Source organism: Gordonia sp. 'Campus' (assembly GCF_022206305.1).
Lineage (GTDB): Bacteria > Actinomycetota > Actinomycetes > Mycobacteriales > Mycobacteriaceae > Gordonia.
This window is the reverse complement of record NZ_JAKOIW010000003.1, coordinates 285,874-343,544: the sequence shown is the minus strand read 5'-3', so window position 1 is coordinate 343,544 and position 57,671 is coordinate 285,874. Positions and strand designations below refer to the sequence as shown.

Below are 57,671 nucleotides of genomic sequence, written 5' to 3'. Positions count from 1 at the left end.
GGCACCGAACGGTCCGTCGTCGACAATGTCGCCGGGACCACCGTCGACCCGGTGGACGAACTCGTCGAACTCGGCGGGCGGACATGGCATTTCGTCGACACCGCCGGACTGCGCCGGAAGGTGCGCACCGCGAGCGGCCACGAGTACTACGCGTCACTGCGGACGCGGTCCGCGCTCGACGCGGCCGAGGTCGCGATCCTGCTGATCGACGCCTCCGAGCCGATCACCGAGCAGGACCTGCGAGTGCTGTCGCTCATCATCGAGAGCGGCCGGGCACTCGTGATCGCGTTCAACAAGTGGGATCTCGTCGACGAGGATCGCCGGTACCAGCTGGACAAGGAGATCGACCGGGAGCTGGCGCGCGTGCCGTGGGCGCGGCGCGTCAACATCTCGGCGTCGACCGGTCGCGCCGTGCAGAAGCTGGTGCCCGCCCTGGAATCCGCGCTCGACTCGTGGGACAAGCGGATCTCGACCGGCCCGCTGAACAACTGGCTCAAGGACGTCATCGCCGCCAACCCGCCGCCCCTGCGTGGTGGTCGTCAGCCGCGGGTGATGTTCGCGACCCAGGCGTCGGTGCGGCCGCCGACCTTCGTGCTGTTCACCACGGGCTTCCTCGAGGCCGGTTACCGCCGCTTCCTCGAGCGGCGCCTGCGCGAGGAGTTCAACTTCGACGGTTCGCCGGTGCGCATCAACGTCCGCGTCCGCGACAAGCGAGAGCAGCGCCGCAAGCGCTGAGCCGCCGCTCGAACAGATTCACCCTGAATGGACACGTCCACCACCGCGCAGGTGGTGGGCGTGTCCATCTGTGGTGTTTCTGAGTCTGCGAGACCGTCCCCGGGCTACTGTGGCTCGTGCTCATCTTGGCAATCATCGTGTTCGGCATGGTCATCGGCGCTCTGGCTCAGATCCTTCTCGGCGGCAAGAACCTTCGGACCGTCGACTGGGGTCTTGCCCTCGTCGCCGGGATCGTCGGCTCGTTCGTCGGCGGACTGCTCATCAGCCTGATCTCCGGCGACGGCCTCGAACTGCGCCCCAGCGGCATCATCGGTTCGCTCGTGGGTGCAGTCCTGGTCACCGCCGGCTGGATCATGCTAAAGAAGCGGTCGGCGGTCTGAGCCCTGCGCAGATGTAGCAGAACGTGTCGGTAGGCGACACGATCCGCGACATCTGAGCGGTGCACCGAAACACCGGCTGACCAGCCGATTGGTTCCCGACCGTGCTCGTCGGCTAGGCTTTACATCGCTCCGCTTGAGCAGGGAGCAGCGGGCTGTGGCGCAGTTTGGTAGCGCACTTGACTGGGGGTCAAGTGGTCGCAGGTTCAAATCCTGTCAGCCCGACAGAGTGTGCAGTTCAGAGCGGTTCCGGATCAACCCGGGGCCGCTCTTTTCTATCTCGGGAGAGGCTTCCAGTCACGAGACGTCACTCGCCGCCGGTGCATATGCAAAAGAGTTGCACGTCCAGCGTGTACTTGCCGTCGGCGGCATTCGGTCGCTCCCGCCATCGTGGTCGATGAGAAACGAGTTCCGATGAAACCTTTCACCCTCCTGCCGCGTGCCAAGTCCGCAGTAGTCGCTGGCACTGTTGCCGCAGTGATAGCGGGCGCGATATCGCTGGGTGTGCCGGCGGCGACGGCAGCGCCCATGATCCCGAACACCGGTTCGTCCGGTGGATCGTCGGGCGCCGAAGACGCCCCGTCGGTCGGGGAAGCCAGGGTTTCGCGTTTGCTGACGACCGAGTTCGACCCAGGGCCGCGACCGGTGAAGTGGACGGTTTCAGTCACACCAGACGATACAGAGGACAGGTGGGTTCCAGGGCGTCAATGTGTCAATGACCGCACCGGCGCTTTCCAATACACGCGCGACAGGCCCGATCAAGATTCGGTGCGACCTACACCCTCCGGCAGGACTGACGAGTTGTGGATGCTGGCGAGTCAGTCGTTCTTCGTGGACGACTGCTACAGAAGGGACTCCATCCAGACTTGGAAAGTCACCATAGACGCGCAGATGGTGAACCCATCCGGTGAACTCGGCCCAAAAAAGGCAGACTATGCAGAGACCATCCAGTTCGTGTATCGAAACGGGAGGCTGGATCCGCTGGGCAACATCACCATCAAGAGGTTCTATCCCTTCCCCTTCTAGGTTCTTGGGAGCCGAGACGCTCGCATCTGACCGGTTGCTGCGCTTGAGTAGGATCACGCTGTTTCATGGCGTTTATGGAGTCCATGGGCATTCCAGCTAGACCCACCGATCGCCGCGGCATCGTATGTTCGGAGTGCCTGGTGATGGCGTGATCCGCGGTTACACTTCGGCAGTGAGAGTCCAGGAATCGGACGTCGTGATCCGTCTCGCCGGGCATCTGACCGTGACGGCCGACGAACGCGAGATCGATCCGCGGGTGGTGGGCGGTCCCCGGTGCGCTGAAGTACTGGCGTTCGTGGCCGTCCACCGTCACCGCGACATTCCTCTCGACGAACTGGCCGAGATAGTCTGGCGCACGCAACGTCCGCCGACGTGGAAGTCGGCGCTGAGGGTGTCGCTGTCACGTGTGCGTGACACGTTACGGCAAGCCGGTTTACCCACAGAATGGCTCCGTTCACGCAACGGCAGTGTGCGCCTGACTCTGCCGGTGCCGTTGTGTACCGACCTCGAACTCGCGGATCATTGTGTCGATGCCGCACGCAATGATGCAGAACGCTCGCTCGCGCATACTGAGCGGGCCTTGCGCTTGCTCTCGGCCCCTCCTCTGTGCGGCATCAACGGTTCATGGGCTGATGACGTACGTGCGGACGCCACACTCGCGAGGATACGAGCCCTCGAAATAGATGCCGAACAGGCGTTGCGGGCCGAAGACCCTGCACGCACAGTCGATTCTGCGCACACATTGATCGGACTGGATCCGCTGCGCGAGAACGCGTATCGACTGGCCATACGCGGGCATATCGCAGAAGGCGAACGCGGACACGCTTTGACCATCGCCGCCCGATGTCGGCAGGTCCTGGCCGACGAGCTGGGCTCGGCGCCGTCGGAAGAGACCGACGCGTTGTATCGCACACTCCTTCACGAAGGCGCCGCCACGACCAGAGTCGAGTTCGCGGTGCCGTCGGACGGACGTCGTCCGGGGGTCATCGAACGCGGGCCCGAACTGACGGTCATCGCCGATGCGACGAAGCGTGCGGCGCATGGTGTCGGTCAGTTCGTTGCGGTCGTCGGCGAAGCCGGTACCGGAAAGACGAGTGTGATCATCGACGCGATGGACCGCGCGAGAAGGTCCGGTGCCACGGTCCTGTTCGGCCGGTGCAGCGAGGAAGCTGYGATCCCGTTCGAGCCGTTCGTCGAGGCGATCGGCCGCGAGATCGACGAGTGTGGACCCACCAGGGCCCGACGACGACTGACTGCGGTGGGACCCGCCCTCCGGCGGCTCGTTCCGAGCGCTGCACGCGTTTTCGGCGAGACGACGACCGCAGCGGCCACCGACGATGACAGGGCAGAAATCATGTCTGCGGTGTCGGAGTGGCTTGTCGCGACCGATCGAACGTCACCCGTCGTGATGGTCCTGGACGACCTGCACTGGGCCTCGCAGGCGACAACCGACGTGCTGCGGTACGTCATACACTCGTCCGAGTCCGCACCCGTCACGATTCTGGCGACGCTTCGCGAAGAGTTCACCGACCGACCGGATCTACGATCCGTCCTCGTCAGCGCCTCTCGTTCTCGCGGAGTGCAGCGCATCGATCTCGGCGCATTCGACCTCGCTCAGGTCGCAGACCTCGTCGAGACGTCGGGATCTCCGCACGATCCGGTGGTGTTGTACGAACGTACCGGTGGTCTGCCGTTCTTCGTCTCATCGCTCCTGACTGCGTATGAACTCGACACCGAGCATCTCCCGTCGTCGGTCGCGGAGTCGGTTGCGGATCGGGTCCGACTTCTCGGTCCCGTCGCGAAGGAGTTGCTGACACTCGGCGTTGTCGCCGGTTTATTGATTCCGCGCAGCGTGTTGCGCGCGGCAGCAAGCAATGTCGACGACGAGATGTTCGCAGCGTCGCTTGACGAGCTCAGCCGTGCTCGACTGATCACGCAGTATGACGCACGCAACGAGGTGGCGATCCGCCATGCTCTGGTGCGAGACGCCGTCTACTATGGAATGACGGATGGTTCTCGCGCACAGAATCATTCACGCGTCGCTCGCGCGTTCGAAGAGTACGGACTGGGCCACGAGCCGGACGGTTACGCACGGTTGGCCTATCATCTGAGCCGAGGATTGGACGCCGACAGATCCCGCGCGGTCGACTATTCGATCCGCGCCGGTAGTGCCGCCTTCGCGATCGGCGCCTACGAAGACGCAGTGCGTCTGTTTCAGGCCGCTGCCGATCGTCTCACTCCCAGAGGAGACTCGACGCAGCGATGCCGGCTACTGATCGACTTGGGCCGAGCCCAACGCCAGGCCCGTGACCCGGAGTTTCGTCCCACTCTGCTCGAGGCCGCGCGTATGTCCCACCGTCTCGGCGACATCGACCTCCAGATCGCCGCAACACTCGCCAACAACATGCACGGCATCCTCTACGTCCAGATATTCGCCGACCACGAACGTATCGACAGCCTCTACAGGGCTCTGCGCACCCTCGAAAGCAGCGGACGGATCGACAGCTCGGCGACCGCACGAGTGCTGGCGCAACTGGCCGTCGAGCTGATGTGGGCCGCTGACCATCACGTCCGGCGTGATCTGCTGCTGAGGGCCATCGAGATAGCCCGCGCGACCGGTGACGCCGCGGCGCTGAGGGAGGTCCATCTCGCCGTACTCGTGGCACTGCGTACACCGCACATGGCGGATCTTCACCACTCCAGCTACCTCGAGCTGGTACAGATTCTCGACGCGTCGCCTGGGCGGACCCAAGAACCTCTTGCTGCTTTGTGGATGGCACGCACCCAGATCGAAGTGGGTGAGTTGGCTCGTGCCAGGCGCACCATCGGCGCGGTGTCGCCGGCGCACACGAGTCGGGACGCGGAATTGGCATGGCTGGTATCGAGTACCCGATTCGGGGTCGAGCTGGCCACGGGACGGCTCGAACTGTGTGAACGCGATCTAGTGGCTCTGACCGCCATTCCCGTGTATCCGCTGGAAACGTATTCCTTCGGTCGAATGCTCGCTTTCGTCTGCGGATTGCGGGCCCTTCGCGGCGACATGCGCGAGATCGTCGATGCAGCGGATGATCTGAGCGCGCGCTTTGACGTCGTGAGTTCGTATCGACCAATTCTTGCGTTGGCGTATGCCGATATCGGCAATATCGAGGCCGCGGCTCAACTTCTCAACTGGTACGACCGTCCACGGGTCGAGGCAATTGAGGTCGATCACGCCTGGCCAAGCGCGATGGGAGTTCTCGCGCGCGCTGCGGCCAGCATCGGGAACACCGTCGTCTGCAAGGCCGTCTACGACCTCTTGCGGCCACATGCTGACATCACGGTGAGCGCCGTGTCGATCGTGTACGGAGTGACGCATCACCATCTGGCGCATTTGTCGATCGCGCTGGGCGAGTACGAGCGTGCGCAGCTCCATCTCGACGATGCACTGACCGCGCATCGTACTCGCGGTTACGCCGGTTGGTACGCCGAAAGCCTCTATCTGGCAGCATTACTGGCAACGAAGGTCGCTCCTTCTGCATCGAAGGAGCTGATCGACGAAGCTCGCCGTGCCGCGGTCGACACCGGTGCCACTGCGGTCACTCGACGCCTGGACATGCTCAGCAGTGTCGACGACCGGTGACAACGTTCTCCGTCCATCTCGATGGGGCGCCTGGTGGTCAGCACCTTCTCAACGACGCCGGGTGAATCGGTTCGGTACCGCCCACCGAACGGCCACCCGACGCTGCGCGTCTCGCCCCTACGAGATCACTTCGAGTATGTGACGGTGTCGCCGTCCGCCGAGCACTGCAACGGGATGAGGTCATCGACAGGGGTGGTCGCGGGAAGAGGTGCACACGCAACGGTGCCGGTGCCGTCGGACCGCATCCGGACGTAGAAGTACCCCGCGCGGAAGTCTTTGCCGGACAGCAAGATTCCCAGCGTTCTACTTCCAGACGTTGCACCGCGGCAGCGCCCACCGTCCTGAAAGACACTGAACGCGAGCTCTGTTCTCCCATGCCGCATGGGGTCGGACTCGACGTCGCCGACCTCAACACAAGTGCGGTCACCACCGACGAGGAACGACGAGGGATACTCCCGCACCTGGCCGGTGTACCGGACACTGACTGTGTACTCGTCGTCCGGGCCGGCCATAGGTGGCGCTGAGGATCCGAGATCGAGCTGATCGAGGATGTCGTCCAGTGGAGATGCCGTGGCCATGGGCGCGCTCGCGAGCGCGAGTGCCAACGCTGTCGTCGACAGCAGGACGGTAGCGCCTCGCAGACGGCGGCGGAGGCCGTGGTCGTTCATCTCGACTCGATTCGTTGGTTCGGTGTAGGGATCGTGTTGTCTCGGTCCTCGAGCGAAGCGCGCGACAGTGCGTTGTAGTTCACGGTGACGCGCACTGCCAGTCGAACCCGCAGGCACCGCGGGTCCAGTGCCCCGGGTGTGGGAAGCGCAGCTCTCGCTGAGGATCGAACCGGGACCGGTAAAGTCATGGGAACAGACCGGTGCAACTATTCTGCAATCGACCTAGCGGGCGGTTGGACGATGCCGGGCTGACCATCGGGCGAACCTACAAGCCGAGCGGCACCGCGACGTCCGCACCGCCTTCTTCGGTGATGCGAGTGCCCATGTGGGTGTGCGTGGGCTCCCGGATGAACCCGCCGGCGAAGAGCGCCTCACCCTGCCGGAATTCGGGGGACTGCGCAAGCATGTGGTCGGGGACGAACCCGAAGGTGTCGGCCAACTCGGCCAGGTCGCGCGGTGCGTTCATCCGCATCAGACACAGGTTGTCGCACTGGGACAGGACATTCGGGTGGATCTTCGTCGGTCGCTGCGTCGACAACAGAAGCCAGAGACCGAATTTGCGGCCTTCGGCGGCGATCTGGACGACGCGGTCGATGAGGAGTTGCTCCACCGCGCTCGTGGCCGTCGGTGGGCAGATGTTGTGGGCCTCGTCGATCACGATGAGAATCGGCCGACGTTCGTCACGGTGGGCCCACAGATGTTCGAGCACGCTGAGGGCAGCGACCTTCGGTTCGGCTGGGTGGGCGAACCCCCCGAGGTCGAGCACGGTGGCCTGCGGTCGCTCGTCGATGACATCGGTGGCCGCGACGTCCCCGCGCGCCCACAGGTCCCAATCGAGGACCTGCAGGTTCTCGATGCGTCGAGCCAACTGTTGATGGCCGGGATTGTCGGATGCGCGCAACGCGGTGATGTAGGTGGCCTGGTCGACGGCGTCGGTGAGCGTGGCGTCGGCGTGCAGCAGGACGTTGTACTCGTCGGCATCGGCGATCGGATCCAGCTGCAGGACTGCGGCCTTGGACGTCAGGGGCAGGGAGAGGAACCGAGTCCGCAGCTGTGGCTGATCACGCCTCGTGGAGTGCAGGACCCGGATGTCGGATGATGCGATCGCGTCGGCCGCCCCGGTATCGCTGGTGCCACGCGTTTCGTGTAGCCGGGTGAAGTCGGCGTTCGGGTCGAGGATCAGCATCGGGAGTCGGGTGTGAAGCAGCAGCTGTTCGAGGACCACCCCGAGGGCGTATGTCTTCCCCGACCCGCTCTGGCCGCACCAGAAGGTGTGGCGGTTGAACTTCTCCGCGGAGAGGTGCACGTTGTTGGTCGCGTCGTCGCGATGGCTTCCCACAGTCAGCTGAACCACGTGTGTACCCTACGGCGCCGGAGGCTCAGGCACCGATCTCTTTGCGTAAGACGAAGGAGCGGTCACCGGTTTCGGGGTCGCGAAGCGGAAACCCATGACGTGCGTAGAAGCGGTGCGCGTCGACGTCGGGTTCGTCGACCTCGATCTCGAACTCCCCGGCGCCCCGCCGTGTTGCCTCCTCGACGGCCGCGGTGAGAACCGCACTGCCCAGTCCACGGCTGCGTTCCGCTGGAACCGTGTACATCTCGTCGAGAAGTGCGATACCGCCGTCGAGCCACACATTGGTGCGGATGGTGACCAGCCCCAGCGAGACGATCGGGTTCCCGGCCACCACGGCGAATGTCGCGGCTCTGCCCAGCAATTCGGTCAGTCGCCGCTCCAGCGCAGCCGGGCCAGGGGATGGTTCGTCGTACTCGCGATTGAACGCATCGAGCAACTCGGCCAGGCGCGCGGAATCGTCCGGTGTTGCAAGCCGAACATCGTTGTGGGCGTTCACACTCCCACGGTAGCGGCCACTCAGGAGTCGAGAGGTGGCGTCAGATGGACCCGTGCCGCACATACCCGTACAGCGCCGCGCGATAACCGCGTGTGTAACTCGGTTCCTCGTCGTCGGGATCGGGCGGGCATGCGAGGACCGATGATGCCAATTGTCGAGCCCACGGCGCCGGAAGTGCACAGAGCTCTGCCTCCGCGTCGACGAAACCCTTCTGGAACAGGTCGGGATCGAGGTGGGCGTCGAGGTCGGCGTCGTAGATGGGGAACGACGTGGGCAGCCGCGTGACGACGCCGTATTCGGTGACGATGTCGAGTTCGGGCAGGTCTGAGTCTGGATTTTTCATCGGACCGAACGCCTTTCGGCGAGGGTGCGGTAGAGCGTCGCCCGACTGACCCCGAGTTCCTGCGCGATCCGCGGCACGGATTCCCCGCGGGCGCGCATCTGCTCGGCGCGTGCGATCTGTTCGGCGTCAAGCGCCCGAGGGCGGCCGATCGTTCGTGCCGAACTGCCGCGTGCGACGCGGCGCGAGAGTGTCTGTGGGCCGGGTGCGTCGTCGAGCCCCGCGAACGACGCCAGGACGGCGACGATCATCGCGCCCGCGGGATCGTCGGTGTCGATGCCTTCGCGCAGGGATCGGAGGCCGATCCGCCGGCCGGTGAGTTCATTCGCGATCGCCATCACCTCGTGTGGGGTCGTACCCAGGCGGTCGATCCCCACGACCACGGTCGTGTCTCCGGCTCGCGCGTAGTCGAGAAGCGCCGTCATTCCCGGGCGGTGGTCACCCACCCGGTGCCGGTCGCCCGCGTCTGTGTAGATGCGCGCAGGGTCAACGCCCGCATCGGTGAGCGCATCGATCTGGGGGAGGAGCGCTTGGGTGCCGGGGGTCTCGCGGGCGTAGCCCAGAGTCATGCCCGGCGGCCCGTCCGTCGTTCCGTCTGTCACCGGAGCAGCGTATCTCAAAAGTATTGCGAGAGGTTTCGCGACGCGCTGATATTTCGAGACGGTCGGATGAAATCGCCATGATTTCGCGACCTGAGCGCGAAAGTCGTTCTCTAAAGTCGCAAAAGTGTCTCAAAGAGTTTCGAGAGGCCCTACAGCCGGTTCCGGCGCGAATGGGTGGTGTGGTCGAACGCGCGCCGTGTTCCGCGCAAGTGCTCCACGTCCGGGCGCATGGGGCTACCCTCGCACCACCGTCGCCGCACCCTGGAGGTCTGCACATGGGACTCGACCGCACCGACATCGCGCCCGCGGAACCTTCGATCGCGCACACCCCGGCCGGACCGATCGAGTACGTGGACGTCGGCACCGGTCCTGCCGTGGTGTTCCTGCACGGTTCGCCCGGGGGATACGACCAGGGCGCCCTGATGGCGCGTTTCCTCGGTGGGTCGCACCGGGTGATCGCGATGTCGCGGCCGGGGTATCTCGGTACGCCGCTGGGTCCTGGCACCCGGACGCCCGCGCAACAGGCCGGGCTCGTCGATGCACTTCTCACCGAGCTGGGGATCGAGCGGTTCGCGGTGATGTGCTGGTCGGGCGGCGGTCCCGCCGCCTATACGTTGGCTGCCGCCGCGGGGGACCGGTTGGCGGCGATGGTGGCAGTCGCGGCGGTGAGCACCCGGTTCGATCCGCGGAGCACGCTGCGCGGGAGGCTCGAACTGTCCGAAGAGATGTTGCTGTTCACCCGCGTCGGGCAATGGCTGGCCACGACGTTGGCGGCCAAGGCGCCGTCCACCGCGATCTCCACGCTGCTCTCCGGGGAAGGTGACCTCTCACGGGCGCAGATCCGTGCCCTGACCGACGAGATCGTCGCCGACGACGATCAGCACGCCCTCGTCACGGACCTGTTCGGTACGGTGTCCGGCGATCGAAAAGCAGGCTTCGACAACGACTTCGACCAGTTCCGCGATCTCGATCTGCCATTGGGGAACATCATCGCGCCGGTCCTGGCGATCCACGCGCGCACCGACGCCGACGTCCCGTACGAACAGAGTCGCATCGCCGTCGATCAAGCGCCCGACGCACGTCTGGAGACCGTCGACACGGGCACCCACCTCTCGGTATGGCTCGGTCCCGACGCTGCACGATTGCAGTCGCTGATCGGCGAGCATCTGGCTTCTTCGCCCCGATGATCCGATGTCTGCGGAACCTCCGCACGGGGGCGCCGGGCCTCGACCGTTCAGAAGAGCGTCGGCGGCAGGGCACCCTCGAACTCGAGCAGCCACCGTTTGGTCGAGAGTCCCTGACCGTGGGCGCCACCCGAGTAGCCGCCGAGGCCGTCGCCGGCGACGACTCGATGGCAGGGGATCACCAGCGGGACCGGGTTGCAACCCATGATCGTCCCCACGCCGCGTGCCGACATCCGGGTGCCGCTCAATGCCGCGAGTTCGCCGTAGGTGATCGTCTGGCCGTGCGCGACCTCGCGCTGCAGGGCCGTCAGGACAGCGCGCGCCGCGCCGGATAGCCGGTCGAGACAGACGGGTAGGTCGAACTCGATCAGTGAACCGCCGAAATAGGCGCGTAGCTGCCGAATCGCCTCGGTGAGAACAGGATCGGAGGCAGCTTCGGTGTGCGGCGACGAACCGTCCTGCCAGGAGATGCCCACCACGGCCAGACCGTCGGAGTCGACGGCGATCACGCCGACCGGTGTCGCGAGAAGGGCCCGCGACGCGGTGACGGGCGATGGCGAGGAGGTCATCGGACAGCCTGTTCTTTCCTGTGGTGCGGACACCATAACCACACCCTCGGACGCTTGTGCACAACACTGGGCGGGACAGAGGGCGGAATAAACAACGATCTCGCGGTGTTGGAGGCCAGCATGAGTGCTAACGCAGAATTGAGTCCCGAAGGCTGGGTCCGCGAGCAGACCGAGAAGATTCTCGAGCAGGGCACCACCGACGGCGTGACGGTGATGGATCGCCCGATCGTCCTGTTCACCACCACGGGCGCCAAGTCCGGCAAGAAGCGCTACGTACCCCTCATGCGCGTCGAGGAAAACGGCAAGTACCTCATGGTCGCCTCGAAGGGCGGCGCACCCGAGCACCCGGCGTGGTACCACAACGTGAAAGCAAACCCGCAGGTCACCGCGCAGGATGGCACCGAGGTGAAAGAACTGACGGCCCGCGAGCTGAGCGACGGTGACGAGCGCGACCACTGGTGGGAGCTCGCAGTCGCAGCCTTCCCGCCCTATGCGGAGTACCAGACGAAGACCGATCGACAGATCCCCGTGTTCGTCCTGGAGTGACCGTACGCAGGACCCTCAAAGCCCCCGATCGACGAGGTCGGGGGCTTTAGTCTGGAACGAGCGCCTTCCCGAGGAGTGTGAGCATGGGTCACGTCATCGATTTCAAGGATGTCTCCACGGAGGGACTCGAAGCCTCACCGGTGGCAGATGCGCTCGCCGGGTTGCGTGCGAACGAGGCCAGGTATTACAAGACGAAATTCGGCCACGACTTCACCGTCGTTCCGGCCGCCGATGCACCCGATGTGCTGGCGCGCGTCGAACGGATTCTGGCCACCGAGCGTTACATCACCATCGACTCGCCCGCACTCGAGGTCAGCGACTTCGAGGTCGGTGACCCCGACGCGCGGGTGCACATGTCCTATGTGTTCTACGAGTCCGGTCTGGCCGTCAACGTGATGTGGGGTTACGATCCGTCCGGAAAACGCGCCGTCGGCTTCAAATTGTCCGACGGCATGGAGGTGCCGGCCGAACTCGAGACGAAGTTCAAGTTCGCTCGTCAGAAGTCGAAACTCGCCGGCGTCATCCGCGGCTCCTACTTCGTGATCAAAGGCGAGTACTGACATCCGCCGCCCATCTGGGTTCCGTCAGTGGGGCTAGGAGAACCGGATGTTCATCGTGGCCAGCCCGAAGACCTTGCGGCCACCCGACTTGGCGACGATGATGACCACGCCCGAGCGCGTCTCGGGATCCAGCGACTTGATCCGTCCGCTGAACTCGATGTGCCCGCCGTCGGCCGCCGACACCGGCACCGTCTGCGACAAGCGCACCGAGTAGCGGGTCACGGCTCCCGGATCGCCCGACCACGACGCCACGAACGCCGCGCCCAGCCCCATCGTGAGCATGCCGTGGGCGATCACGTCGGGCAGGCCGGCCAGCTTGGCGACCGACTCGTCCCAGTGGATCGGGTTCGCGTCGCCGGCCACACCGCCGTAGTTGACGAGATCGCCACGGGACAGCCGCGCATTGTGCAGCGGCAGCTCGTCTCCGACCGACAACTCGTCGAATGAACGGGCACCCGAGGGTCGGCCCGCGTCGTCGGCGATACGGATCTCGCCCTCGGGGCGCACCGTTTTCACGTAGAGATCCGCGGCCTCGTCGTGACTGAAGATGTTGACGTCGTGCATCATCACCTTGCGCACGGCGGGACCGAGTTCCGGGTCCACCTCGTCGGAGGTGACGCCGACGACGGTGGTGTGCATGGTGTGCACACGTTCGCCCGCGGCATCGGTCATGGTGTTCGTCACCGTCACCAGTTCACGACCCGCGACTTTGCGGACGCTCGACAGCTCCACATCGGTGACGAGTTGATCACCCGCGACGATGGGCCGGTGCTGTTCGAAGACCTGCTCGGTCTGGACGTAGGTGTCGTAGCCGACGATGACCGACTCGAACAGATCGCGGTTGGCGGCCATCGCCGGGATGGAGGTGAATGTCAACGGCGCAACGAGTCCGGAAAAGCCAAGTGCGGCAGCGGCTTCGGGCTCCCAATGAGCCGGATGGTAGTCCTGCACCGCGCGTGCGTATTCACGGATCTTCTCTCGGCCGACGTGATAGCTGTCGTCGAGGCGGTAATAGTGGCCGACGCGGGACTCGAGCCCCGGGGCGTCATCGGACACGGTCGGGGCACTGGTGGGAGTCTGGGTCATTCCGACCACGCTAATGGTGCGTGCGAGCGAGTCAAACTCGGGAGTAACTTTCCGGCGGTCGGCGTCCGGCCACCTCAGCGTCGCAGGCCCTTGCCGTGGGCGTATTCCGCGGGCCGTCCTGATGTCTGCCAGTCGTGCCAATTCTCCCGATGCCGGCACATGAGTTGTTCGTGGATACGGCGGAAGGCGGGGGAGATGCGGCGCAAGGTCTCGCTGAGCACCACGACCGGCATCCGGAGCAGGACGAGCGCGATGCCCGGGACGGGGTTGGGCAAGTCGTAACGCAGACGGGTGGTCGGCATCATGTAGATGCTGGAGTAGGCCGCGTACATCATCGCGTTGTACTTGCCCCGCAGTCGTTTGAGTCCCGTCGCGGACTCGTCGGCAAAGGCCGCGGGGAACGACTCGATCAGTTCGGCTCCGTCGGCACCCGCGTCGTAGCTGCGGGTGGCCCCCACGAACGCCAGCAATCGCAGTGAATCGGCGATCGTCTCGGGATACCACTGGGTGCGCACGCCGAGAAGATGTCCCAGATACCGCTGGTAGTGCAACAGCACCCGAATCTCGCGAGGTGTGGTCTGGACGCCGGTCAGCCAGAGCGCCATCGCCGGGACGACGCTGCCGCCCAACAGGGTGAGCAGCTGATACGACTGGCTGATCGGGTCGCCCCAGCGTTGCCGATCCCATTCCGGGTGCTCGGCAACGGTGCGACGGACCCAAACGTGCATGACGCGCACTCGCATCGCCGTCGCCCGGCCGTCGGACCCCGGCGTCAGCAGCGCATCGGGCTGCGACACGTCGATCCAGAAGCGTGCTGTCTCCAGGAATCTGCGCAGTGCGTTGTCGCCCGCGTATCCGCCTGCCAGCGACAGCGGTTTCGCGACGGCGGACTCGGTGTACATCTCGAGGGTGATCCCGCCGGCCACGCTGAACAGGCCCGTTCCCCAGCGTCGCCAGATCGCCTCGCCTTCTGCGATCAGCGCTGGGTCGACCCAGTCGGGCACCGTCTCGAACTCCTCGAAGAGTTCGACGAGCGCGGCCGGTGGATCGGGGATGCTGTCGAGGCCGTCCGTGAGGGCTTTGTCGAGGAGGGCTCGCGCTGCGTCGCCGCCGAGGGTTCCGTAGACCTCGTCGACGAACCGCTCGGCCACGGGATCGGTACGGAACATGTCCTCGGCAAAGGTCCGCAGATGGTGCGGCTCGGGAAACAGGTCCTTGCCGCTGACCTTGCGTACCAGCGTTCGCAACCGCGTCAGACGTCGGTTGTCGATGGCGGAGCGGTAGGTCACGGCGGTGGGAAAGACCGGTGCATCGGCGTCGACGACGGTCTGCGAAAACGTGGACAAGGCACTCCCAGCAGGTGAGACGAATCTCCTCATGTGTATCACTGGGTGGTCTGTTCGCGCACGTCTACTGCCTACTCCGTCGACGCCGATGCAAAGGACGGTCGGTTCACCGTCCGGTGGTAGGTCAGTCGAACAACCGGCGGAACACGTTGGTCTCGGCGAGATCGATCAGCTCGTCACCGCGACCGGACAGCACCGTGCGCAGGGCATACAGGGTGAAACCCTTCGCCTGGGCGGCGGTGATCGCGGGCGGGATGGACAGTTCCTGCCGTGCCGTCACGACGTCGAGCAGGGCCGGGCCGTCGTGGGCGAGGAACTCCTCGACCGCCCCGGCGAGATCGTCCGGTTGTTCGACTCGTCGCCCGTGTATGCCCACCGCTTCGGCGAGGGCGGCGAAATCGGGGTTCTCCAGATCGGTGCCGTAGTTGACGAACCCGGCCGCCTTCATCTCGACCTCGACGAAGTTCAGCGACGAGTTGTCGAAGACGACGATCTTGATCGGGAGGTCGTTCTGCGTGATGGTGAGCAGCTCACCCAGAAGCATCGCCAGCCCGCCGTCACCCGCGAGGGCGATGACCTGGCGGTCCGGGAACGCGGTCTGCGCACCGACCGCCTGCGAGACCGCGTTCGCCATCGACCCGTGGGTGAACGACCCGATGAGACGGCGGGCGCCGTTCATGTGGAGATACCGCGCCGCCCACACCACCGGTGATCCGACGTCGGGGATGAAGACGGCGTCGTCGGCGGCCTTTTCGCTGAGCAGGCGCGTGAGATACTGCGGATGGATCGGTGCCCGGTTCCGGTCGTTGTCGGCGAGCTCGTCGAGACGGCGCCGCGCCTTGACGTAGTGCTGCAACGACGTGGACAGGTGAGCGGAATCGCGATCGTCGTCGAGGAGTGGCAGCAGTGCGCGCACGGTGTCCCCGACATCGCCCACCAGCGGAAGGTCGACGGGGCAGCGACGGCCGATCTGTTCACCACGGATGTCGACCTGGATGATCGTCGCCTTCGACGGATAGAACTGCTCGTACGGGAAGTCGGTGCCGAGCATGAGCAGCGTGTCGCACTTCTCGATCGCCCGATACCCCGACGAGAAGCCGAGCAGCCCGGTCATCCCGACGTCATAGGGGTTGTCGTACTCGATGAACTCCTTGCCGCGCAGGGCGTGCACGATCGGGGCCTGCAACACGCGGGCGAGGTCGACGACCTCGTCGTGGGCGCCCTCGACACCGGCGCCGGCGAGGATGGTCACCTTGTCGGCGGCGTTGAGAGTGGCGGCGGCGCGGTTCATCTCGGAGTCGGTGGGGCGGGTCACGCGCGGGGTCCGGCGGATCGGTGCACCCGCTCGCCGAGGCGGGCACGGGGCGAGGAATGTCTCGCCGGGGATCACGAGGACCGCGACATCCCGGCGTTCGACGGCTGTTCGCAGGGCGATGTCGAGGAGACGCGGCATCTGGTCGGGTGTGCTGACCATCTCGCAATAAGCGCTGCACTCTCGGAACAACTGCTCGGGATGGGTCTCCTGGAAGTAGCCGGTGCCGATCTCGGTCGCGGGTATGTGTGCCGCGATGGCCAGCACCGGTACACGGCTGCGGTGAGCGTCGAACAGGCCGTTGATCAAGTGCAGGTTTCCCGGCCCGCAGCTGCCGACGCACACGGCGAGTTCGCCGGTGAGCGCCGCTTCCGCGGAGGCGGCGAACGCGGCCGACTCCTCGTGCCGGACGTGCCGCCACGAGATGGCCTCGGTGCGCCGGATGGCGTCGGTGAATCCGTTGAGCGAATCGCCCGGGAGGCCGTGGACGCGAAGGACTCCCGCACGTTCGAGTTCCTGGACAATTCTCTCTGCGACGGTCGTCGACATGACACTCCGTTCGGTCGGGTCCGTGTGCCCCGACTATAGGCGCGACCCGACGCACGTGAGTGCGCCGAAAGGCTCAGTCCCGCTGCACCGGTTGACGGAGGAGAGTGCGCAGTCTGTCCGGCGCGACCTTGCGGAAGTCGCTGAAGTAGATCTCGTGATGGTGCCCGGACATCCGTAAACCGTTGTCCGGGATGAACGTCTCGTGCATCTCGGCCAGGACGGGTCCCTCGTCGTCGAACGAGCCGTGGTGGAGCGTCTGGACGCAGAGCCCCTCGGCGAGCTCGCCCACGCGGAGCTCGTCGAGGCGGGGCGCCGGTTTCTTCGACCGGACCTCGTCGACCGCGGCGGTGGTCATCGACTCGTCGAGCCATTCGGGGACCATCAGCATGAGGGTCCACCGCCACCGGCCCTTGTCGCGTGCGCCGGTGAAAGCGCTCATGTCGTCCGCCCACCACAGGCCCTCGAGGGGCGGGACGACGTAGTCGCGCCCGAGCTCCCGGCGGCTCGCGAACTTCAGCGTGTAGGCCACCGGATACAGCGTCTCGATCGCTGCGGCGAACTCGGACGACGAATTGGGGTCGCCCGCGCCGTCGATCATCAGATAGCGCATCGCCGGTACGTCGACGATCCGGAACACGCCGCGGCGTGCTCGGTATGCGTCCAGCGACTTCTTGAAGTCGACCTTGTCGAGCACGGGAACACCCTAACCGGGCATGCGCCGACGTTCATAGGTGCGCAGCGCCAGAAGATATGCCGCACCGCCGATGCCGGCACTCCACGCGATCGAGGCGAGCACACTCGACGCCGACAACGGCGCGCCGGTCAGGGTGCCGCGCAGCACCTCGATCACCGGAGTGAAGGGCTGGTGCTCCGCGAACTGTCGCAATCCGGGCGGGAGCGAGTCCGCGGGGACGAAACCCGTACTGAGGAACGGGAGGAGGGTCAGGAACATCGGGGTGTTGCTGGCAGTCTCGACGCTCTGTGCCGCCAGGCCGAGATAGACCGACAGCCAGATCAGCGCGGTGGCGAACAGCACGACGACGCCGACGGCGCACACCCAGTCCACCGCATCGGCCGAGGGCCGGAAGCCGATCGCGACCGCCACTGCGACGACGACGGCGATGCTGAACAGCGCCTGCACGAGACTGGCGAGGACATGTCCGACGAGGACCGCCGACCGGCTGATGTCCATGGTCCGGAACCGGTTGATGATGCCCGACGTCATGTCCATCGCGACCACGATCGCGGTGCCCTGGACCGCCGATGCGACGGTGACGAGCACGATTCCGGGCACCACGTAGTCGAGGTAGGCCGCCCGGCCGGTTCCGCCTGCGGGTGTCACCATGCCCGCGCCCAGCTGGCCGCCGAACACGAAGACGAACAGCAGCAGGAACACGACCGGCAGGCCGACCAGCATCACGGTGAGCACCGGGAACCGGATGAGCCGACGGACATTGCGCCGCACCATGACCCGAGAGTCCGACACCGCGCGGGTCAGGGCGGTCATCGGGTGTCCTCGCCCTCGGTGGGATCGGTGCGATCGGCCGGGGCGCTGCGCGCGGCGTCGCCGGTGAGGGCGAAGAACACGTCGTCGAGGGTGGGGGTGTGGACGCCGACGTCGGTGACCGCGACGCCGGCGGCGTCGAGGCGATTCAGTACGGTCCGCATCGTGGTGGCCGTGTCGTCGGTCGCGAGGTCGAGCCTCCGGAATTCGGTGACGGGCCGGGCGTTCGGCAGGAGGTCGCGTGCGGCGTCGAAGGACTCGGTGTCGGCGAAGGTGAGCCGCACCTCCGAATCGTGTACCCGTTTCTTCAGTTCGGCGGCGGTCCCCTCGGCGACGATGGTTCCGCGGTCGAGCACGGCGATGCGATCGGCCAACTGGTCGGCCTCCTCGAGGTACTGCGTGGTGAGCAGGACGGTGACGCCCTCGGCGGCGAGCCGAGAGATCATGTCCCACAACACGCGACGGCTGCGCGGGTCGAGTCCGGTGGTGGGTTCGTCCAGGAAGATCACGCGCGGCGTCGAGATGAGCGTCATCGCGAGGTCGAGTCGGCGTCGCATCCCGCCGGAGTATGTCGACACCAGACGGTCGGCGGCATCGGTGAGGTCGAACTGTTCGAGCAGCTCATCGGCTCGGGCGCGACCGTGTCGGCGTTCGAGGTGCCGCAACCCGGCCATCAGTGCGAGGTTCTCCCGGCCGCTGAACAACTCGTCGATGGCGACGGACTGACCGGTCACGCCGATCATCGACCGCACCGCACGTGTTTGCATGACCGTGTCGAAGCCGCCGATGGTGACCGAACCGGAGTCGGCGGGGAACAGGGTCGAGGCGATGCTGACGGTCGTGGTCTTGCCGGAACCGTTCGGCCCGAGCAGGGCGGTCACCCCGCCGGCCTGGACGTGCAGGTCGATGCCGTCGAGCACACGATGTGTGCCATAGCTTTTCGTGAGCCCGCGGATCTCGATGTCGGCCGGAACGACCTCCGACCCCAGTGCGTCAGCCATCGAGTCCGTCAACCGTGGCGTCGGTCAACTGCTGCGTGCGTCAACTGCAGTGCCCGTCAGTCGTTGTGCGCGTCGAGTCGGGCCGCCACGTCGGCCGGGAAGCCGCCGGTGGCGACGGGCCCCCAGCGTGTGGGGGTGATACGGATGAGCGACTTGCCCTGCGTACGCATCGCCGCGCGGTACTCGTCCCAGTCCGGGTGCTCGCCGGAGATGCTGCGGAAGTAGTCGACGAGTGCGTCTTCGGCCTCGGGCATGTCGAGGACCTCCGCGTCCCCGTCGACCTGAACCCATGCGCCGTTGAACTCGTCCGACAACACCATCACGCTCGCCACCGGGGTGGACCGCAGGTTGGCCGCTTTTGCACGGCCGGGGTACGTGGAGATGACGATGCGACCTTCGTCGTCGACCCCGCCGGTGACCGGCGACATCTGCGGGCTGCCATCGGATCGTGTGGTGCTCAGGATCATCTGATGGCGCGGGCGGATGAAGTCGAGCAGTCCGGCGCGATCGACGGTGTCGGCTTTCGCAACTGTTCTGGCCATGCCGCCGACCTTACGCCGCAGCACGTCGGTCGCGGAGTGGCTGTGGTCAGTTCGGCAGCGCCGCGATCAACCCGGCCTGCACGGCATACACCGGCGCGGTGGGCTTCCCGTCGACTGTGACGTTGTCGTCGGTGTTCACCACGATGATGATGGTGGTGTCCGACGAATAGTTGTGGAACAGCGATGTGTTGAAGCCCGGGAAGTCTCCGTCGTGCCCCCACCAGCCGTCGCGGTTGCCGATCCCGATGCCGTAGCCGGCGGTCGGAGTGTTCGGCGGCGGCGAGGTGAGGATCGAGTCGCGCCGCAGCTGTTGGGTCGACGCATCGAGGATGCCGCGGCCGGTGAACAGTGCCTCGCCCCAGGTCTGCAGGTCGTCGATGGTGGAGATGACCGCGCCCGCGGTCGATCCGAACGACGGATTCCACCGGGTCGAATTGACGGTCTGTCCGGATGGTTGACCCTGGTCGGTCAGGCCGTCGACGTGTGGGTCGGGGATCTCGACGGAATCGCCGGGCCACGACGACTCGTCCATGCCCAGCCGGGTGAAGATCCGGTCGGCGAACACGTCACCGATGGGCTTGGCGAGCACCTTCTCGATGACCAGGCCCAACAGGACGTAGTTGGTGTTCGAGTACTGCCATCCCTGCCCCGGTGCGAAATCGGGCGGCAGCGACTTCGCGGTGTCCACGAGTTCGGTTGGCGTCCACACCGATTCGGGGTCGGCGAAGAACCGCTTGTCGAACGCCTCGGATGCGGTGTAGGACGGGATGCCGCTGGTCATGTCGGCGACCTGGCGCAACGTGGCGGTGCCGTTCGGGGCGTCGGGAACGTACTTGCTGATGGGATCGTCGAGGGAGACCCGGCCTTCCTGGACGAGTTGCAACAGGAGCGTCGCGGTCATCGTCTTGGTGAGCGACCCGATCCGGGTGTGATCGGCAGGCTCGATCGGTTCGTCACCGCCCGCTGCCCGTACGCCCGAGGTCCCCGTCCATGTTCCGGCCGGTGAGATGACCCGGGCGATCACGCCCGGGAACCCGCCCGAGGCGCGGGTGTCGTCGAGAACCTTCTGGAAAGCCGCTGCACTGTCGGCGAGGACCGACACCGACGTCGTCGCCGGGGTCGTCGACCCGGAGGAGGCCTCGGACGCCGTCTCCGAGGGCGAGCAACCCGCGAGACCGAGGACGGCCGTCACACCGAGTATCGAGATGCGGACAACGGCGGAACGCACGGGCGGTCGCGGCTTCATCCCGCCATTTTGTCCCACTCCGTCCGATCGTGGGCGGATTGGCGGAAAGGGGACGCCAACTCGGCGGCCGCGCTCAGATCCGGTGTGCCAGCACGCGTGACACCGGGTAGATGTCGTTCGCGGTGGCGAGCTTGGCCTCGACGGCCCGGGCGCGGTGTGCGGCGTCGAAGCCGCGGCCGGTGGGACGGTCCGGGATGGTCGTACCAGAATCGACGACGGTCCAGTCGGATCCGGCGTCGGTCAGAGATCTGTGCTTGGTCGAGTAATACACCGGCATCGAGACGATCGCGACACCGGGATCGCCGGCGGCGGCGGCGACGAGGTGCGGGTGGAATCTGGTGCTGATCCAGGTCTGCCGGTGCCCGGCGGGCAGACCGTCCCGCCACACGTCGTGGAAGGGGAGGACCGTCGCACCGTCGAGTCGCGCACCGAGCCGGTAGGCGACCTCGTAGTCGTGGCCGGGGATGCCCTCGACGACGGTGACGGCGGACCCGGGTACCTCCCAGGCATCGAGCGTCGACCGCACGAAGTCGGTGAGTGCCGCGACGCCGGTCCCGCGTGGACCGGTGAACGACTCGGTCAGGTCCGATTGCAGACACAGGATGACGCCCTCGGACCCGGGGGTCCCGATCTGTCCGCCGGGTTCGTCACGTCGGTAGAGCTGCGGTTCCGGGCGGTGCAGGGCGAGCCAGGCGTCGTCGCCGGAGTGACGGGCGTCCACGATGCCGTCGAGTGCGTCCCTCGAGGCCGCGTCACGGACGTCGACGATGTCGAACCCGGCAAATGCGCCGCACAGTGCGGTCCAGGACTCTCCCCGAAGGGTCGGAACGAGCCCCTGGCCGGTCGACACGAGTCGCGCGCCCGAGCGTCCGGCAACCGCGGCCGCGGCGACGAACAGGGAGACATGGTGCGGCCACACCGTGTTCAGATATCCGCCGCCCAGCAGATGGATGGTGGTCGCGGCGTTGAGGAGGTCGACACCGGCCGCCAGGCGCGGAGCCTCTCCCGGATCGAGCGCGGCACGCGTCACCCATTCCCACGGCGCGGCGGCCTCGCTCTCGCCGGCATGGTTGGTCAGCTGCCACAGGGTGTCGACGACGATCATGTCCGGGTGCGCCTCCCGCAGCAGGACCGCGGCGGACCCGGGGCTGTGACAGTCGAGGACGACGGTGGCGTTCGGGCGAACCCGCGCCAGATGGCGCAGCCACGTTCGCGCGATCAGTTCGTCGCCGTAGTTCGGATGACCCGCGGGGGCGACGAGGTAGATCAATTCACCGGTACCCAGCGCGCGACCGATGCCTGAATCGACGACGCGTGATCGCAGCGACGAACCCGCCCGGTCGGCCAGGTCGCCCGCGACACCCCACAGAGAACGGTCGGCGCGGGCACGACCGTCCCCGGCACGACTGCTCCCGGCTCGCCCCCAGATGGTCACGGTGTCCAAGGTTACGGACCACGACGGAGCTCCCGCGTGGGCGCAGTGCCGTGGCCCTGTCGGTGCCCCCTACCGGAACGTCGACGCCAAGAAAGCGAGAGCGGGCTCGTGTTCGGTGACGGGTCCGCGATATCCGAGATACCCGTCGGGTCGGACGACGAAGGCCGTTGACCCGTCCGGCATGTATCCGGCGGCGAAACGGCCGTCGGTGTCGCGCAGCAGCGGCAGCTCGGTGCTGCCGACCTGAGCCGTCGGCGCCGCGACCACATGGACACCGACATGTCCGTGCGATCGGGCGGTGATCTCCCGGGCGAACGACTCCAGTGTCGCGACGTCTTCGGCGCCCGCGGAGGCGTCCGCGTAGAGGACCAGCGAGTGTTCACCCGCACCGAGCAGCGTGAACAGACGCACCGGATTGTTGACCGACTCACGGCTGAGGCCGGTGGCATCCGGTGCCCGCTCGCCGGCCCGTGGCGCAGCGGGTCGGTCCGGGATCGTCGAGCCCGCGACGATCGGGCTGTCGGCATAGGAGATCAGCAGCTGCGCCTCGCGTCGCATGACGAATTCCATGTCGGTGGAATCGGTGCCGATGCCTTCACGCGCGTCGCGGACCGTTCGGCCGACGACCTCCTCGCCCACGGGCCGGCGCTCGAGGTCGTAGGAGTCCAGCAGTGTCGGCGAGGCATCGCCGGCAACCGCCAGCGCCAGCTTCCAGGCCAGGTTGTGTGCGTCCTGCACCCCGGTGTTCATTCCCTGCGCGCCGGTCGGCGGGTGGATGTGGGCGGCGTCACCCGCGACGAAGACCCGTCCCCGACCGTAGGAGTCGACGATTCGATGACTGATCCGGAACACCGAGGACCAGCGCATGTCGGAGACGGTGGCGGGTTCGGGCGCCAACCGGTCGACGACGGCCTGGATGTGGGACAGTTCCGGCGCCCGGTCCCCCTCGAACCCGTGGGCGACACCGTCGCCACCCGACTTCGGCGCGATGCGCAATTCCTCAGGGACCAGCATCGACATCCGGTAGCGACCGCGCCCGGGAAGAGGTATGCACACCAGGAGATCGTCCGAGGTGCCGTCCGCCGACTGGTGCATCGACCGGATCGCATAACCGCGCGGCATCGACCAGTCCACCGCGACGTCGCCCAGCATGTACTGCTCGTCGAAGGCAGCGCCCTCGAAGCTCAGGCCGAGGCCTTTGCGCACGATGCTGTGTGCTCCGTCGGCCCCGATCAGATAACCGGCGCGAACCGTCGCGTCTCCGGCATCGCCGGTGAGCGTCACGGCGACCCCGTCGGCATCCTGCTCGAACGCCGAGACCGCCACCCCGCGGTCGACGACCGTGCCGAGGTCGGCGAGTCGTTCACGCAGGATGCGTTCGGTCGCGTACTGGGGAAGGAGGTGAAAACGGTAGGGCACGTCGGCCGGCGTCATCAGGTCGACGCGCGAGACCTGGTTCCCGTTGACGTAGACGAGTTGTCCGCGCATCTCCATCCCGGCGTCGAGGACCTGCTCGAGCACGCCCATGCCCTCGAACAACTCGAGCGTCCGTGGTTGGATGCCAACGGCTTTCGCATACTGCGGTGGCTCGAGAAGCGGATCGACGATGCGGACACCGACCCCGCGGCGTCGTAGCTCGATGGCCGCGGTCAGTCCGATGGGCCCGGCGCCTGCGATCAGGACGTCGACGTCGTTCATGAGATCCTCCCGTGTCGGCCGACGCCGACTGTGGGAAGAATTATTCGGGTTGCGAGCGAATGCGCGGCGGCAATCGGGAAACTCGGGCACGAAAATCGGGCGCCGGAACGGGCCGAACGCTCGCGGTCACCGCGGGACGGCTGACGGACCCACCGTCTGTGCGCCGAGTTCCCGCACCCGCGTGCGCAGTTCGCGGTCGGCCGTGACCACGACGCAGACGTGTCCGGGAGGTGAACCGGCGACGACATCCACGATCGCGTCGTCCCCTGATGCGGGGGCGTCGACGACCCGGACGGATGTGCCCGGAGCGATCCCGCGAGCCCGGCCCTCCACCACGAGGATCACGTCCAGTGGCCCCGGCAGACCGTCGAGCCCGGTGTCGGCGACCGATTCGAGCCTGTCCCGCAATCGTTCTGCCGCCGCCCGGCGATCCCGCCACCACCCGTCGGGGACCGACCCGACGACATTCGCGCCGTCGACGACGAGCATCGTCGACGGTCGGACACCGGCCGGTCCGGACGAGGCGTCGGAGGTCATGCCGACCATGAGCCCACATCGGGCCCCGCCGATGCAAGCGGTGGTTGTCACGCATCCAGGGGTTCGAGTCAGATGTCCCCGTGGCAGAAGCGATCGGCCGGATCGAGGGCATTCTTGATCTCCGTGAGCCGGCGGCGGTGCTCGGCGCTGACGGCGTCGGCAGCGCGTCCGGCCCGCTCGGTGCCGGAGGTGAAGTTCAGATACGCCGCACCGGTCACGTATGGCGCCAGTTCGGTGCGCGTGACCCGCAATGTGGACTCGACCGCCAGCGCGACCTGGGGGTCGCCGACGACCGCGACGAGTCCGAGCAGGAATCGCCCGGACCGCGCGCGATCGTTGACCGCGTACCGCGCCCCCCTGGCGATCGCACCGCCGGCATGGCGGATCTCGCCGGACACGATCAGCGGGGCTGTGGCCGCGGGCGGGCGGACTCGTCGGGCGATGATGTCCACGGCCGCGTCCGGGAGATCGTCGAACCACTCGGTGGTCACCATGACCGGCGTCGGTTCGGTCGGGTGCATGCTGATGGCGTCGACGGCCGCGAACGGCATGACATCCCAGGCGTCGACGACCGGCCTCCGCCAGCGACGCCACTCGTCGACGACGGCGCGGCCGGTGTCGACGTCACCGCACCAGCAGCCCCGCAGCACCGCGACACTCCGTCCGCGCAACGGCTCCGGAACGTCATCGGTGGGCGGGAGGTTGAGCACGGCCACTGCCGAGGTCAGCTGTTCGGACTGGGCGGGGGCCCAGTCGCGGAATCGGCGGATGATCTCCTCGGCGTCGGTGGCGGGGTAGAAGAGGTTGCCCGCGTAGACGGTCGAGACGTCGGCGAGGTCGATCTCCATCGACGTCACCACCCCGAGGCTGCCCGCGCCACCGCCCCTCAGCGCCCAGAAGACGTCGGGAAAGCTGGCGTCGGTGACGCGGATCGGCGTTCCGTCCGGTGTCACCAGATCGAAACTCCGTACGGTATCCGCACACAAGCCGTGACGTCGTCCCAGCCAGCCGAACCCGCCGCCGAGCGTGTACCCGACCGCGCCGACGGCACTCGACGACCCCATCAGCGGTGCGAGTCCGTACGGGACTGCGGCGTCGAGGACCATCTGCCAGGTGGCGCCCGCACCGATCCGGACTCTCCGGGTCACCGGGTCCACGATGACCGACGTGAGCCGGGAGGTGTTGATCAACAAGCCGCCGTCGGCGGGCCGACCGGTTCCGTGGCCGGTCGCCTGGACGGCGATGCGCAGGTCCTCGTCGGCGGCGAAGCGGACCGCTTCCACGACGTCGAAGTGGTTGTCGGGTAGGGCGATGACCGCGGGGCGGTGGCAGCCGAGCCGGTTGAACCCCGACCGCGCCTCGAGGTAGCCCGGATCGCCGGGTCCGAGCACGTCGCCGGCGATGCGGTCGCGTAGCTGCGCGAGCACCGACGTGCGGGTGCGCACGACCAGTCGTTCGGTGTTCTCGGGGGGCGAGGCGGCGGGTCGTATGGTCATCGGCGGGTCCTCGAGTGCGGGCCGGGGTCGTCCGGCGGGAGTGGTCAACTCTCCGGCAGCGCCGGATACCCGACCACGATCTCGGGGATCCCTTGGCGCCGACTTGAGGCGGACTTGATCCGGCCGTCGAGCAGTCGTCGCACGGGCGCAGTCGTCGCACGGGCGCAGTCATTGCACGGGCGCAGTCATTGCACGGGTCAGGGGGTCACCGCGGCGGTGCGAGACCCCACGTGCGTCCGAGCTCGTCGATCCGTGTCACTAGAGCCCAGGCCTCCTGGGCGATCGCGGTGTCACGGGCGTTCTGCAGCGTCGTGCCGACCTGTGCTGCCGGGCGTCCGTTGGCGTATTCGTAGCGGGCACGCACCAGAGCGAGATGCGCGGCGGCATAGCGTTCGCCGGTGCGTTCGGCGAAGTCGGCGGCCCGATCGAGCAGCACCGCGGCGTCGGTGAGCTTGCCGGCGACGACCAGCGTCTCGGCGTGCAGGCCGAGCCAGAATCCCTCGCCGGTGCGCGGGTGGTCCGCCATGTCGTGGTGGTCGGCCCCGAGCTGATCGATTCTGGTGAGGGCGTCGTCGACGTCGCCGGTCATTGCCCGTGCCCACCAGTACATCCGCTCGCCCCCGCGCCGGAGGTAGGCGAGTGCGCCAGGGCTCCCCGCGGTGATCGCCCGGCCGGCGTCGAGAACCCAGTCCGCGTCACCCAGCATGGACGCCGCGCCGACCGCGAAGATCGCCATCCCCAATTGCGACCGAGGGTCCGGGCGCGCGTCGGCCATCGATGCGAACAGTGCGCGTCCGGCGTCGGCGCCGAGGTGGATGGTGGCGGCCCACGCGCGGAATCCGCGGGCCATCGCGAGCTGGTCGTCCCGGAGGCCTTCGAGATCGGTTCCGACGGGCGCGTAGGTGTCCAGGATCCGGTGTGCCGCCCCGAAGTTGCCCCGCGTGAACTCGTCGATACCGGCGACCTGCATGCCGAGGTGGACGACCACGGGATCGTCGGAATCCTCGGCGCGGCGGCGTAGATCCTGTGCGAGTCGATGTCCGGTGTGCGCGTCGGCGATCTGGATGTGGGCGGCGCAGCGTGCGTAGTCCAGAGTCGCGAGAAGCCGCGTGTCGCCCAGGGCCGAGGCCAGGGTTCGGGCGCGCTCCTGGAGCTCGGGGTCGGCGGCGAAGTACCCGTGTGCGGCGACGTCTCCCGCGAGCCGGGTGGTGATCGCCACCAATTCGGTCTGCTGATCGCCGGTGTTGCGCGCAAGCGTCGCCGCGTCACCCAGATGGCGTTGCGCACCGTCGAAATCGTAGGTGCGCAACGCGATGTCACCCGCGGTGAGCAGAGCTGTCATGGTGCGGTCGCGGTCGGCCAGCGGACCCGCCGACCACAGGTGCCGGGCGACGCGGGTGACCGCGTGTGGCGACGAGTTCCCGGCGAGTGCGTCCGCGATCGCCAGGTGCAGGCGGCGGGCGCGCATCGCGGCGACGCCACCGGCGATGGCCTCGCGGATGATGTCGTGACTGAACCCGAAGCCGAACGGGTCATCGGGCCCCAGACGGATGACCCCGGCGGTACCGGCGGGCTCGAGCAGGTCGAGCGCCTCGTCGACCGGGCGTCCGGCGGCGCTCGCGAGCAGGACCAGGTCCACACGCGTCCCGATCAGCGACGCGAGCTCGAGGAGTTCGGTGGTCTCCGGGCGCAAACCGACGAGGCGCTGCCGGACCACGTCCCGGACGCCGGACGGGACGGCACTGCCCGCGATCGAGCCGCGATCGGCGAGGATGCGCGCCAGTTCGCGGACGAAGAACGCGTTGCCCCCGGTGCGTCGTTCGATCGACGACACGGTCGACACCTCGGGCCATTGCTGCGTCTCGCGACGGATCAGCTCCGAGATGTCGTCGCCCGTGAGGGGGCCGACGTGGATACGACGGTGTTCCGGGAGGCGGGCCAGTGTCGCGAGCGTCGAGGCGACGACCGGCCGCGACGACGGCGAGCGCAGCGACGCGAAGAACGTCACCCCCGGTGTGCGTCGGGAGGCCATGTGCGCGAACAACTCCAGCGAGGCCCCGTCCGCCCACTGGAGGTCGTCCAGCACGATAATCAGTTTCGACGTCGCCGCCACTCCGTCGAGCAGATCGGCCGCCTGGTCGTAGAACTGGAATCGGGCGGCCGCGTCGGGCATCTGCCGGGGCGGCGGGATCACGTTGACGCCCTCTGTCACCATTCGTCCCAGCGAACTGTCGAGCAGACGTTCTCGGTCGTCGGGGTCGAGCCGGGGGAGAACCGCGCCGAGGATCTGCACCCACGGCCACATCGAGGGGGCCGCCGGATCGTCGACGCAGCGTCCCCACAGCACGCGCAACTCGGCGGCACCGGCCGCTCGGCGGCCGGCCTCGTCGAGAAGTGCGGTCTTGCCCGCCCCGGGTTCGCCCTCGACCACGACCACACCACCGTGCCCCGCCATCGAGGCGAGCACCGCACGATGCAGCACGGACAACTCGTCGGTCCGGCCGACCAGCGTCGGCGCCTCATCGAACTCGAACCCAGACGACACCGGCGCCGACGACTGTGCCGTCGCCGGTCCCGTCGAGGTGACCGACACCGGCGTGGGCGCCGCTCCCGATCTGTCGACGGTGATGCTCGCGGACCGCGCGGGGGCGTCGAGGTGGGGTGCGTGGTCGAGGATGTCGCCTTCGAGGGTCCGCAGTCGTGGTCCGGGATCGACGCCGATCTCGTCGGCGAGGATGCGGCGTGCGTTGGCGATGGCGCCAAGGGCATCCGACTGACGACCGAGGCGGTACAGCGCGGTGGCGAGCAGCACCCACAGTCCCTCGTCGAGCGGCGAGCGTTCCACCGCGCTGTCCAGCTCGGTCACCAGCAGGTGATGGTCGCCCGCTGCCATGCGTGCCTCGAATGACATCTCCCGGGCGGCCTGCAACATCCGGTCCAGGTGGTCGGCGGCCTCGTCGCGGAACGGCAGGCCTTCGAACTCGGGCAACAGCGGCCGGTAGGTGTCGAGCACCTGCTGGAGCAGCGGGGCGGCAGCGGCCGTGTCATCGTGCTGCATCAGGGTTCGTGCGCTCGCCAGAGAGGCCGTCAACCGCCGGAGGTCGACCTGCTCCGGGGTCGTGGGCAGGCTGTATCCGGTTCCATGGGTGAGCAGCACCGTGGACGGGCTCCGGGGTCGGCGGCTCGGCTCGAGTGCCTTGCGCAACCCCGAGATGTAGGACTGCAGGGAGACCTCGGCACGTTCGGGCGGCGAGTCTCCCCAGATGCCCTCGATCAGCGCGTCGGCGCGCAGCGGCGTGCCCTCGGCGAGGATCAGCTGCGCGAGTATCGCCCGTTGCTTGCGCGTGCCGAGTTCGACGGCATCGGAACCGATCTGAGCGCCGAGACCGCCCAAGACCGAGTACGAGAGTCCGAGCATCGACGTGAGTGTAAGTGGTGGCCGCACCTGGTGGGCGCCTTGTGGGGCAACGCGGCACAGCGGTGGGCCGACTCGTCTGCGGCGAGATGTCGTCCGCCGGTGGGTTGATGCCCGCCGGTAGGTTGATGCCCATGACACTCGCGCTGGGAAAGATCACCGTGGACACTCGTGAACCGATGCCGTTGGCCACCTGGTGGGCCGAGCAGCTCGGCGGGCGCATCGTCGAGGAGAACGGCGGGTTCTTCGTGGAAGTGGCGTTCGCCGAAGGTGCGCCGCGCATGGCGTTCCAGCGGGTCGACGATCCGACGCCCGCCAAGAACCGCATACATCTCGATCTCACGAGCGAGGATCTCGATTCGGAGGTCGCACGCCTGCTCAACGCCGGGGCCACCAAGATCGCCGACCGCGAGATGCCCGGGTTCGCCTGGGTGACGCTTGCCGACCCGGACGGCAACGAGTTCTGCGTGGCGCAACGGCCCGGCGCCTCGATCTCCGACTCCTGATCCGGCGGCACCGATGGGATTCACGAGAGCAGAGCTGCTCGGTTACGCCGACCGGACGGTCGACGACCTGGTCGGAGACGACTGCCGGTTGTTGTTCGTCGGCATCAATCCCGGCCTGTGGACTGCCGCGACGGGCGCACATTTCGCCCGCCCCGGCAATCGCTTCTATCCCGCCCTCGCTCGTGCCGGGATCGTCGATCACGTGATCGACGCGTCCGCCGGGATGTCGGACGCGGACCGTGCGACCCTGCTCGGCCGGGGTGTCGGGATCACCAACGTCGTACCCCGCGCCACCGCCACCGCCGCCGAACTCAGCGACGACGAACTACGTGAGGGTGGCCGCCGCCTGCTCGAGCGCGTCCGCGCGATCCGTCCGCGGGTGGTCGCCGTGGCCGGAATCACCGCCTACCGCAGCGCTTTCGGACGACGCGACGCGGTTCCGGGACGCCAGGACGAGACCTGGGACGGCGCAGATCTGTGGGTTGTCCCCAACCCGAGCGGTCTCAACGCCCACGAGACCGTCGACTCGCTCGCCGAGGCCTACCGCCGGGCAGCCGTCGCCGCCGGCGTGGTCTGAGACACGGTCAGAAGTCGTCGCCGCTGAGCACGCGGCGCCGGACCGACAGGAGTTCGACCTCCGGGTGACCCGCCGCAGATCGCTCGGCCTGGTCGAGTACGTCCACGACATGGCCGCGGTCGGCCGCGACGACACTCACGCCGATGACCGCTCGCCGGTGCACATCCAGATGCCCGACCTCGGCCGCCGAGATGGCGAACCGTTTCCGGAGATCGGCGACGATGGGCCGCACCACAGAGCGTTTCTGTTTCAACGAGTGGACGTCACCGAGGAGATAGTCGAACTCGCAGAACCCGATCCACATCAGTGGTCGGTGCGGATCAGCGTCGCCACGTGGTCGGGAACGTACTTGGACAGGGAACGAGGCGGCCGGTGATAGTTCCCGGACTCGATCGGATGCTTCGGCAGGGACACCTTCGGTCGCGGGACCTCCTCGTAGTCGAGTGTCGAGAGCAGGTGAGAGATCATGTTGAGCCGCGCGTGCTTCTTGACGTCGGATTCGACGACGAACCACGGACTCAGCGCCGTGTCGGTGTGGACCATCATCTCGTCTTTGGCGCGAGAGTAGTCTTCCCACCGGTAGACCGACTCGAGGTCCATGGGGCTCAACTTCCATTGCCGCACGGGGTCGTTCATCCGTGAGCGGAACCGCTTGAGCTGCTCGTCGTCGGACACCGAGAACCAGTACTTGCGCAACAGGATTCCGTCGTCGATCAGCATCTGCTCGAAGATCGGCGTCTGCCGGAGAAAACGCGAATGTTCTTCGGGCGTACAGAAACCCATGACCTTCTCGACGCCCGCGCGGTTGTACCAGGAACGGTCGAACAGCACGATCTCACCCGGCGCGGGCAGGTGGGCGACGTATCGCTGGTAGTACCACTGCCCGCGTTCGCGATCGGTCGGGGCGGGGAGTGCGGCGACGCGTGCGACGCGTGGGCTCAGGTATTCGGTGATTCGTTTGATGGTGCCGCCCTTGCCCGCGGCGTCGCGCCCCTCGAAGATCACCACGACCCGTGCGCCGCTCGCGCGGACCCATTCCTGGAGTTTGACGAGCTCGGTCTGCAGCCGGAACATCTCGGCCTCGTAGACCTTGTTCCCGATCCGCGCCTGCTTCTGCTTGTCCTTCTTCGACATAGGCAGAGATTACGGCTTGTCGACGGCGTCCCGCTCGGATTGCAGTTCGACGACCGACGCGTCGATCCGGGAGCGCGAGAACTCGTTGATCTCGAGACCGTCGACGATCTGCCACCGACCGTCGACGGAACGAACCGGGAACGAACACACCAGGCCTTCGGGCACGCCGTAGACACCCGGCGACGGCAGGGCTGCCGACGTCCAATCGTCGGCCGGGGTGCCGAGGACCCAGTCGTGGACGTGATCGATCGTGGCGTTGGCCGCCGACGCCGCCGACGATGATCCGCGGGCCTCGATGATCGCGGTTCCGCGGCGGGCGACCGTCGGGATGAAGTCGTCGACGAGCCAGTCCCGGTCCGCGGCGATGTCGGCGCCGCGGCGATCACCCACACGTGCGTGGAAGATGTCGGGGTACTGCGTCGCCGAATGATTACCCCAGATGGTCACCCGACTGATCTCGTCGACGTCCGCCCCGGTGCGGCGAGCGAGCTGCGCGATAGCGCGGTTGTGGTCCAGGCGGGTGAGGGCCGTGAACCGCTCGGCGGGCACCTCGGGTGCGTGAGCCGCGGCGACCGCGGCGTTCGTGTTGGCGGGGTTTCCCACGACGATCACCCGGATGTCGTCGGCCGCAACGTCGTTGATGACCGCGCCCTGGGCGGCGAAGATGTCGGAGTTGGCGGCGAGGAGGTCCGCGCGCTCCATGCCCTTGGTGCGCGGACGCGCGCCGATGAGCAGACCGAAGCTCGCACCGTCGAAGGCCTTGCGGGGGTCGTCGAGCACATCGACCGACTTCAGCAGCGGGAACGCCCCGTCGTCGAGTTCCATGGCAGTGCCCTCCGCTCCCGCCAGGGCCTGCGGGAGTTCGAGGAGGCGTAGCGCGATGGGCTGCTCGTGGCCGAGCATCGCACCCGCGGCGATGCGGAACACGCTCGCGTACCCGATGCTTCCGGCGGCGCCGGTCACGGTCACGACGGCGGGCGCGCGGCGACTCATGCCGGACGCTCCGTCAGCAGGACCTGACTGCCCGGGCCGACGAGGACCAGGGCGTGCCCGACGGAGTACCAGGTGAGCGGTTCGCGGGTGAACTCGGTGATCCACGCGTCGGCCTGGGACCGGGGGCCGGGGCACGCCATCATCGTCGAGGCCAGTGAGCCCAGCCGCAGAAGAGAGTTGTCGACGCGCAGATCACCGATGTGCCGGTTGCATCCTGCGGTCAGAGAGATGCGGTTGGCGGCCGGAAAACTGACCTCGAGGGGGCCGCCGCCGGGGATCTGTTCGCCGGTCACCGCGGTGGAGGCGTAGGTCTTGCCGACGAAACCAGGCACACCGGGAGCGGCCGATGCCTGGCCGGCGGCCACGGCGGTGGGGCCGAGAGCGACGATCACCGCGCTGAGCAGCAGGGCCATGCGTAAGCTGATGCGGTGTTTGCGGCCTTGATGACGCGTTGGCACCGGTCGACACCGGTGCGCCGGGAGACGGGATTCGTCAGAGCTCACGGTCACGACGGTAGCCGACCGGACGGGGATATGGATATGACGAATGGGGGCGCCTCATGGTCCCGGTGACCTGTCGTACGGAGTATCTCTCCGGGCGTCACCATCGCTCTGCCACCTCCGCATGGGTGTTGATGCTCGCCGGGATGGTCTCACTCGTAGGGCTCAACATCGCCGGGGTCGGTGGCCTCGTCACCTCGGCCGTGGTCGCCGCGGCACTGGCCGCATCACTGCTGAGCGCCGCATACGGACGCCTCGGTGACCGTGGCGCGGTGTTGCTCACAGTGGACGACGACACCGTCTACTTCGGGAACGAGGACCGCACCCTCCAGGCGTACCCGCTGACCTCGCTGGTCACCGTCGCGGTCGGCGGGCCGTCGGATTCGACGTCGCACATGGCCGGCGGACGAGCCCAGCACCTCACCGTCGCCGGGCAGAAGTATCTGAAGCTCACGTTCGCGACCCAGAACGGCAAACCCGTTGACGCGGAATCTGTTTCGGCGTCCGACAAGTCTGAGGCCGAGACGGAGTTCTGGCGGGTCGCGGTCGTCGAAGGCGATCCGGCCGTGGCCGAGATTCTCACGCGGCTCCGCCGACACGCTCCGGAACGTGTGACGACCAAGAAGAAGGCGTCCACATCCGCCACGTCGAGGCCGCGTGCCGAGACATCGGCTCCTGACGCCGAGCCGGTGGACCTGACCAGGCCGCCGTCGATGGGACCGCGCATCGTCGACGCAGGCTCCGACGAGGCCGCCGAACGTCTGTGGGAAGAGGCGGCGCGCAGGCACGACGAGATCCTCGGCGCCTACGGCACCTACGAACTCGATCCCGCGATGCTCCTCCGGTACCCGGCTGTCACCGACGTGACGGTCGAGCAGACGCAGACGTTTCACCTCGCGCTCGACGAGGCAACCGCGCTGCGCACCGACGAGTACCCGAGGAACCGGTCGCGGGCCGACGCCTACCAACAGTCCGTGGCCGCACTCCGACGGGCCTGGATCGCGTGCGAGAAACACGGCCGTCGCGTGGGCGCGACCTATCTGGAGCAAGGCGATCAGGACGATCTCGATCGCGCGCTCAAGCTCTACAACCACGCAGCCGCCAGCAGCACGCCCGCCGAACAGGCCACCTACTACGGCCGGGTACGCGACATCGTCAGCACGATGACCGACCGCGGCGTGCTGCACCCGCCCGAGGCGGCGGTCGCCGAGTTGCAGGCCGTCACACGCCGGGCGCTGGAAGCGGGCACGCCCAAGGCGTGAGAGTGTCGGACGACGACCGAACCGTCAGTTCAGGCCCATCTTGATGAAGTCGCCGTCCAGTGTGTAGAGGCCTTCGGCATCGTCGGTGTTGAAGAGCTTCACCGCGATGACGAAAGGCTGATCCTCGTCCACCCGATTGCGCTCGACTTCGACGATCACCGCGTCCCGGTCGTACTCCGGCACCGACGCGCGCTTCATCAGGTCGGCGCGGACCCGGTCGAACAGCTCCGCGGAGATCCGGTCGAAGCGAAAGCCCTCTGCGCGATAGCGGCCTGATGGGGTATCGGCGGTAGGGAAGTGGCCGGGGGCGACCGCGACCTCGCCGCCTCGGTCACCGATCCGGTATCGGACCAGGACTCCGCCCGAATTCTGGATGTCGCTTGCGCTCACCGGAGACACCCCTTCGGCGGTCCCCTGGATGATGAACTCCTCGATGACGGGAGCGTTCAACGAGACGCGGGCAGCCACCAGTTGGTCGCGTGCCAGTTGGAAGGACTTCTGGAAGTCCGCGGGGTCGAAGAAGTCGGCGACGGTGCCGTCGGGTCGGGCCTGGACTTCGAAGTCGCGCGATGTGTCCTCGCCGCCATCGACACTGCCCGTGATGATGACGGGCTCGTTCGGGCCGGAACGCTCGATACGGACGGCTGTGAGTTCCGCACCGGGCGAATACGTGCGCACCGCCGACTCCATGGGCGCCTTGATGGAACCAAGGACATCGGTGTTGATGGCCGCGGCGTCGAACGATATCTGTCGATCGAAGGCCGACGTTCTGGTCTCGTTCGAGTCCTCATCCCAGGCGCTGATGCTGGTCGTTCGGCCGGTAGCCGGGTCGACGACGATCGCCTGGTCAGAGGATGAACCGAGGTTGTACCGCAAACTCACCACATTCCGTGGGGCTTGTGGGCCTTCGTGCTCGACGATCGCGTCCATCAACCGCCGATGCCGGTCGGCAAGGGTCGGTCCGTTTTCGTCGTCTTCCTGCTCCCCGGCGTCGACCGCCGAATCGAAGCCGGACAGCGAGGGCCCCTCCACGTCCCACCCGTCGGCGACCCCGAACAGCAGCGCGCCTGCGGCCAGCAGGGTCACCACCGGGTACACCACCGCCCAGCGGCCGGGCTGGTCGTCGAATTCGGGCGTCTCGGTCTGCTCCCGGGGTGGCAGCGCATCCGGCGGCAGGGTCGTGAACGGACTGTCGGTCAGCGACTGGAAGTTGCCCTTCGTCATCGAGGTGATCCAGCGGGCGCGGTAGGCGGTGTCGTCCGGGGGATTGATGGTGGCCGCGACCATCGTCGGCTGGAGGTCCTCGGCGGTGAGGCTGCTGCGTGTGAGGGCCTCGACCTCGACCTGCGGCGCATCGGGGGAGTTGGCGCGCCGGAACTCCGGGAGTTCGGACACCCGCGAGGGCCGGGGGCTGACCGCGATGCCGACGAAGACGAGCGGGATCCCGAAGAACAGCGCAACCCACCAGTCGTTGAACGCACCCAAACCGACCCCGGTGGCCACCAGCAACCCGGCGAGCACAGCACGGATGAGACGCCAGCGAACCCTGTTCCGGCGAGTCCTGGTCATGCGTCGTCCTTGTCCTCGGGCGGAATCGGTGGACTGATCATAATGTCGCCGACGCCGCTCGACCAGCAGCCGCGTACCGTTGTGGCTGACCTGGCCGCCGCATGGGGGTGGGCCGGAAAGTTGACCGGGAAACGATCAGGAGAAAAGTTTCGGTGGGAAAGCTGACCAACAGCATGTGGCGTCTGCTGGGCGCCCAGTCGACTCGTAACCAGTCGAAGTCGGTGGGCGTGATCAAAGACGCCGAAGCCCACACCGATTGGGCCGCCGAACTCGCCGACGACGCATTCGCCGGCGAGGCCGAGAAACTCGACATCGGGGAGAACGCCGCGGATCGCGCACGGTTCCTCGCGCTGGTTCGTGAGGCCGCCGACCGGTCGATCGGACTCCGCCCCTTCGATGTGCAGTTGCAGGGCGCGCTGCGCCTTCTCGAAGGCGACATCGTCGAGATGGCGACCGGTGAGGGCAAGACCCTCGCGGGTGCGATCGCGGCGATCGGGTATGTCCTGCAAGGGCATCAGGTGCACGTCATCTCGGTCAACGACTATCTGGCGACCCGTGACGCGGAGTGGATGAAGCCGTTGTTCGACGTCTTCGGGATCGCGGTCAATGCGATCGCGGAGAACTCGAGTCGCGAGGAGCGCCGCCGGGCCTACGCGGGCGACGTGACCTACGGTTCGGTCAACGAGATCGGCTTCGACGTCCTGCGCGACCAGCTGGCTCTGTCCGAGTCCGACCTCGTCTCGCCCAAGCCCGACGTCGCCATCATCGACGAGGCCGATTCGGTGCTCGTCGACGAAGCCCTGGTGCCGCTGGTGCTCGCCGGTTCCACCGAGACCGAGGTGCCCGACCAGGCGATTCACGATGTCGTGTCGCGGATGAAGAACAAGCACTACGAGGTCGATGCGGACGGACGCAACGTCACGCTCACCGATGAGGGCGCGGCCTTCGTCGAAGAAGAGCTCGGCGGTATCGATCTCTACAGCGAGGAACATGTCGGTACGACGCTGGTGCATGTCAGCATCGCCATGCACGCGCACTACCTGCTCGAGCGCGACATCCACTACATCGTGCGCGACGGCGGTGTGCACCTGATCAACGCGTCGCGAGGCCGCGTCGCCCAGTTGCAGCGCTGGCCGGACGGCGTGCAGGCGGCGGTCGAGCTCAAAGAAGGTCTCACCCAGACCGACTCGGGCGAGGTCATCGACACCATCACCGTGCAGGCGCTCGTCGGCCGTTACCCCAAGGTGTGCGGCATGACGGGTACCGCGATCGCGGCGGGCGAGCAGTTCCGCCAGTTCTACGAGTTGCGGGTGTCGCAGATCCCACCGAACACGCCCAACGGGCGCACCGATCTGCCCGACCGGGTGTACGACACCAAGGCCAACAAGGTCGAGGCGATCGTCGCGTACGTGAAGGAGATCCACGAGACCGGTCAGCCGGTGCTCATCGGCACGCACGACGTCGCCGAATCCGAAGAGCTCGCGTACTTCTTGGACAAGGCGGACGTGCCCTCGGTGGTCCTCAACGCCAAGAACGACGCCGAGGAGGCCAAGATCATCGCCGAGGCCGGTGCCCGTGGCGCAGTCACGGTCTCGACGCAGATGGCCGGCCGGGGCACCGACATCAAGCTCGGCGGATCCCACGACGACGACAAGGCGCACGACGAGGTGATCGAGCTCGGCGGTCTGTGTGTGGTGGGTACCGGACGTCACGACACGGAACGCCTCGACAGCCAGCTCCGCGGACGCGCCGGCCGCCAGGGCGACCCGGGTACGTCCGTGTTCTTCTCCAGCCTCGAGGACCCGGTCGTCACCAAGAACCTCGCGTTCAAGCGTGACCCGGTGTCGCCCAACGAGGACGGGTCCATGGGCAGCAAGGGCATCGACCTCATCGAGCAGGCGCAGCGCATCGCCGAGGGCGTGATGCTCGAACTGCACGCCAACACCTGGCGCTACAACAAGCTCGTGAACCAGCAGCGCGACATCATCGTGGACCGGCGCATGCGAATCCTGACGACCGATGCCGCGCTCGACGAACTCGCCGAGCTCGAACCCGAGCGTTACGCGCAGCTGCTCGGCGAGTCGACGGGGGACGCCGACAAGTCCGACGCCGACAAGTCCGACACCGCGAAGTCCGATGCCGACAAGTCCGACGCCGACAAGACTGTCGAGGGGGCCGACAAGACGGACGCCGCAACGGATAACGCCGCATCGGCCCCCGCGCAGACGCCGGTGCCGCGTGAGGTGCTCTCGCAGGCGGCGCGCGAGATCGTGCTCTACCACCTCGACCGTGCCTGGGCGGATCACCTCGCGTTCGTCTCCGACGTGCGCGCCAGCATCCATCTGCGCTCGCTGGGCAAGGAGAGCCCACTCGACGAGTTCCACCGACTGATCCTGTCGGAGTTCGCCGATCTGCCCGGCACGGCGCTGACGAAGGCCCGGGAGACGTTCCGCGAGGCGACCATCACCGACGAGGGCGTCGATCTCGGTACGGCAGACCTGCACCGGTCGACGACGACCTGGACCTACATGGTGCACGACAACCTGTTCTCCTCCGGCGGGGCCAAGACGCTTCAGGGCATCATCGGGATCTTCCGGTGACCGAACCGGAGGCGGCGGCCACGCCGGCTCCGGACCGCATCGTCACGGTCCCGAACGCGTTGAGCGTGTTGCGGCTCGCGCTCATCCCGGTGTTCGTCTGGCTGTTGCTGGTCGAGAAGGCGGATGGGTGGGCCTTCGCCGTGCTGATGTTCTCCGGGTTCTCCGACTGGGCCGACGGCAAGATCGCTCGCCTGCTGAACCAGTCGTCGCGGATCGGGGCGCTGCTCGACCCGGCCGCCGATCGCCTCTACATCGTGATCATCCCGGTAGCGTTCGGGATCCGTGAGTTCCTGCCGTGGTGGCTGATCGGCGTCATCATCGCGCGCGACGTCTTGTTGTTCGCGTCCGCGCCGCTTCTCCGGTCGCGCGGCGTGTTCGCGCTCCCGGTCCTCTACATCGGCAAGGCCGGGACCTTCGCGCTCATGAGCGCCTTCCCGTGGCTCCTTGCCGGACAACTCGATTCGATCGTGGGGACCATCGCCCACCCCATCGGGTGGGCCTTCATGATCTGGGGAGTCGGACTCTATCTGTGGTCCTTCGTCCTGTACTGGTATCAGACGATCCTGGTGGTGCGGCTCATGCCGCCGCGTCACCCGGCAGGCACCTCGGCAGACAGTAGAGTCTGACCGAGAACGAAAGGGGTTCGCAGTGACCGACAGCAAAGTGCCAGACACCCTGCGCTACACCGCGGAGCACGAGTGGATCGAACGGCTCGGACCCACGACTGTGCGCGTCGGCATCACCGACTACGCGCAGGATGCGCTCGGTGACGTGGTGTTCGTGCAGCTACCCGACAGCGGCGCGGAGGTGACGATCGGCGAGTCGTTCGCCGAAGTCGAGTCGACCAAGAGCGTCTCGGACATCTTCGGTCCGCTCGCGGGCACGGTCTCGGCGGTCAACGACGCGCTGGACGCCTCTCCCGACCTGGTCAATTCCGACCCCTACGGCGAGGGCTGGCTGGTCGAGATCGAGTCGGCCGACGAGGCGACCCTCGACGAGCACCTCGGCGAGGTTCTGGACGCGGCGGGATACCGCGCCGTCATCGAGGGGTGACGATTTTCCTGCCGCGACCGGCCGGTGGTGCGATCGACCCGGGTGATCGCTTCGGTGACGTTATGATCGTCGATGCCGGAGTCGACTCGCTCGACGGTGCGATCGGCATGACCGGTACGGTTACGGCAGTGGGAACGAGGCGCGACGTGACACCGATGTTCACGATCACGCGCCGAGATCTACCCGGCCGCACATGTCATGTAGATTCGATCGGCCATCGTGGCGAGAACCGACGGGGAGCGTCCCGGAGAGCGCAACGGTTCCGCCGGATGCATGCAAGGACTGAGCGGTTGGCACTGACGACGACGAAGGAGAAGTGGTGAGCGAAAACGACAGGGACTTCGAGGCGCCGGTGGAGACCACCTCGGTGTTCCGGGAGGAGTTCATCAATGAGCTCGATGCCGGGACGAGTACCTCGAGTGAGCCGGCCGAGACGGGAGTCGAACGACTCGCGCCCGGGACCGCGCTGCTTGTCGTGAAGCGAGGACCCAATGCGGGGTCGCGGTTCCTCCTGGATCAGCCGACGACGTCCGCGGGACGTCACCCCGACAGCGACATCTTCCTCGACGACGTGACCGTCAGTCGCCGTCACGCCGAATTCCGGCTCGGCGACAACGAGTTCCAGGTCGTCGACGTGGGCAGCCTCAACGGGACCTACGTCAATCGGGAACCGGTGGACACCGCATCGCTCAGCAATGGCGACGAGGTTCAGATCGGCAAGTTCCGTCTGGTCTTCCTCAGCGGCCCGCGCGACGAAGCAGACGCCTGACACCCGTGACGGCGTCCACGGCCCCCCGCGGCGAAGGATCGATGTCGATCGGCACCGTCCTCGCCCAATTGCGTGATGACTTCCCGGACATCACGATCTCGAAGATCCGATTCTTGGAGTCGGAGGGTCTGGTGACCCCGGAACGGGCACCTTCGGGTTATCGGCGGTTCAGCCAGGCCGACTGCGATCGGCTGCGTTTCGTGCTGACCGCCCAGCGGGACCGTTATCTCCCGCTGAAGGTCATCAAAGAGCAACTCGACGCCATCGACAACGGTGACGGCGGGTTCGGTCCGGGCGGGACCCGCGTGCTGTCCGCAGCACGCGGGACCGTTGCACCGGCCACGGATTTCGGAGCCCGCGCCGGCCGTGTGTCCCGCGAGTCGCTGATCGAGCGAACGGGCGTCGACTCGGCGTTCGTCACGGAGTTGCAGCGCAACGGACTGTTGAGTGCCGGCCCGGCGGGCTTCTTCGACGAGGATGCCGTGCGCCTGGTCGAGGCGGCCGCAGCGCTCGCGAGCTACGGGCTCGAGACCCGGCACCTCCGCGCGTTCAAGGTGTCCGCCGACCGCGAGGCCGGGCTCGTCGCCCAGATCGCCAACCCGATCGCCAAGGGCAAGGGAACCGGCGCGCGCGACCGCGCCGAGGAGTTGGTGCGCGAGATCGCCGCGTTGTCGGTGACGTTGCACACCCAACTCGTCAAGGCCGCGGTGCGCGGCGCACTGGACTGACACATTTCTCCGCAGGCGGTCTTTCCCGGGACCTGTTGTCGCGCGCCGGTTGAACAGCAAGGATCGGTGGCAGGCCGCCGCGAGTCGGCCGCCGCTCTCCGCGTACTCGGTGTAGCGTCGAGATCATTAATCGAGCGCCGTATGTGGCGTCTGGGAGGTGCGAGATGAGCGAGATGCGTGTGGTGGGCATCAGGGTCGAGCCCCCGCAGAGCCAGCCCGTGCTGTTGCTGCGCGAGGTCGACGGCGAGCGCTACCTGCCGATCTGGATCGGGCAGAGCGAAGCTGCCTCGATAGCGTTGCGCCAGAAGGGAATCGAGCCTCCCCGTCCGCTCACTCATGATCTCATCGTGAACTTGATCAAGGAGTTCGGGCAGACGCTTCTCGAGGTCCGGATCGTCGACATGCAAGAGGGCACGTTCTACGCCGAGATGGTCTTCAGCGGTGACCTTCGCGTCTCGGCTCGGCCCTCGGATTCGATCGCGGTCGCGATGCGCGCCGAGGTGCCGATCATCGCCGACGAGGAGGTCCTCGCCGAGGCCGGCCTGTTGATCCCCGACGAGGATTCCGACGAGACCGCAGAGGCCCCGGCCGAAGAGGTCAAAGAGGACGAGGTCGAGAAGTTCAAGGAGTTCCTCGACAACGTGTCCCCGGACGACTTCAAGGCCAGCGGCGGCGCCTGAGCGCCTCGCCGTCCGCTCCTGATCACGGAATGGACACCGCCCGATCACCGTTTGTCTCAATCTCAAGTTGAGGTTGAGCCGTAGGGCGAGTCGCGTTGATCCACCGACATCGGCCGCACTAGCGTCATCAGCAACATCGGGTCCACACATGGGCCGATGAGGACCATCGGGTGACCCGGAACGGCCTGGACCGCGTACTGTGGACGTGGATGTCAGGCACTGTGGTGCGGCGTCCGATCCGAGCTTTGCGAGGGAGTCAGAAGTGGGCGATCGTCCGGTCGACAACGAAGAGAAGTCGAGCGACCCGTCAGCTGCTCGCCCCGGGGCCGAGTCATCGGGCTCGGGTCAGGCCGACCGTCCGAATGCCGTTCCGACGCAGGGCAGTCTCGGTGACATCGCACCGGGGCTCTTCCCCGACGACACCGTGCCGGATGAGCTGGTCGGGTACCGGGTGCCCAGTGCCTGCCAGATCGCGGGTATCACCTACCGCCAGCTCGATTACTGGGCGCGCACGTCGCTCGTCGTGCCGTCCATCCGGGGAGCCGCCGGGTCCGGCAGCCAGCGTCTCTACTCGTTCAAGGACATCCTCGTCCTGAAGATCGTGAAGCGGCTTCTCGACACCGGGATCTCCTTGCAGAACATCCGGGTCGCGGTCGACCATCTCCGCCAGCGCGGCGTCGAGGATCTCGCTCGGATCACTCTGTTCTCCGACGGTACGACGGTGTACGAGTGCACGTCCGCCGAAGAGGTCGTCGACCTCCTACAGGGTGGACAGGGCGTGTTCGGTATCGCGGTCAGCGGTGCGATGCGTGAACTCAGCGGCACCATCGCGGACTTCCCCGGTGAGCGCGCCGACGGCGGTGTCAGCGAGACCTCACCCGAAGACGAGCTCGCCGCGCGGCGCAAGAACCGTGCCCGTCGCACCGGGTAGTCCTTGGTCCGCGTAGACTCGAGCCCGCGTCGCTACGCTGCGGGAGAGCGCCTCTGACCGTTCGGTCGGTGGCCGCCGAAGGAGCAACACCTCTCCGTCAAACTCTCAGGCACCCAGGACCGTGGTGGTGACGACGTCTCTGGAAAGTGACGACTCGTCGTCCGCCCACGGTGAAAGGTCGGCCCGCAGTGTTGCGGGCCAGCCGAATCTCTCAGGCGTCCCTCGGCTCCGGCCGACGACATGACAGAGGGGGAGGGCCAGCCTGCCGGTGCCCTTCACCGGCGCCTGCGAGAGGTTGTCCTCGACCGTGCCCAACCCCGATGCGCCCAACCCCGATGCGCCCACCCCTGATGCGTCGACTCCCGACGGGACCCTGCCCGCCGCCGTGATCACTCCCTCCGACCGTTTCGTCGACCGGCACGTGGGCCCCGACGCGGACGAGACCCGACGCATGCTCGACGCGATCGACGTCTCCTCGCTCGACGACCTGGCCCACCGCGTCGTGCCGGCCGTTATCGCCGACGAACTCGACTCGAACGTGCTGGGCGCCTTGCCTCAACCGCTCAGCGAGTCCGAGGTGCTCGCGCAGCTCGGCGATCTCGCGGCGCGTAACACGGTCGCGCGCTCGATGATCGGTCTCGGGTACTACGGCACCCACACCCCGGGCGTCATCCTGCGCAACGTCCTGGAGAACCCGGCCTGGTACACGGCGTACACGCCTTATCAGCCGGAGATCAGCCAGGGCCGGCTCGAAGCCTTGTTGAACTTCCAGACCATGGTCGCCGACCTCACGGGCATGGAGGTGGCCAACGCGTCCATGCTCGACGAGGCGACCGCCGCGGCCGAGGCGATGACTCTCATGCGTCGGGCGGGCAAGTCGAAGTCTCCCCGCGTCGTCGTCGACGCCGATCTCTTCCCGCAGACGCGCGCCGTCATCGACACCCGGGCCGAACCGCTGGGAATCGAGGTCGTCGAGGCGTCACTGCACCCGGATCTGCCCGGGCAAGGGCTGCCCGACGGCGAATTCTTCGGCGTGATCCTCCAGGTGCCCGGCGCGTCCGGACGGGTTGTCGACGCCGCGGGAATCATCGAGACCGCCCATGACCGCGGTGCGCTCGTCGCGGTCGGTGGTGACCTGCTCGCGCTCACCCTCATCACTCCGCCGGGGGAGCAGGGCGCGGACGTCTGCTTCGGCACGACACAGCGTTTCGGCGTCCCCATGGGCTTCGGCGGTCCCCACGCCGGATACCTGGCGGTGGGTTCGCGGCACGCCCGCCAGCTTCCGGGGCGCCTCGTCGGCATCTCCAAGGACGCGGACGGGAACCTGGCCTACCGTCTGGCGCTGCAGACCCGCGAACAGCACATCCGTCGTGAAAAGGCGACCAGCAACATCTGCACCGCGCAGGTGTTGCTGGCCGTGATGGCCGCCATGTACGCGTCGTATCACGGTGCGGACGGTCTGCGGGCGATCGCACGACGTACGCACGCCGCCGCCGCCCGTCTGGCGGATTCGCTCGCCGCAGGTGGGTTGTCTGTCGCCCATGCGAACTTCTTCGACACCATCGAGGTCCGCACACCCGGCAACGCCGACGTCATCGTCGAGCGTGCGCGTCGGGAAGGGATCAACCTGCGTCGCGTCGACGCCGACACGGTCGCGATCGCCTGCGACGAGACGACCACCGACGCCGACCTCGATGCGGTTCTCCGGGCCTTCGACGTCGCCGGCGTGACACCGCGGTCGTTCGCGCAGCCGATCGAGAACCGCACCACCGAGTTCCTCACCCACCCGGCGTTCAACCGGTACCGCACCGAGACGGCGATGCTGCGTTACCTGAGGGCGTTGTCCGACAAGGACATCGCGCTGGACCGAAGCATGATCCCGCTGGGCTCGTGCACGATGAAACTCAACGCGACCACCGAGATGGAACCCATCACGTGGCCCGGGTTCGCGCAGCTGCATCCGTTCGCCCCGGCCGAGGACACGGTCGGGATCCGTGAACTCATCTCGACACTCGAGGACTGGCTCGTCGCCGTCACCGGCTATGACCGTGTCAGCCTGCAACCGAACGCGGGTTCGCAGGGCGAGTTCGCCGGACTGCTCGCCATCCGCGGATATCACCGCAGCCGTGGCGACCTGGACCGGGATGTCTGTCTCATCCCGTCGAGTGCACACGGCACCAATGCGGCGTCGGCGGTCATGGCCGGGATGCGCGTCGTCGTCGTGTCCTGCCGTGACAACGGCGACGTCGATCTCGACGACCTGCGGGAGAAGATCGCCGCCAACGAGGGGCGGGTCGCGGCCATCATGATCACCTATCCGTCCACGCACGGGGTGTTCGAGCACGACGTCCGCGAGGTCTGCGGTGCCGTCCACGACGCCGGTGGCCAGGTCTACGTCGACGGCGCCAACCTCAACGCGCTGGTCGGCGTCGCCCGGCCCGGCCACTTCGGCGGCGACGTCAGTCACCTGAACCTGCACAAGACGTTCTGCATCCCGCACGGTGGTGGCGGTCCCGGCGTCGGACCGGTCGCGGTCCGCGATCACCTGGCACCCTTCCTCCCCGGGCACCCCCTCGCCGAGGAACTGCCCGGCACGGCGACGATCGCCGCTGCGCCTTATGGATCGGCGGCCATCCTGCCGATCACGTACGCCTACATCGCGATGATGGGGGCGGCCGGCCTGCGCCGGGCGACCCTGACGGCGATCGCGGCCGCCAACTACGTCGCCAAGCGCCTCGGCGAGCACTATCCCGTGCTCTACACCGGCGACGACGGTTTCGTCGCCCACGAGTGCATCCTCGACCTCCGCGGGATCACGAAGGCGAGCGGCGTCACCGTCGACGATGTGGCAAAGCGCCTCGCCGACTACGGTTTCCATGCCCCGACGATGAGCTTCCCCGTCGCGGGCACCCTCATGGTCGAGCCGACCGAGAGCGAGAACCTCGACGAGATCGACGCGTTCTGCGAGGCGATGATCGCCATCCGCGAAGAGATCGAGCTCGTGGGCCGAGGTGAATGGCCGGCCGACGACAACCCGCTCCGCGGTGCGCCGCACACGGCCGAAGCACTCGTCGGCGAGTGGGATCACCCGTATTCGCGCGAGATCGCGGCCTACCCGCAGGGGCTTCCGTCGGCGGGGGCGCGGGCCAAGGTCTGGCCGTCCGTCCGTCGGATCGACGGGGTGTTCGGGGATCGGAACCTCGTGTGCAGCTGCCCGCCGATCGAGGCGTACAGCAGCTGAGTCGCGCGCGGGAACCGCGGGTCAGCTGCCCGCGGTTCCCGACGGCACCGCCGGCGCGCTCGAACTCGCCGGCACGCTGGCGGGCCCGTAAACCAGCCGGTTGATCGCGACGATCGCCCCGTTCTCCGGGGTGGGCATCGGGTTGGGTGTGCGGGGGAAGGAAACGGTCGGTGTGGGTTTCGGCATCGGGGCGGCGCCACGGAACCCGAGTTCGGTGAGCAGTTGCAACTGCTCGGGTTGTGAGGCGAACTCGATGAACTCGGCCACGGCGTCGGCCGCGAAGTCGGCGACGTCGGTGCCCGAGAGGCGCACGATCGGATAGTCCGCGATCGGCGTGGGGCCGCCGGGGACGAGCTCGGCCAGCCGGGGGCGGGTGTCGGCTCGCGTCATCTGGAACAGCTGCTGTTCGGTGATCGGGACCACGTGGATGGCGGCCTTCGCCGGGTCCGGGGCGTCGGCGATCAGCGTCGCAGCGCCTTTGGGGGTGCCGTCGGGGGACAGCGGCGCGCCCTCCAGCATCGCCCGGACGCTCGAACTGACCCGAGGTGACTCCGCGTCGGCGGCGGTGAGGGGCCCGGATGTGCGGGTCACACGCGTGGCGACCGCTTGCGCGGCCAACGCGCTCGCGTCGGACTGGGCGCCGATCGGCATCGCCATGCGCAACGAGCCCCAGCCCGGCAGACCCACGTCGGCGAGGGAGTTGTCCCGGCGCTGAAGAGTTGGGATCTGCGACCAGTCGAGGTCGGCGCCCACCGCGTCGTTCAGGGCGGGTGACACCGCGAGAACCACCGGCGTCGACACGAGGGATCTGGTGTCGCCCTCGATGGCGTCGGGTTTCGCGGCGGCCAGGTCGGCCGACCACACCGACGACTGCGGTACCCAGGCAGCTGGACGGGCGCCCATCGACGCGGTGTCCCAGGTTCCGGCGAGTCCGTCGAGGGTGATCTTTGCGTCGCCCGGTCGGACGGCCACGGTGACGCATCGGTCGCGGACGACCGGAGCGCTCTCGGCGAGTTTGCTTGCGATGGCCGCGAGCCCGGGTGCGATGTCGGGATCGGCGACGATCGGTACCTCGGCGCGTCCCTCGACGCATTGCGCCGCAGCTTCCTCGGCCTGCCGGTCGATCTGGTCGCCCAGGTCCTGCCAGGTGACGACGACGGCGGCGATGAGCAGGATCGACAAGAGGGCGGCGACGACACCTCGGCTCACGCCGCGGCTACGGATGCTCTCCCCGCCGCTACTCCGGTGATGTGCCAACGCCGATGCCCTCCCTGCTCGGTGCGTCCCTCGCCCGGTCGGCCGTGGCGACCCGATGCGCAGTGCAGGGTACGACGATACGCCGTGCCGATCCTGGGCGGTTCGGCACGGTCGTATCGCCTACGTCGGAACCCGCGCGCTCAGCCCGCCGGGTTTGCGGCCTTGTACTCCCGGCGGCGCCGGTGCAGGATCGGCTCGGTGTAACCGCTGGGCTGGGTCGTCCCCTCGAGGATCAGCTCCTTGGCCGCCTGGAACGCGATGTTCGAGGCGAAGTCGGGCGCCATCGGACGGTAGGTGGCGTCACCGGCGTTCTGACGGTCGACAACCGGTGCCATGCGCTCCAGCGACGCGACGACGTCGGCTTCGCTCACGATGCCGTGCCGCAGCCAGTTGGACAGCAACTGGCTCGAGATACGCAGTGTGGCACGGTCTTCCATCAGTGCGACGTCATGGATGTCGGGCACCTTCGAGCAGCCGACGCCCTGATCGATCCAGCGGACGACGTAGCCCAGGATCGACTGGCAGTTGTTGTCGAGTTCCTGTTGCTTCTCCTCATCGGACCAATCGGTCTTGGGTGCGAGGGGAATGGTCAGGACGTCGTCGACGGAGGCGGGATCGCGCTTGGCGATCTCGTCCTGGCGCTCGAACACATCCACCTGGTGGTAGTGGAGTGCGTGCAGGGTGGCGGCCGTCGGCGACGGAACCCACGCGGTGGTGGCGCCGGACCTGGGATGCCCGATCTTCTGCTCGAGCATGTCGGCCATCAGGTCGGGCATGGCCCACATGCCCTTGCCGATTTGCGCCTTGTGCTGGAGACCCGCGTGCAGGCCGGTGTCGACGTTGAAGTTCTCGTAGGCGCCGATCCAGGTCTGCTGCTTCATCTCGCCCTTGCGCACCATCGCGCCGGCTTCCATCGACGTGTGGATCTCGTCGCCGGTGCGATCGAGGAAGCCGGTGTTGATGAAGACGACGCGCTCGGATGCTGCCTTGATGCAGGCCTTGAGGTTCACCGTCGTGCGGCGCTCCTCGTCCATGATCCCGACCTTGAGGGTGTTCTCCGGCAGGCCGAGGACCTTCTCGACGCGGCCGAACAACTCGACGGTGAAGGCGACCTCGTCGGGGCCGTGCATCTTCGGCTTCACGATGTAGACCGAACCCGTCCGCGAGTTCTGCAGTCCGTCATCGGACATACCGTGGATGCCGATCAGCGACGTGATCAGGCCGTCGAGGATTCCTTCGGGGACCTCGTTGCCGTCGGCGTCGAGGATGGCGTCGTTGGTCATCAGGTGTCCGACGTTGCGGACGAACAGCAGCGAACGCCCGTGCAGGTCGAACGTGGCGCCGTCGGGCGCGGTGTACTCGCGGTTGCCGTTGAGCACACGGGTGAAGGTCTTGCCGCCCTTGCTGACCTCTTCGGCGAGATCGCCCTTGTTGAGGCCCAGCCAGTTGCGGTAACCGATGACCTTGTCCTCGGCGTCGACCGCGGCGACCGAGTCCTCGAAGTCCATGATCGTGGTGATCGCGGACTCGACGACGACGTCCTTGATGCCTGCCGGATCGGTCGAACCGATCGGCGACGACGGGTCGATCTCGATGTCGAGGTGGAGCCCGTTGTTGCGCAACAGGATCGACGTCGGTGAGGCGGCGTCGCCCCGGTACCCGACGAAGGCGGTCGGATCGGCGAGAGTCGAGGTCTTGTCGCCGTCGAGCGTCACCTGGAGCGCGTTGTCGACGACGGCGAAGGACCGTACATCGGTGTAGCTGCACTGTTCGAGCGGCACGGCCTTGTCGAGGAAGTCCTTGGCGTAGGCGATGACCTTGTCGCCGCGGACCTTGTTGTACGACTTGCCCTTCTCGGCTCCGTCGGTCTCCGGGATCGCGTCGGTGCCGTAGAGCGCGTCGTAGAGCGAACCCCAGCGTGCGTTGGAGGCGTTGAGGGCGAATCGCGCGTTCAGGACCGGGACCACGAGCTGCGGACCGGCGGTGTCGGCGATCTCGCGGTCGACGCCGGAGGTGGTGATCTGGAAGTCCGCGGGCACCTCGACGAGGTAACCGATCTCGGTCAGGTACGACTTGTACGCGTCGAAGTCGGCGGTCCCGGGGGTCAGGTCGGCGCGCTTGTGATCGCGGTGCCAGGCGTCGAGCTTGGCCTGCAAGTCGTCACGAACGGCGAGGAGATCGCGGTTGCGCGGGGCGAGATCGGCGATCACCGATGCTGCGCCGGCCCAGAAGGCGTCCGCATCTACACCGGTACCGGGCAACGCCTCGTGGTTGATGAAGTCGTGCAGGACCGTAGCGACCTGCAACCCGTTGACGGTGATCCGGTCAGACATGGCAGCCTTTCTCGAGCGAATGACAACGCATACATGCTACTCGTCGGTAACGGCGCGCGGCAGGCGCCTCCCGTCGCGGGTGTGCGTACGGTCCACGAGCTCCGTGCACAGATCGAGCAGCCTCGATCGCAAGCGCGTGCCGTGCTCGGAGATCGTCGACTGTTCGCGCACGTACTCCGCTCGCCCGGCCGGCGTCTCGACGGGCACCGGCGCGTAGCCCAGGTCGGTCAGGTCGTAGGGGCTGGCGCGCATGTCCAGGTCGCGAGCGCGCAGGGCGAGGGCGAAACACTCCAGGGTCAGCTCGGACGGGATCAACGGTGCGAGTGTGAAACAGAACCGGTAGAGGTCCATGGTCGCGTGGAGACAACCGGGCTGCTCGTGGTCGATCTGGGTGATCCTGCTGAGCTCCGTCTCGTTGCGGGGCCGGGCCGGGTCGGTGAAGAAGCGGAAGGCGTCGAAATGGGTGCACCGCAACGGCATGCTCTCGACGACCGCGTCGGTGCCCGCTCGGCCCAGTCGGAGGGGCACGTCGTGCCGGGTGTCGTCGCTGCGATAGACCATCGCCCACTCGTGGAGGCCGAAGCACCCCAGACGGGAGGGACGCGCCGCGGTGGCGCGGAGCAGGTCGGCCGCCGCGGTGAGCGCGCCCACGCGACTGCGGCGCCACGACTCACCGACCGCGACACCCGCGTCGACCCGCTCGTACCCGCGCAGCGACAGGAACTCCTCGCCGTCGGCCAGGACCACGCCGTATCCGGGGTGCCATCGCAGCACATGGGCGGGTCGTGACGAGTAATAGGTGAACAGGAAGTCGATCACCGGGTGACGAGCACCGCGTCGTCGTGCGGCGAGGTACGGGCCGATGAGGTCGTCGACCGCGCCGCGGTGGGCGTCCCTACGGGCCCGCCATTCCTCGGCGCCGAGCAGCGTGGTCGGGATGGCCGTTCGTGAGGTCACCACGGTCACACCCGGTGGGTCTCGTCGCGAACGTTGCCGACGAACTCCTCCACCAGGTCGGCGAGCGGAACGATGCCGATCGTGCGGCCGCTGTCGTCGACGACGGCTCCCAGATGCGAACTGGTGCGACGCAGCACGGCGGTGGCCTCGTCGAGCGGCGTGGTCGAGGCGAGGACGGGGAGCGGGCGGATCTTGTCGACGCCGATGATCGTGTCCGGGCCCACGTGCTCGTCGAGGATCTCGTCGAGCACGTCCTTGAGGTGGAGGTAACCGGTGAACGTGCCGTCCGGCCCGCGCACCGGGAAGCGCGAGAACCCGGTCTCGGAGACCGCCTTCTCCACGGCACCCAGCGTCGGCCCGATACCGCCCGAACCCGAGACCTGCACCCCGACACTGCGCATCCGGTCCAACGAGATCATCACCTCGGTGACCGTACGACCGATCGATTGCAGCGCTCGGGTCAGGCGCTCGTGTTCCTCGGCATCGATGAGACCCTCCTGCTTGGATTCGCCGACCATCTCCGCCAGCTCGCCCAACGACACCGTCGACTCCAGCTCGTCTTTCGGTTCGACGCGGAGCAACCGCAGCGAGATGTTGGCGAGCCAGTTGTAGAACGCGATGAGCGGGCGGACGAGGCGGATGAACATCAGATGCACCGGAACGAGCAGCATGGCCGCGGACTCCGGCCCGGCCAGCGCGATGTTCTTGGGCACCATCTCACCCAGGAGAATGTGCAGCACCACCACCAGGGACAGTGCGATGGCGAACGAGATCGGATGCAGCAGGGCATCGGGCACGTGGGCGAGGTGAAGCGGATGCTCGATGAGGTGGGCGACGGCGGGTTCACCGACGCGGCCCAGCAGGATCGAACAGATCGTGATGCCGAGCTGGGCTCCGGCGAGCATCAGCGACAGTCGCTCACCGGCATGGATGACCGTGCGCGCGCGGTTTTTTCCGCCCTGGGCCAGCGCCTCGAGTCGATCACGCCGGGCCGAGATCAGGGAGAACTCGGCACCGACGAAGAACGCGTTGCCCGCGAGTAGCACGAAGGTCAGTCCGACCGCCCAGAGGTCACCCATGTCGTGTCTCGACTTCCGCCTGGCCTGCCTGTGGAGCCGCTCCCTCGGGGGCCGGACGGATCGCGACCGCGTCGACCCGACGACCATCCATCTGCGCGACGGTGGCCCGCCACGTCACGTCGGGGCCACGCTCCGGGGATTGCTGGTCGTCCTCGTCGGAGTCGCCGACGGGGGAGCGGCGCGGGAGGTCGACGGTGTCGTCGACCTCGGGAATACGGCCCAGGCAATACATCACGAGGCCGCCCAGGGTGTCGTAGGGGCCGTCGGGAGCGTGGTATCCGGTCGCGTCGTACAGCTCGTCGATCCGGAGCAGGCCCGCGCACAGGTAACCGTTGCCGTCCACGGCGACGTCGGCGCGTTCGTCGTCGTGCTCATCGGTGACGTCGCCGAGGATCTCCTCGATGAGGTCCTCGGTGGTGACGATGCCCGCGGTTCCTCCGTACTCGTCGATCACCACGCACAGTTCCATGCCGTCGGCTCGGATCCGTTCCATGAGCGCATCACCGTCGAGGCTGGCGGGCACTCGCGGCACCGGCCGCGCGATCGAGGTGACCGACGTCGTCGCCTGCCGCTCCGGCGCGACGGTGAACGCCTGCTTGATGTGGACGACGCCGACGAGATCGTCCAGGTCGCCGTCGATCACGACCGGGAACCGGGAGTGACCGGTGCGAGAGGAGGCCATGACGAGATCGCGGACGGTGTCGCCGCGGTCGAGGCAGTCGATCGTGACGCGGGGGGTCATCAGATCCTCGGCGGTGAGCTCGCCGAAGCGCAGCGACCGGTCGACGAGGGTGGCCGTCTGCTGATCGAGCGCGCCGCGGCGAGCCGAATTGCGGACGAGCGACACCAGTTCCTGAGGTGACCGTGCCGAAGCGAGCTCGTCGGTGGGTTCGATGCCGAGGCGGCGCACGATCCAGTTCGCGGTGCCGTTGAGGCCGTTGATCGCCCAGCGGAACACCGCGGAGAACACAGTCATCGGACCCGCGGTGGCGCGGGCCACCGCCAGCGGCTTGGAGATGGCCAGGTTCTTGGGGATCAGTTCGCCGAGCACCATCGACAGTGACGTCGCGATGATCAGGGCCAGGATCAGCGACGTCGCCGAGGCAACCGAGTCGGCGACCCCCAGCGCGTCCAGCGGCGGCCGGAGAATGCGGGCGAGGACCGGCTCGGCGATGTAGCCGGTGATGAGCGTTGTGATGGTGATGCCGAGCTGGGCACCGGAGAGCTGGAACGACAGGGTGGAGTGCGCGCGCTGGACCATCCGCGCACGCCGATCACCGCGATCGGCGACGTCGGCGGTGATCGTCGAACGTTCCAACGCCGTCAGCGAGAACTCGGCCGCGACGAACAGCGCGGTTCCCAGGGTCAGCGCGATGAAACCGACGAGACTCGCGACCAGGAGCAGGATCTCCACGTCACCACCCGCCCGGCAGGGGCCGTCCTTCGGCGAAACCGGCGGGCGACTGGATGCCCAGCACCACCTTGTCGTGCAGTTCCCGGAGATTCCGTGCGCCGGTGTAGGTCGCCGTGCTGCGGACTCCCGCGCAGATGTGGTCGATGAGGTCCTCGACTCCGGGACGCTCGGGGTCGAGTCGGATCCGCGACGTCGAGATGCCTTCTTCGAACAGGCTCTTGCGGGCGCGATCGTAGGTGCTGTCGCCGCTCGATCGCGCCGCGACGGCCCGCTTCGATGCCATCCCGAAGCTCACCTTGTACGGACCCTGCGCGTCCTCGAGAAGGTCGCCGGGTGATTCGTGCGTACCGGCGAACCACGAGCCGACCATGACGTTCGATGCCCCGGCGGCCAGCGCCAGTGCGACGTCGCGGGGGTGCCTGACACCGCCGTCCGCCCACACCGAAGCGCCGTGTCCGGCTGCGACGGCAGCACATTCGGCGACGGCGGAGAACTGGGGCCGGCCGACCCCCGTCATCATCCGGGTCGTGCACATCGCACCCGGCCCGACACCGACCTTGACGATCGACGCCCCGGCGGCGATGAGGTCGAGGGTGCCCTCGGCCGACACCACGTTGCCTGCGGCGAGCGGAACGCCCAGGTCGGCGCCGGCGATCGCCGACAGCGCGGTCAGCATCTTCTCCTGGTGGCCGTGCGCGGTGTCGATGACGAGCAGGTCGGCGCCGGCCGCCACGAGTGCGCGGGCCTTGCCGACCACGTCGCCGTTGATGCCGACGGCCGCGGCGATGCGCAATGCGCCGGCGGCGTCGACGTTCGGGGTGTAGATCGCGTGACGCAGAGCGCCGACCCGGTTGAGGACGCCGGCGAGAGTGCCGTCCGGTTCGACCAGAACCGCGAGGTCGAGGTGCAGGTCGCCGAGGGCGTCGAAGACCTCGCGGGGTGGCGTGTCGACCGGGAACGTGACGAAGTCGGGGTCGGCGATCTCGCGCACCCGCGCGAAACGGTCGACGTCCCGGCAGCGCTTCTCGGTGACGACTCCCACCGGGCGGCCGTCCTCCACGACGACCGCCACCCCGTGCGAGCGCTTCGGGATCAGCGCCGTCGCATCGGTCACCGAATGGCCCGGGTCGAGGGTGACGGGTGTGTCCGCCACCAGATGCCGCGACTTCACGTAGGCGATCGACGCGGCAGCCGCCTCGATGGGCAGATCCTGCGGGAGGACCACGAGCCCACCGCGACGGGCCACCGTCTCGGCCATGCGCTTGCCGGCGACCGCGGTCATGTTCGCGACGACCAGCGGGATCGTCGTCCCGCTGCCGTCGGACGTCGACAGGTCCACGTCGAATCGCGAGCTGACGTCCGACCGTCCCGGGACGATGAACAGATCGTCGTAGGTCAGGTCGTGGGTCGGCCGATGGCCTTCGATGAAACGCACTGGGGTTCGTCGACTCCTATTCGGTCACTTCGGAGCGGTCGCCGCTCCACAGCGTGTGGAACGTGCCTTCCTTGTCGACGCGCTGGTAGGTGTGCGCGCCGAAGTAGTCGCGCAGGCCCTGGGTCAGTGCGGCCGGCAGGCGCTCGGCCCGCAGACCGTCGTAGTACGACAGCGACGACGCGAACGCCGGAACGGGGATACCGAGAAGCGTCGCGGTCGAAACCACCCGGCGCCAGCTGTCGATACCGACCTCGACGGCTTCGCGGAAGTACGGCGCGAGCAACAGGCTCGGCAGGGCGGGATCGTCGTGGTACGCCTCACGGATGCGGTTGAGGAACTGCGCCCGGATGATGCAACCGCCGCGCCAGATCGTCGCGAGTGCCCCGCGGTCGACGTCCCAGCCGTATTCGGCGCTGCCGGCCGCGATCTGGTCGAAACCCTGTGCGTAGGCGACGACCTTCGAGGCGTACAGCGCGGACTTGATGTCCTCGACGAAGCTGTCCCGGTCGGCCGGTGCCGCACCGAGGTTGCCCGACGACAGACCGCGAGCGGCGGCCCGCTGGTCGGTGGCGCTCGACAGTGCGCGGGCGAAGACTGCCTCGGCGATTCCGGTGGTCGGGATGCCCAGGTCGAGGGCGGACTTCACGGTCCAGCGGCCGGTGCCCTTCTGGCCCGCGGCGTCGACGATGACGTCGACGAGGGGCTTGCCGGTCTCGGCGTCGACCTGGCTGAGAACCTCCGCGGTGATCTCGATGAGGTAGCTCTCGAGTTCGGTGCTGTTCCATGCGCGGAAGACGTCGGCGATCTCGGCGACGGGCATGTCGAGCGCCTTGCGCATGAGGTCGTAGGCCTCGCCGATGAGCTGCATGTCGGCGTACTCGATGCCGTTGTGCACCATCTTCACGAAGTGGCCGCTGCCGTCGGGGCCGATGTGGGTGCAGCACGGCTCACCGTCGACCTGTGCGGCGATCGACTCGAGGAGCGGCCCGAGCGATTCGTAGGACTCGACGGGGCCACCGGGCATGATCGACGGGCCGTTGAGCGCGCCCTCTTCGCCGCCGGAGATGCCGGCACCGACGAAGTTCAGTCCTCGCGCCGACATCGCAGCCTCGCGGCGGATGGTGTCGGTGTAGAGCGCGTTGCCGCCGTCGATGATGATGTCGCCGGGCTCCATCGCGTCGGCGAGTTCTTCGATCACGGCGTCGGTCGGGTCGCCGGCCTTGACCATGATGAGCACTCGGCGCGGACGTTCGAGGGCCTCGACGAACTCCGCCACGGTCTCGGTGCGGATGAAGTCACCGTCGTTTCCGTGGTTTTCGAGCAGTGCGTCGGTCTTGGCGATGCTCCGGTTGTGCAACGCGACCGTGTACCCGTGGCGGGCGAAGTTGCGTGCGATGTTCGAACCCATGACGGCCAGGCCGGTGACACCGATCTGGGCCTTCGCGGAAGGTGACGATGAGTCGACGTTGTTCATGCCGACAGCCTATTGCCTCTGTGCCCAGTCCGGTGAGCTGCCTCCGGTGTGACCCAGTCGGGTCAGGGGAGCAGGACCGGGGTGGCTGCGATCCCGGGCGACGTAACGGGGATACCGGCCCGCGTCAGAATGCCGTCATGAGGCGGTTGAGCTCGGTGAGCCACGGAATGGCCACCGCGAGCGTCGGGAGCACGAGGATCGCCGCGGCCGCGATGTAGGCGCCTGCCGCGAGCAACCGGGAGGGACGGTCATCACGCAGCCGGTGGACCCGGGTGAGGGTGGTGGGACCACCGACAGCCATGGCGCCACGCGGCGCGACGGCGTCGGCACAGGCCACGAGAGCGCGGCCGAGCGTGGTCGGAGTGGTGGCGCGCACCGCCTGGTCGTCGGCGAGTGCCTCGACGAGGAGTTCGGCAGCCCCGAGCGCCGAACTGCTGCGCACGAATCGCGGGAAGGCCTCGTGCAGCGCGATGAACGCCTCGAGGACGAGGTCGTGCCGGGCGCGCAGGTGGGCGCGTTCGTGTGCGATCACCGCGACGAGCTCGTCACGGGTCAGGCGGTGGACCACGCCTTCGCTGACCACGACGCGCTGACGAAGACCCGGCAGGCAGTAGGCGAGGGGTTGCTCGACGTCGATCATGCGGACGTCGCGGGCGTAGAGCGGATCGCTCACGTCGTCGGTTCGGTCGCAGCGGTCGAGGATGTCGATGAGCTGGCGGTGGGCCTTGCGGCGGGCGCGGGTACGGAGTCCGACGCGGATCACGGTGAAGAACAGCCGCGCGCCGACGAGCAACGTGAGGACGAAGACGCCGACACACAGCAGCCAGAGCGGAAGCCCGAGGCGCTCGATCTCACGCAGCGGGTGCGTCATCGGCGTGCCATCAGGGCCGATCACGAGAAGATTGGCCGCGATCGCCAGGCCACAGCTGAACGCCGAGAGGACGGCGGCCAGCGCGATGGCCTGCCACAGCGTCATCGCCGCACGTGGTGCCCGGATCGGCCACCGTGCCCGGGACAATGCCTCGGGTACTGGGCCGGCGAGCACCAGGCTGACGATGCCGAAGAGCAAGGCGGTCATCTGGTGATTTCCTAAAAGTGGGCTGCTGGGGGTTCCGCGAATCTAGCTGGTGTCGCCCGTTCCGCGGGCGGCTTCGAGCTCATCGAGGGCGTGGCGCAGTGCCGCTGCTTCGTCGGCGCCGACTCGACCGACGAACGACACGAGCGCCGCGTGACGTGAACCCGGTGCATCGGCCTCGCTCAGTGCGTCCACCATCAGGCTCGCCACGAGGTCTTCGCGGGGGTGGGTCGGGACGTACTTGTGCGCTCGGTCGTCGCGGATCTGCGTCACGAGATTCTTCTTCGCCAGCCGCTGCAACACGGTCATGACGGTGGTGTAGGCGAGGGAACGGTCACGCGACAGGTCGGCATGTACCTGCCGCACCGTCTGGGGGGCAGAGCTCTCCCACAACGAGTCCATCACAGCGCGTTCGAGGTCGCCCAGGCCATTCATCTTTCGCATTTTACTGCTCTGCCTCCGATAGTGGGTCCGCTGGATACCCAGTTGTTGCTCACATGCGTGCCGTACACCGCGTCCGAGGGGGAACACGCCTCTGACGTGGACATTCCCGCGCCGCTTGACACGTTGGTAAGGCTAGCCTACATTAAGTGTCACGTCGGACCGCGTGAGAGTCCTGAGGGCTGCAGAGACCCCCGGTCCACGGCACGGAAGGCCCCGCATCTCCCAGAGGTGCGGGGCCTTCCGGTATGTACGGACAGACAACGCGCGCCGCGTCATCGGTGTTCCCCGGACCGCCGTCGCGACCGACGGGGGCGCATGCCACTGTGGACGGCATGGCAGCGAACAGTGCGGACGAGATCCTCCAGGGTTCATTCGGCAAGGGACTCGACGGCGTCCTGGGCCTCCAGGTCGTCGAAG

The 57,671-nt window shown here is 67.5% G+C and carries 52 protein-coding genes, 1 tRNA gene, 1 pseudogene and 1 riboswitch (2 of these 55 only partly in view); of the genes and pseudogenes, 21 read left to right on the top strand and 33 right to left on the bottom strand.

What is annotated here, in order from left to right; genetic code table 11:
• The 6 genes and pseudogenes from der to MAY35_RS05270 all read left to right on the top strand — a co-directional run.
• Positions 1-735, top strand: partial view of a ribosome biogenesis GTPase Der gene (der, locus tag MAY35_RS05290; protein WP_238419768.1) — the 3' portion only. Its footprint begins 708 nt before the window's first position; 735 of the gene's 1,443 nt are visible here — the last part of the coding sequence; its start codon lies beyond the left edge, outside the window; the stop codon is at positions 733-735.
• 116 nt (positions 736-851) lie between these two features.
• Entirely contained in the window at positions 852-1,115 is a 264-nt protein-coding gene (locus MAY35_RS05285) for a GlsB/YeaQ/YmgE family stress response membrane protein (RefSeq protein ID WP_238419767.1), read from the top strand.
• A 148-nt stretch (positions 1,116-1,263) separates the two neighbouring features.
• Positions 1,264-1,337, top strand: a tRNA-Pro gene (locus MAY35_RS05280).
• Between the two features lie 189 nt (positions 1,338-1,526).
• A complete protein-coding gene (locus MAY35_RS05275) occupies positions 1,527-2,138 on the top strand; it encodes a hypothetical protein (RefSeq protein WP_238419766.1) in 612 nt (203 codons plus the stop codon).
• A gap of 124 nt (positions 2,139-2,262) precedes the next feature.
• A pseudogene (locus MAY35_RS23425) lies at positions 2,263-3,627 on the top strand (AAA family ATPase); the annotation flags it as partial.
• A 90-nt stretch (positions 3,628-3,717) separates the two neighbouring features.
• Positions 3,718-5,757 (top strand): hypothetical protein, encoded by a 2,040-nt coding sequence (locus MAY35_RS05270; protein ID WP_238419765.1) that lies wholly within the window; start codon positions 3,718-3,720, stop codon positions 5,755-5,757.
• Positions 5,758-5,882: 125 nt separating this feature from the next.
• Here the strand turns inward: MAY35_RS05270 and MAY35_RS05265 are convergent, their stop codons facing one another.
• From MAY35_RS05265 to MAY35_RS05245, 5 genes are all read right to left on the bottom strand, one after another.
• Positions 5,883-6,425 carry a hypothetical protein gene (locus MAY35_RS05265; RefSeq protein WP_238419763.1) on the bottom strand — a complete coding sequence of 181 codons (543 nt, stop codon included), beginning with the start codon at positions 6,423-6,425 and terminating at the stop codon, positions 5,883-5,885.
• Between the two features lie 265 nt (positions 6,426-6,690).
• On the bottom strand, positions 6,691-7,779 hold the full coding sequence (locus MAY35_RS05260) for an ATP-binding protein (protein WP_238419761.1): 1,089 nt from the start codon (positions 7,777-7,779) through the stop codon (positions 6,691-6,693).
• Positions 7,780-7,804: 25 nt separating this feature from the next.
• Positions 7,805-8,275, bottom strand: a complete 471-nt coding sequence (locus MAY35_RS05255; RefSeq protein WP_238419758.1) for a GNAT family N-acetyltransferase — start codon at positions 8,273-8,275, stop codon at positions 7,805-7,807.
• A gap of 40 nt (positions 8,276-8,315) precedes the next feature.
• Positions 8,316-8,618, bottom strand: a complete 303-nt coding sequence (locus MAY35_RS05250; RefSeq protein WP_238419757.1) for a hypothetical protein — start codon at positions 8,616-8,618, stop codon at positions 8,316-8,318.
• Positions 8,615-9,184 carry a recombinase family protein gene (locus tag MAY35_RS05245; RefSeq protein ID WP_238419817.1) on the bottom strand — a complete coding sequence of 190 codons (570 nt, stop codon included), beginning with the start codon at positions 9,182-9,184 and terminating at the stop codon, positions 8,615-8,617. Before MAY35_RS05245 ends, MAY35_RS05250 begins: the two co-directional genes overlap by 4 nt.
• A gap of 308 nt (positions 9,185-9,492) precedes the next feature.
• Here MAY35_RS05245 and MAY35_RS05240 point away from each other — a divergent pair, with 308 nt between their 5' ends.
• Entirely contained in the window at positions 9,493-10,404 is a 912-nt protein-coding gene (locus tag MAY35_RS05240) for an alpha/beta fold hydrolase (protein ID WP_238419756.1), read from the top strand.
• Positions 10,405-10,451: 47 nt separating this feature from the next.
• Here MAY35_RS05240 and MAY35_RS05235 read toward each other — a convergent pair whose 3' ends face one another.
• Positions 10,452-10,970 carry a methylated-DNA--[protein]-cysteine S-methyltransferase gene (locus MAY35_RS05235; RefSeq protein WP_238419755.1) on the bottom strand — a complete coding sequence of 173 codons (519 nt, stop codon included), beginning with the start codon at positions 10,968-10,970 and terminating at the stop codon, positions 10,452-10,454.
• Between the two features lie 120 nt (positions 10,971-11,090).
• Between MAY35_RS05235 and MAY35_RS05230 the strand changes: the two genes are divergently transcribed.
• Positions 11,091-11,516, top strand: coding sequence for a nitroreductase family deazaflavin-dependent oxidoreductase (locus MAY35_RS05230; RefSeq protein WP_238419754.1), 426 nt, complete (start codon positions 11,091-11,093; stop codon positions 11,514-11,516).
• Between the two features lie 83 nt (positions 11,517-11,599).
• Positions 11,600-12,076 carry a phage tail protein gene (locus tag MAY35_RS05225; protein WP_238419753.1) on the top strand — a complete coding sequence of 159 codons (477 nt, stop codon included), beginning with the start codon at positions 11,600-11,602 and terminating at the stop codon, positions 12,074-12,076.
• A gap of 33 nt (positions 12,077-12,109) precedes the next feature.
• On the opposite strand, the gene MAY35_RS05220 is transcribed toward MAY35_RS05225, so the two are convergent.
• The 13 genes from MAY35_RS05220 to MAY35_RS05160 all read right to left on the bottom strand — a co-directional run bounded on the left by MAY35_RS05220 (position 12,110) and on the right by MAY35_RS05160 (position 29,246).
• Positions 12,110-13,162, bottom strand: coding sequence for a fused (3R)-hydroxyacyl-ACP dehydratase subunits HadA/HadB (locus MAY35_RS05220; RefSeq protein ID WP_238419752.1), 1,053 nt, complete (start codon positions 13,160-13,162; stop codon positions 12,110-12,112).
• Between the two features lie 74 nt (positions 13,163-13,236).
• Positions 13,237-14,508 carry an oxygenase MpaB family protein gene (locus MAY35_RS05215; protein ID WP_238419751.1) on the bottom strand — a complete coding sequence of 424 codons (1,272 nt, stop codon included), beginning with the start codon at positions 14,506-14,508 and terminating at the stop codon, positions 13,237-13,239.
• A 124-nt stretch (positions 14,509-14,632) separates the two neighbouring features.
• Complete coding sequence (gene poxB / locus MAY35_RS05210; RefSeq protein WP_238419750.1) at positions 14,633-16,369, bottom strand: ubiquinone-dependent pyruvate dehydrogenase; 1,737 nt, start codon at positions 16,367-16,369, stop codon at positions 14,633-14,635.
• Between the two features lie 73 nt (positions 16,370-16,442).
• Entirely contained in the window at positions 16,443-17,063 is a 621-nt protein-coding gene (locus MAY35_RS05205; RefSeq protein WP_238419748.1) for a GyrI-like domain-containing protein, read from the bottom strand.
• A gap of 9 nt (positions 17,064-17,072) precedes the next feature.
• The gene (locus MAY35_RS05200; protein WP_238419746.1) at positions 17,073-17,876 is read right to left on the bottom strand and encodes an ABC transporter permease; all 804 of its coding nucleotides are present in this window, start codon (positions 17,874-17,876) and stop codon (positions 17,073-17,075) included.
• On the bottom strand, positions 17,873-18,874 hold the full coding sequence (locus tag MAY35_RS05195; RefSeq protein WP_238419745.1) for an ATP-binding cassette domain-containing protein: 1,002 nt from the start codon (positions 18,872-18,874) through the stop codon (positions 17,873-17,875). Before MAY35_RS05195 ends, MAY35_RS05200 begins: the two co-directional genes overlap by 4 nt.
• Before the next feature lie 56 nt (positions 18,875-18,930).
• Positions 18,931-19,416 (bottom strand): PPOX class F420-dependent oxidoreductase, encoded by a 486-nt coding sequence (locus MAY35_RS05190; protein WP_238419744.1) that lies wholly within the window; start codon positions 19,414-19,416, stop codon positions 18,931-18,933.
• Positions 19,417-19,462: 46 nt separating this feature from the next.
• Positions 19,463-20,662: a serine hydrolase gene (locus MAY35_RS05185; protein ID WP_238419743.1), complete on the bottom strand. Its 1,200-nt coding sequence runs from the start codon at positions 20,660-20,662 to the stop codon at positions 19,463-19,465.
• 73 nt (positions 20,663-20,735) lie between these two features.
• The gene (locus tag MAY35_RS05180) at positions 20,736-22,097 is read right to left on the bottom strand and encodes a polysaccharide pyruvyl transferase family protein (RefSeq protein WP_374237921.1); all 1,362 of its coding nucleotides are present in this window, start codon (positions 22,095-22,097) and stop codon (positions 20,736-20,738) included.
• Between the two features lie 69 nt (positions 22,098-22,166).
• Positions 22,167-23,795, bottom strand: coding sequence for an FAD-dependent monooxygenase (locus MAY35_RS05175; RefSeq protein ID WP_238419742.1), 1,629 nt, complete (start codon positions 23,793-23,795; stop codon positions 22,167-22,169).
• 126 nt (positions 23,796-23,921) lie between these two features.
• Positions 23,922-24,332, bottom strand: a complete 411-nt coding sequence (locus tag MAY35_RS05170) for a hypothetical protein (RefSeq protein ID WP_238419814.1) — start codon at positions 24,330-24,332, stop codon at positions 23,922-23,924.
• Between the two features lie 68 nt (positions 24,333-24,400).
• Positions 24,401-25,828, bottom strand: a complete 1,428-nt coding sequence (locus MAY35_RS05165) for an FAD-binding oxidoreductase (RefSeq protein ID WP_238419741.1) — start codon at positions 25,826-25,828, stop codon at positions 24,401-24,403.
• Between the two features lie 205 nt (positions 25,829-26,033).
• Entirely contained in the window at positions 26,034-29,246 is a 3,213-nt protein-coding gene (locus MAY35_RS05160; protein ID WP_238419740.1) for a BTAD domain-containing putative transcriptional regulator, read from the bottom strand.
• 131 nt (positions 29,247-29,377) lie between these two features.
• Here MAY35_RS05160 and MAY35_RS05155 point away from each other — a divergent pair, with 131 nt between their 5' ends.
• Together MAY35_RS05155 and MAY35_RS05150 are read left to right on the top strand one after the other, a co-directional pair.
• Positions 29,378-29,749 (top strand): VOC family protein, encoded by a 372-nt coding sequence (locus tag MAY35_RS05155; protein ID WP_238419738.1) that lies wholly within the window; start codon positions 29,378-29,380, stop codon positions 29,747-29,749.
• A gap of 13 nt (positions 29,750-29,762) precedes the next feature.
• Positions 29,763-30,326, top strand: a complete 564-nt coding sequence (locus MAY35_RS05150) for a mismatch-specific DNA-glycosylase (RefSeq protein ID WP_238419737.1) — start codon at positions 29,763-29,765, stop codon at positions 30,324-30,326.
• Between the two features lie 7 nt (positions 30,327-30,333).
• On the opposite strand, the gene MAY35_RS05145 is transcribed toward MAY35_RS05150, so the two are convergent.
• Genes MAY35_RS05145 through MAY35_RS05130 form a run of 4 tightly spaced genes read right to left on the bottom strand, consistent with a single transcriptional unit; the run spans position 30,334 to position 32,866 of the window.
• Positions 30,334-30,630, bottom strand: coding sequence for a DUF503 domain-containing protein (locus tag MAY35_RS05145; RefSeq protein ID WP_238419736.1), 297 nt, complete (start codon positions 30,628-30,630; stop codon positions 30,334-30,336).
• A complete protein-coding gene (ppk2, locus tag MAY35_RS05140) occupies positions 30,630-31,460 on the bottom strand; it encodes a polyphosphate kinase 2 (protein ID WP_238419735.1) in 831 nt (276 codons plus the stop codon). The genes MAY35_RS05145 and ppk2 overlap by 1 nt, the downstream gene beginning before the upstream one ends.
• Positions 31,461-31,469: 9 nt before the next feature.
• Positions 31,470-32,453 carry a malate dehydrogenase gene (locus MAY35_RS05135; RefSeq protein ID WP_238419734.1) on the bottom strand — a complete coding sequence of 328 codons (984 nt, stop codon included), beginning with the start codon at positions 32,451-32,453 and terminating at the stop codon, positions 31,470-31,472.
• The gene (locus MAY35_RS05130) at positions 32,450-32,866 is read right to left on the bottom strand and encodes an META domain-containing protein (protein WP_238419813.1); all 417 of its coding nucleotides are present in this window, start codon (positions 32,864-32,866) and stop codon (positions 32,450-32,452) included. The genes MAY35_RS05135 and MAY35_RS05130 overlap by 4 nt, the downstream gene beginning before the upstream one ends.
• A gap of 146 nt (positions 32,867-33,012) precedes the next feature.
• Between MAY35_RS05130 and MAY35_RS05125 the strand changes: the two genes are divergently transcribed.
• Positions 33,013-34,215 (top strand): hypothetical protein, encoded by a 1,203-nt coding sequence (locus MAY35_RS05125; RefSeq protein WP_238419733.1) that lies wholly within the window; start codon positions 33,013-33,015, stop codon positions 34,213-34,215.
• A 24-nt stretch (positions 34,216-34,239) separates the two neighbouring features.
• Here the strand turns inward: MAY35_RS05125 and MAY35_RS05120 are convergent, their stop codons facing one another.
• Positions 34,240-35,784 (bottom strand): hypothetical protein, encoded by a 1,545-nt coding sequence (locus MAY35_RS05120; RefSeq protein ID WP_238419732.1) that lies wholly within the window; start codon positions 35,782-35,784, stop codon positions 34,240-34,242.
• A gap of 152 nt (positions 35,785-35,936) precedes the next feature.
• Here MAY35_RS05120 and secA2 point away from each other — a divergent pair, with 152 nt between their 5' ends.
• The 8 genes from secA2 to gcvP all read left to right on the top strand — a co-directional run bounded on the left by secA2 (position 35,937) and on the right by gcvP (position 45,786).
• Positions 35,937-38,384, top strand: a complete 2,448-nt coding sequence (secA2, locus tag MAY35_RS05115) for an accessory Sec system translocase SecA2 (RefSeq protein WP_238419731.1) — start codon at positions 35,937-35,939, stop codon at positions 38,382-38,384.
• Positions 38,381-39,010 (top strand): CDP-alcohol phosphatidyltransferase family protein, encoded by a 630-nt coding sequence (locus tag MAY35_RS05110; RefSeq protein ID WP_238419730.1) that lies wholly within the window; start codon positions 38,381-38,383, stop codon positions 39,008-39,010. The genes secA2 and MAY35_RS05110 overlap by 4 nt, the downstream gene beginning before the upstream one ends.
• Before the next feature lie 22 nt (positions 39,011-39,032).
• Positions 39,033-39,437: a glycine cleavage system protein GcvH gene (gcvH, locus tag MAY35_RS05105; RefSeq protein ID WP_238419727.1), complete on the top strand. Its 405-nt coding sequence runs from the start codon at positions 39,033-39,035 to the stop codon at positions 39,435-39,437.
• Between the two features lie 316 nt (positions 39,438-39,753).
• Positions 39,754-40,206, top strand: a complete 453-nt coding sequence (gene garA / locus MAY35_RS05100) for a glycogen accumulation regulator GarA (protein WP_005199386.1) — start codon at positions 39,754-39,756, stop codon at positions 40,204-40,206.
• Positions 40,207-40,247: 41 nt separating this feature from the next.
• Entirely contained in the window at positions 40,248-40,934 is a 687-nt protein-coding gene (locus MAY35_RS05095; RefSeq protein ID WP_238419724.1) for a MerR family transcriptional regulator, read from the top strand.
• Positions 40,935-41,098: 164 nt separating this feature from the next.
• Positions 41,099-41,614 (top strand): bifunctional nuclease family protein, encoded by a 516-nt coding sequence (locus MAY35_RS05090; protein ID WP_238419723.1) that lies wholly within the window; start codon positions 41,099-41,101, stop codon positions 41,612-41,614.
• 262 nt (positions 41,615-41,876) lie between these two features.
• On the top strand, positions 41,877-42,545 hold the full coding sequence (locus tag MAY35_RS05085; protein WP_238419722.1) for a MerR family transcriptional regulator: 669 nt from the start codon (positions 41,877-41,879) through the stop codon (positions 42,543-42,545).
• Positions 42,546-42,575: 30 nt separating this feature from the next.
• A riboswitch (glycine riboswitch) is annotated at positions 42,576-42,677 on the top strand.
• A gap of 241 nt (positions 42,678-42,918) precedes the next feature.
• Complete coding sequence (gene gcvP, locus MAY35_RS05080; RefSeq protein ID WP_238419812.1) at positions 42,919-45,786, top strand: aminomethyl-transferring glycine dehydrogenase; 2,868 nt, start codon at positions 42,919-42,921, stop codon at positions 45,784-45,786.
• Positions 45,787-45,807: 21 nt separating this feature from the next.
• On the opposite strand, the gene MAY35_RS05075 is transcribed toward gcvP, so the two are convergent.
• The 9 genes from MAY35_RS05075 to MAY35_RS05035 form a co-directional block, all read right to left on the bottom strand.
• The gene (locus MAY35_RS05075) at positions 45,808-47,043 is read right to left on the bottom strand and encodes a substrate-binding domain-containing protein (protein WP_238419721.1); all 1,236 of its coding nucleotides are present in this window, start codon (positions 47,041-47,043) and stop codon (positions 45,808-45,810) included.
• Between the two features lie 140 nt (positions 47,044-47,183).
• Positions 47,184-49,376 carry a malate synthase G gene (locus MAY35_RS05070; protein WP_238419720.1) on the bottom strand — a complete coding sequence of 731 codons (2,193 nt, stop codon included), beginning with the start codon at positions 49,374-49,376 and terminating at the stop codon, positions 47,184-47,186.
• Between the two features lie 36 nt (positions 49,377-49,412).
• Complete coding sequence (locus MAY35_RS05065; protein ID WP_238419719.1) at positions 49,413-50,342, bottom strand: 3-methyladenine DNA glycosylase; 930 nt, start codon at positions 50,340-50,342, stop codon at positions 49,413-49,415.
• Complete coding sequence (locus MAY35_RS05060; RefSeq protein WP_238419718.1) at positions 50,339-51,412, bottom strand: hemolysin family protein; 1,074 nt, start codon at positions 51,410-51,412, stop codon at positions 50,339-50,341. Before MAY35_RS05060 ends, MAY35_RS05065 begins: the two co-directional genes overlap by 4 nt.
• A complete protein-coding gene (locus MAY35_RS05055; RefSeq protein ID WP_238419717.1) occupies positions 51,405-52,826 on the bottom strand; it encodes a hemolysin family protein in 1,422 nt (473 codons plus the stop codon). Before MAY35_RS05055 ends, MAY35_RS05060 begins: the two co-directional genes overlap by 8 nt.
• A 1-nt stretch (position 52,827) precedes the next feature.
• Positions 52,828-54,261, bottom strand: coding sequence for a GuaB1 family IMP dehydrogenase-related protein (locus MAY35_RS05050; protein WP_238419715.1), 1,434 nt, complete (start codon positions 54,259-54,261; stop codon positions 52,828-52,830).
• 16 nt (positions 54,262-54,277) lie between these two features.
• Positions 54,278-55,735 (bottom strand): NADP-dependent phosphogluconate dehydrogenase, encoded by a 1,458-nt coding sequence (gene gndA / locus MAY35_RS05045; RefSeq protein ID WP_238419713.1) that lies wholly within the window; start codon positions 55,733-55,735, stop codon positions 54,278-54,280.
• Between the two features lie 124 nt (positions 55,736-55,859).
• On the bottom strand, positions 55,860-56,813 hold the full coding sequence (locus tag MAY35_RS05040) for a M56 family metallopeptidase (RefSeq protein WP_238419711.1): 954 nt from the start codon (positions 56,811-56,813) through the stop codon (positions 55,860-55,862).
• Between the two features lie 42 nt (positions 56,814-56,855).
• Entirely contained in the window at positions 56,856-57,254 is a 399-nt protein-coding gene (locus tag MAY35_RS05035; protein WP_238419709.1) for a BlaI/MecI/CopY family transcriptional regulator, read from the bottom strand.
• A gap of 332 nt (positions 57,255-57,586) precedes the next feature.
• Here MAY35_RS05035 and MAY35_RS05030 point away from each other — a divergent pair, with 332 nt between their 5' ends.
• Positions 57,587-57,671 carry the beginning of a PaaI family thioesterase gene (locus MAY35_RS05030; protein WP_238419707.1) on the top strand. 338 nt of this gene lie beyond the right edge of the window, so only the first 85 of its 423 coding nucleotides appear in the window; the start codon lies at positions 57,587-57,589; the stop codon falls past the right edge of the window.

Bases quoted from the DNA above. Each gene is read 5' to 3' on its own strand.
- MAY35_RS05275 (WP_238419766.1), top strand. From the start codon at position 1,527: ATGAAACCTTTCACCCTCCTGCCGCGTGCCAAGTCCGCAGTAGTCGCT.
- MAY35_RS05265 (WP_238419763.1), bottom strand. From the start codon at position 6,425: ATGAACGACCACGGCCTCCGCCGCCGTCTGCGAGGCGCTACCGTCCTG.
- MAY35_RS05250 (WP_238419757.1), bottom strand. From the start codon at position 8,618: ATGAAAAATCCAGACTCAGACCTGCCCGAACTCGACATCGTCACCGAA.
- MAY35_RS05245 (WP_238419817.1), bottom strand. From the start codon at position 9,184: ATGACTCTGGGCTACGCCCGCGAGACCCCCGGCACCCAAGCGCTCCTC.
- MAY35_RS05240 (WP_238419756.1), top strand. From the start codon at position 9,493: ATGGGACTCGACCGCACCGACATCGCGCCCGCGGAACCTTCGATCGCG.
- MAY35_RS05235 (WP_238419755.1), bottom strand. From the start codon at position 10,970: ATGACCTCCTCGCCATCGCCCGTCACCGCGTCGCGGGCCCTTCTCGCG.
- MAY35_RS05230 (WP_238419754.1), top strand. From the start codon at position 11,091: ATGAGTGCTAACGCAGAATTGAGTCCCGAAGGCTGGGTCCGCGAGCAG.
- MAY35_RS05225 (WP_238419753.1), top strand. From the start codon at position 11,600: ATGGGTCACGTCATCGATTTCAAGGATGTCTCCACGGAGGGACTCGAA.
- MAY35_RS05220 (WP_238419752.1), bottom strand. From the start codon at position 13,162: ATGACCCAGACTCCCACCAGTGCCCCGACCGTGTCCGATGACGCCCCG.
- poxB (WP_238419750.1), bottom strand. From the start codon at position 16,369: ATGTCGACGACCGTCGCAGAGAGAATTGTCCAGGAACTCGAACGTGCG.
- MAY35_RS05200 (WP_238419746.1), bottom strand. From the start codon at position 17,876: ATGACCGCCCTGACCCGCGCGGTGTCGGACTCTCGGGTCATGGTGCGG.
- MAY35_RS05195 (WP_238419745.1), bottom strand. From the start codon at position 18,874: ATGGCTGACGCACTGGGGTCGGAGGTCGTTCCGGCCGACATCGAGATC.
- MAY35_RS05190 (WP_238419744.1), bottom strand. From the start codon at position 19,416: ATGGCCAGAACAGTTGCGAAAGCCGACACCGTCGATCGCGCCGGACTG.
- MAY35_RS05185 (WP_238419743.1), bottom strand. From the start codon at position 20,662: ATGAAGCCGCGACCGCCCGTGCGTTCCGCCGTTGTCCGCATCTCGATA.
- MAY35_RS05175 (WP_238419742.1), bottom strand. From the start codon at position 23,795: ATGAACGACGTCGACGTCCTGATCGCAGGCGCCGGGCCCATCGGACTG.
- MAY35_RS05170 (WP_238419814.1), bottom strand. From the start codon at position 24,332: ATGACCTCCGACGCCTCGTCCGGACCGGCCGGTGTCCGACCGTCGACG.
- MAY35_RS05165 (WP_238419741.1), bottom strand. From the start codon at position 25,828: ATGACCATACGACCCGCCGCCTCGCCCCCCGAGAACACCGAACGACTG.
- MAY35_RS05160 (WP_238419740.1), bottom strand. From the start codon at position 29,246: ATGCTCGGACTCTCGTACTCGGTCTTGGGCGGTCTCGGCGCTCAGATC.
- MAY35_RS05155 (WP_238419738.1), top strand. From the start codon at position 29,378: ATGACACTCGCGCTGGGAAAGATCACCGTGGACACTCGTGAACCGATG.
- MAY35_RS05150 (WP_238419737.1), top strand. From the start codon at position 29,763: ATGGGATTCACGAGAGCAGAGCTGCTCGGTTACGCCGACCGGACGGTC.
- MAY35_RS05145 (WP_238419736.1), bottom strand. From the start codon at position 30,630: ATGTGGATCGGGTTCTGCGAGTTCGACTATCTCCTCGGTGACGTCCAC.
- ppk2 (WP_238419735.1), bottom strand. From the start codon at position 31,460: ATGTCGAAGAAGGACAAGCAGAAGCAGGCGCGGATCGGGAACAAGGTC.
- MAY35_RS05135 (WP_238419734.1), bottom strand. From the start codon at position 32,453: ATGAGTCGCCGCGCGCCCGCCGTCGTGACCGTGACCGGCGCCGCCGGA.
- MAY35_RS05130 (WP_238419813.1), bottom strand. From the start codon at position 32,866: ATGGCCCTGCTGCTCAGCGCGGTGATCGTCGCTCTCGGCCCCACCGCC.
- MAY35_RS05125 (WP_238419733.1), top strand. From the start codon at position 33,013: ATGGTCCCGGTGACCTGTCGTACGGAGTATCTCTCCGGGCGTCACCAT.
- MAY35_RS05120 (WP_238419732.1), bottom strand. From the start codon at position 35,784: ATGACCAGGACTCGCCGGAACAGGGTTCGCTGGCGTCTCATCCGTGCT.
- MAY35_RS05095 (WP_238419724.1), top strand. From the start codon at position 40,248: ATGTCGATCGGCACCGTCCTCGCCCAATTGCGTGATGACTTCCCGGAC.
- MAY35_RS05090 (WP_238419723.1), top strand. From the start codon at position 41,099: ATGAGCGAGATGCGTGTGGTGGGCATCAGGGTCGAGCCCCCGCAGAGC.
- MAY35_RS05070 (WP_238419720.1), bottom strand. From the start codon at position 49,376: ATGTCTGACCGGATCACCGTCAACGGGTTGCAGGTCGCTACGGTCCTG.
- MAY35_RS05060 (WP_238419718.1), bottom strand. From the start codon at position 51,412: ATGGGTGACCTCTGGGCGGTCGGACTGACCTTCGTGCTACTCGCGGGC.
- gndA (WP_238419713.1), bottom strand. From the start codon at position 55,735: ATGAACAACGTCGACTCATCGTCACCTTCCGCGAAGGCCCAGATCGGT.
- MAY35_RS05040 (WP_238419711.1), bottom strand. From the start codon at position 56,813: ATGACCGCCTTGCTCTTCGGCATCGTCAGCCTGGTGCTCGCCGGCCCA.
- MAY35_RS05035 (WP_238419709.1), bottom strand. From the start codon at position 57,254: ATGCGAAAGATGAATGGCCTGGGCGACCTCGAACGCGCTGTGATGGAC.